The sequence below is a fragment of the Flavobacterium cheniae genome (assembly GCF_004363695.1).
Lineage (GTDB): Bacteria > Bacteroidota > Bacteroidia > Flavobacteriales > Flavobacteriaceae > Flavobacterium > Flavobacterium cheniae.
In genome coordinates, this window is record NZ_SNZC01000002.1 from 57,672 (window position 1) to 115,342 (window position 57,671).

Annotated in this window: 51 protein-coding genes and 1 tRNA gene (2 of these 52 cut by a window edge); 18 read left to right on the forward strand and 34 right to left on the reverse strand. The window is 32.7% G+C overall.

All coding sequences use genetic code 11. The features are described from left to right. On the reverse strand, positions 1–2,420 hold the 5' portion of the coding sequence (gene topA, locus C8D80_RS05200) for a type I DNA topoisomerase (RefSeq protein ID WP_133608110.1). It extends 82 nt beyond the left edge of the window; 2,420 of the gene's 2,502 nt are visible here — the first part of the coding sequence; its start codon is at positions 2,418–2,420; its stop codon lies beyond the left edge, outside the window. A 254-nt stretch (positions 2,421–2,674) separates the two neighbouring features. Between topA and miaB the strand changes: the two genes are divergently transcribed. From miaB to C8D80_RS05240, 8 genes are all read left to right on the forward strand, one after another. Then, positions 2,675–4,123: a tRNA (N6-isopentenyl adenosine(37)-C2)-methylthiotransferase MiaB gene (gene miaB / locus C8D80_RS05205; RefSeq protein WP_133608112.1), complete on the forward strand. Its 1,449-nt coding sequence runs from the start codon at positions 2,675–2,677 to the stop codon at positions 4,121–4,123. Between the two features lie 77 nt (positions 4,124–4,200). Continuing rightward, positions 4,201–5,463 carry a sigma-54 interaction domain-containing protein gene (locus C8D80_RS05210; protein WP_133608114.1) on the forward strand — a complete coding sequence of 421 codons (1,263 nt, stop codon included), beginning with the start codon at positions 4,201–4,203 and terminating at the stop codon, positions 5,461–5,463. Further along, positions 5,463–5,966 carry an LptE family protein gene (locus C8D80_RS05215; protein ID WP_133608116.1) on the forward strand — a complete coding sequence of 168 codons (504 nt, stop codon included), beginning with the start codon at positions 5,463–5,465 and terminating at the stop codon, positions 5,964–5,966. Before C8D80_RS05210 ends, C8D80_RS05215 begins: the two co-directional genes overlap by 1 nt. Positions 5,967–5,980: 14 nt before the next feature. Further along, positions 5,981–6,787: a tetratricopeptide repeat protein gene (locus tag C8D80_RS05220; RefSeq protein ID WP_133608118.1), complete on the forward strand. Its 807-nt coding sequence runs from the start codon at positions 5,981–5,983 to the stop codon at positions 6,785–6,787. Further along, on the forward strand, positions 6,787–7,152 hold the full coding sequence (secG, locus tag C8D80_RS05225) for a preprotein translocase subunit SecG (RefSeq protein WP_133608120.1): 366 nt from the start codon (positions 6,787–6,789) through the stop codon (positions 7,150–7,152). The genes C8D80_RS05220 and secG overlap by 1 nt, the downstream gene beginning before the upstream one ends. Positions 7,153–7,290: 138 nt before the next feature. After that, positions 7,291–7,566 (forward strand): co-chaperone GroES, encoded by a 276-nt coding sequence (locus C8D80_RS05230; RefSeq protein WP_008256449.1) that lies wholly within the window; start codon positions 7,291–7,293, stop codon positions 7,564–7,566. 53 nt (positions 7,567–7,619) lie between these two features. Next, positions 7,620–9,245: a chaperonin GroEL gene (gene groL, locus C8D80_RS05235; protein WP_133608122.1), complete on the forward strand. Its 1,626-nt coding sequence runs from the start codon at positions 7,620–7,622 to the stop codon at positions 9,243–9,245. 207 nt (positions 9,246–9,452) lie between these two features. Next, positions 9,453–11,834, forward strand: a complete 2,382-nt coding sequence (locus tag C8D80_RS05240; protein ID WP_133608124.1) for a hypothetical protein — start codon at positions 9,453–9,455, stop codon at positions 11,832–11,834. Between the two features lie 44 nt (positions 11,835–11,878). Here C8D80_RS05240 and C8D80_RS05245 read toward each other — a convergent pair whose 3' ends face one another. The 12 genes from C8D80_RS05245 to xrtF all read right to left on the reverse strand — a co-directional run bounded on the left by C8D80_RS05245 (position 11,879) and on the right by xrtF (position 25,569). Then, a complete protein-coding gene (locus C8D80_RS05245; protein ID WP_242004843.1) occupies positions 11,879–12,643 on the reverse strand; it encodes a DUF2490 domain-containing protein in 765 nt (254 codons plus the stop codon). After that, the gene (locus C8D80_RS05250) at positions 12,644–14,254 is read right to left on the reverse strand and encodes a SulP family inorganic anion transporter (RefSeq protein WP_133608126.1); all 1,611 of its coding nucleotides are present in this window, start codon (positions 14,252–14,254) and stop codon (positions 12,644–12,646) included. It abuts the gene before it with no gap. 11 nt (positions 14,255–14,265) lie between these two features. Then, positions 14,266–16,134, reverse strand: a complete 1,869-nt coding sequence (locus tag C8D80_RS05255; RefSeq protein ID WP_133608129.1) for a proton-conducting transporter transmembrane domain-containing protein — start codon at positions 16,132–16,134, stop codon at positions 14,266–14,268. A gap of 4 nt (positions 16,135–16,138) precedes the next feature. Further along, positions 16,139–18,628 carry a YbcC family protein gene (locus C8D80_RS05260; protein ID WP_133608131.1) on the reverse strand — a complete coding sequence of 830 codons (2,490 nt, stop codon included), beginning with the start codon at positions 18,626–18,628 and terminating at the stop codon, positions 16,139–16,141. Positions 18,629–18,704: 76 nt separating this feature from the next. Next, on the reverse strand, positions 18,705–19,040 hold the full coding sequence (locus tag C8D80_RS05265; RefSeq protein ID WP_133608133.1) for a hypothetical protein: 336 nt from the start codon (positions 19,038–19,040) through the stop codon (positions 18,705–18,707). A 153-nt stretch (positions 19,041–19,193) separates the two neighbouring features. Next, positions 19,194–19,538, reverse strand: a complete 345-nt coding sequence (locus C8D80_RS05270; RefSeq protein ID WP_133608135.1) for a heavy-metal-associated domain-containing protein — start codon at positions 19,536–19,538, stop codon at positions 19,194–19,196. A 26-nt stretch (positions 19,539–19,564) separates the two neighbouring features. Further along, the gene (locus C8D80_RS05275; protein ID WP_133608137.1) at positions 19,565–21,850 is read right to left on the reverse strand and encodes a TonB-dependent receptor; all 2,286 of its coding nucleotides are present in this window, start codon (positions 21,848–21,850) and stop codon (positions 19,565–19,567) included. A gap of 55 nt (positions 21,851–21,905) precedes the next feature. Continuing rightward, on the reverse strand, positions 21,906–22,313 hold the full coding sequence (locus C8D80_RS05280) for an HYC_CC_PP family protein (protein WP_133608139.1): 408 nt from the start codon (positions 22,311–22,313) through the stop codon (positions 21,906–21,908). Between the two features lie 46 nt (positions 22,314–22,359). Next, the gene (locus C8D80_RS05285; protein ID WP_133608141.1) at positions 22,360–23,715 is read right to left on the reverse strand and encodes an MBL fold metallo-hydrolase; all 1,356 of its coding nucleotides are present in this window, start codon (positions 23,713–23,715) and stop codon (positions 22,360–22,362) included. A gap of 10 nt (positions 23,716–23,725) precedes the next feature. After that, positions 23,726–24,550, reverse strand: a complete 825-nt coding sequence (locus C8D80_RS05290; RefSeq protein WP_133608143.1) for a restriction endonuclease — start codon at positions 24,548–24,550, stop codon at positions 23,726–23,728. 34 nt (positions 24,551–24,584) lie between these two features. After that, on the reverse strand, positions 24,585–25,028 hold the full coding sequence (locus C8D80_RS05295; RefSeq protein ID WP_133608145.1) for an exosortase F system-associated membrane protein: 444 nt from the start codon (positions 25,026–25,028) through the stop codon (positions 24,585–24,587). Continuing rightward, positions 25,009–25,569, reverse strand: coding sequence for an exosortase family protein XrtF (gene xrtF, locus C8D80_RS05300; protein WP_242004844.1), 561 nt, complete (start codon positions 25,567–25,569; stop codon positions 25,009–25,011). The genes C8D80_RS05295 and xrtF overlap by 20 nt, the downstream gene beginning before the upstream one ends. A gap of 64 nt (positions 25,570–25,633) precedes the next feature. On the opposite strand from xrtF, the gene C8D80_RS05305 reads away from it, so the two are divergent. The 6 genes from C8D80_RS05305 to rpe all read left to right on the forward strand — a co-directional run bounded on the left by C8D80_RS05305 (position 25,634) and on the right by rpe (position 31,997). Further along, positions 25,634–26,089 carry a GAF domain-containing protein gene (locus C8D80_RS05305; protein ID WP_133608149.1) on the forward strand — a complete coding sequence of 152 codons (456 nt, stop codon included), beginning with the start codon at positions 25,634–25,636 and terminating at the stop codon, positions 26,087–26,089. Positions 26,090–26,158: 69 nt separating this feature from the next. After that, a complete protein-coding gene (locus tag C8D80_RS05310; protein ID WP_133608151.1) occupies positions 26,159–27,391 on the forward strand; it encodes a cation:proton antiporter in 1,233 nt (410 codons plus the stop codon). A gap of 118 nt (positions 27,392–27,509) precedes the next feature. Continuing rightward, on the forward strand, positions 27,510–27,779 hold the full coding sequence (rpsO, locus tag C8D80_RS05315; protein WP_133608153.1) for a 30S ribosomal protein S15: 270 nt from the start codon (positions 27,510–27,512) through the stop codon (positions 27,777–27,779). Between the two features lie 140 nt (positions 27,780–27,919). Then, the gene (locus C8D80_RS05320) at positions 27,920–30,079 is read left to right on the forward strand and encodes a polyribonucleotide nucleotidyltransferase (RefSeq protein ID WP_133608156.1); all 2,160 of its coding nucleotides are present in this window, start codon (positions 27,920–27,922) and stop codon (positions 30,077–30,079) included. A 141-nt stretch (positions 30,080–30,220) separates the two neighbouring features. Next, positions 30,221–31,084: a sigma-70 family RNA polymerase sigma factor gene (locus tag C8D80_RS05325; RefSeq protein WP_008256407.1), complete on the forward strand. Its 864-nt coding sequence runs from the start codon at positions 30,221–30,223 to the stop codon at positions 31,082–31,084. 253 nt (positions 31,085–31,337) lie between these two features. Further along, positions 31,338–31,997: a ribulose-phosphate 3-epimerase gene (rpe, locus tag C8D80_RS05330; RefSeq protein ID WP_133608158.1), complete on the forward strand. Its 660-nt coding sequence runs from the start codon at positions 31,338–31,340 to the stop codon at positions 31,995–31,997. 41 nt (positions 31,998–32,038) lie between these two features. Here rpe and C8D80_RS05335 read toward each other — a convergent pair whose 3' ends face one another. The 17 genes from C8D80_RS05335 to mraZ form a co-directional block, all read right to left on the reverse strand. Next, on the reverse strand, positions 32,039–32,458 hold the full coding sequence (locus C8D80_RS05335; RefSeq protein ID WP_133608160.1) for a CBS domain-containing protein: 420 nt from the start codon (positions 32,456–32,458) through the stop codon (positions 32,039–32,041). A gap of 69 nt (positions 32,459–32,527) precedes the next feature. Continuing rightward, entirely contained in the window at positions 32,528–33,406 is an 879-nt protein-coding gene (locus C8D80_RS05340) for a zinc-dependent peptidase (RefSeq protein WP_133608162.1), read from the reverse strand. A gap of 56 nt (positions 33,407–33,462) precedes the next feature. After that, positions 33,463–33,536: transfer RNA gene (locus C8D80_RS05345), tRNA-Arg, on the reverse strand. Positions 33,537–33,581: 45 nt separating this feature from the next. Then, positions 33,582–34,031, reverse strand: coding sequence for a GatB/YqeY domain-containing protein (locus C8D80_RS05350; protein WP_133608164.1), 450 nt, complete (start codon positions 34,029–34,031; stop codon positions 33,582–33,584). 135 nt (positions 34,032–34,166) lie between these two features. Then, positions 34,167–36,140, reverse strand: a complete 1,974-nt coding sequence (gene ftsZ, locus C8D80_RS05355) for a cell division protein FtsZ (protein ID WP_133608166.1) — start codon at positions 36,138–36,140, stop codon at positions 34,167–34,169. 11 nt (positions 36,141–36,151) lie between these two features. Beyond that, positions 36,152–37,531, reverse strand: coding sequence for a cell division protein FtsA (gene ftsA / locus C8D80_RS05360; protein ID WP_133608168.1), 1,380 nt, complete (start codon positions 37,529–37,531; stop codon positions 36,152–36,154). 8 nt (positions 37,532–37,539) lie between these two features. Further along, positions 37,540–38,262 (reverse strand): cell division protein FtsQ/DivIB, encoded by a 723-nt coding sequence (locus C8D80_RS05365; protein ID WP_133608170.1) that lies wholly within the window; start codon positions 38,260–38,262, stop codon positions 37,540–37,542. Continuing rightward, positions 38,249–39,595, reverse strand: coding sequence for a UDP-N-acetylmuramate--L-alanine ligase (murC, locus tag C8D80_RS05370; RefSeq protein ID WP_133608172.1), 1,347 nt, complete (start codon positions 39,593–39,595; stop codon positions 38,249–38,251). Before murC ends, C8D80_RS05365 begins: the two co-directional genes overlap by 14 nt. 98 nt (positions 39,596–39,693) lie before the next feature. Next, entirely contained in the window at positions 39,694–40,782 is a 1,089-nt protein-coding gene (gene murG / locus C8D80_RS05375; protein ID WP_133608174.1) for an undecaprenyldiphospho-muramoylpentapeptide beta-N-acetylglucosaminyltransferase, read from the reverse strand. Further along, complete coding sequence (locus C8D80_RS05380; protein WP_133608176.1) at positions 40,783–42,135, reverse strand: FtsW/RodA/SpoVE family cell cycle protein; 1,353 nt, start codon at positions 42,133–42,135, stop codon at positions 40,783–40,785. 12 nt (positions 42,136–42,147) lie between these two features. Continuing rightward, a complete protein-coding gene (gene murD, locus C8D80_RS05385) occupies positions 42,148–43,482 on the reverse strand; it encodes a UDP-N-acetylmuramoyl-L-alanine--D-glutamate ligase (protein ID WP_133608179.1) in 1,335 nt (444 codons plus the stop codon). A 1-nt stretch (position 43,483) separates the two neighbouring features. Further along, entirely contained in the window at positions 43,484–44,704 is a 1,221-nt protein-coding gene (mraY, locus tag C8D80_RS05390) for a phospho-N-acetylmuramoyl-pentapeptide-transferase (protein WP_133608181.1), read from the reverse strand. 36 nt (positions 44,705–44,740) lie between these two features. Further along, a complete protein-coding gene (locus tag C8D80_RS05395) occupies positions 44,741–46,204 on the reverse strand; it encodes a UDP-N-acetylmuramoyl-L-alanyl-D-glutamate--2,6-diaminopimelate ligase (RefSeq protein WP_133608183.1) in 1,464 nt (487 codons plus the stop codon). Then, positions 46,201–48,183 (reverse strand): penicillin-binding protein, encoded by a 1,983-nt coding sequence (locus C8D80_RS05400; protein WP_133608185.1) that lies wholly within the window; start codon positions 48,181–48,183, stop codon positions 46,201–46,203. The genes C8D80_RS05395 and C8D80_RS05400 overlap by 4 nt, the downstream gene beginning before the upstream one ends. Further along, the gene (locus tag C8D80_RS05405) at positions 48,174–48,530 is read right to left on the reverse strand and encodes an FtsL-like putative cell division protein (protein WP_133608187.1); all 357 of its coding nucleotides are present in this window, start codon (positions 48,528–48,530) and stop codon (positions 48,174–48,176) included. Before C8D80_RS05405 ends, C8D80_RS05400 begins: the two co-directional genes overlap by 10 nt. A 98-nt stretch (positions 48,531–48,628) precedes the next feature. After that, positions 48,629–49,537, reverse strand: a complete 909-nt coding sequence (rsmH, locus tag C8D80_RS05410) for a 16S rRNA (cytosine(1402)-N(4))-methyltransferase RsmH (protein ID WP_199757208.1) — start codon at positions 49,535–49,537, stop codon at positions 48,629–48,631. Then, a complete protein-coding gene (mraZ, locus tag C8D80_RS05415) occupies positions 49,512–49,982 on the reverse strand; it encodes a division/cell wall cluster transcriptional repressor MraZ (RefSeq protein WP_133608191.1) in 471 nt (156 codons plus the stop codon). The genes rsmH and mraZ overlap by 26 nt, the downstream gene beginning before the upstream one ends. 335 nt (positions 49,983–50,317) lie before the next feature. Here mraZ and C8D80_RS05420 point away from each other — a divergent pair, with 335 nt between their 5' ends. Both C8D80_RS05420 and yihA read left to right on the forward strand, forming a co-directional pair. Continuing rightward, positions 50,318–51,073 (forward strand): alpha/beta fold hydrolase, encoded by a 756-nt coding sequence (locus C8D80_RS05420; RefSeq protein ID WP_133608193.1) that lies wholly within the window; start codon positions 50,318–50,320, stop codon positions 51,071–51,073. A gap of 36 nt (positions 51,074–51,109) precedes the next feature. Beyond that, on the forward strand, positions 51,110–51,730 hold the full coding sequence (gene yihA, locus C8D80_RS05425) for a ribosome biogenesis GTP-binding protein YihA/YsxC (RefSeq protein WP_133608195.1): 621 nt from the start codon (positions 51,110–51,112) through the stop codon (positions 51,728–51,730). A 50-nt stretch (positions 51,731–51,780) separates the two neighbouring features. On the opposite strand, the gene gldC is transcribed toward yihA, so the two are convergent. Together gldC and gldB are read right to left on the reverse strand one after the other, a co-directional pair. Continuing rightward, positions 51,781–52,107: a gliding motility protein GldC gene (gene gldC, locus C8D80_RS05430; RefSeq protein ID WP_133608197.1), complete on the reverse strand. Its 327-nt coding sequence runs from the start codon at positions 52,105–52,107 to the stop codon at positions 51,781–51,783. A 2-nt stretch (positions 52,108–52,109) separates the two neighbouring features. Next, positions 52,110–53,072 (reverse strand): gliding motility lipoprotein GldB, encoded by a 963-nt coding sequence (gene gldB / locus C8D80_RS05435; RefSeq protein WP_133608199.1) that lies wholly within the window; start codon positions 53,070–53,072, stop codon positions 52,110–52,112. Between the two features lie 81 nt (positions 53,073–53,153). Here gldB and nadE point away from each other — a divergent pair, with 81 nt between their 5' ends. Then, the gene (gene nadE / locus C8D80_RS05440) at positions 53,154–53,957 is read left to right on the forward strand and encodes an NAD(+) synthase (RefSeq protein ID WP_133608201.1); all 804 of its coding nucleotides are present in this window, start codon (positions 53,154–53,156) and stop codon (positions 53,955–53,957) included. An 83-nt stretch (positions 53,958–54,040) separates the two neighbouring features. After that, positions 54,041–54,670, forward strand: coding sequence for a response regulator transcription factor (locus C8D80_RS05445; protein ID WP_133608203.1), 630 nt, complete (start codon positions 54,041–54,043; stop codon positions 54,668–54,670). Here the strand turns inward: C8D80_RS05445 and dnaG are convergent. Continuing rightward, positions 54,667–56,643 (reverse strand): DNA primase, encoded by a 1,977-nt coding sequence (gene dnaG, locus C8D80_RS05450; protein ID WP_133608205.1) that lies wholly within the window; start codon positions 56,641–56,643, stop codon positions 54,667–54,669. The two genes, C8D80_RS05445 and dnaG, sit on opposite strands and share 4 nt — an antisense overlap. Before the next feature lie 205 nt (positions 56,644–56,848). Continuing rightward, a protein-coding gene (locus C8D80_RS05455) for a hypothetical protein (protein ID WP_242004845.1) crosses the window boundary here: on the reverse strand, positions 56,849–57,671 show its 3' portion. It continues 788 nt past the right edge of the window; the window shows 823 of its 1,611 coding nt (coding positions 789–1,611); its start codon lies beyond the right edge, outside the window; it ends in the stop codon at positions 56,849–56,851.

Consider the following 57,671-nt stretch of genomic DNA (forward strand, 5'->3'; position numbering starts at 1 on the left):
TCCTGAACTTGCGCTAATGTTAATTTTGCAGCATCAACATCTTTGCTTAATTCAATTTTGATTTTTCCTTTTGTAATTACCGAACGACCCCAACGTGCTTTTTCCACTTTGATGCCTTCCTCTTTCCAATCATGAAGTACTTTATCAATGTCTTTTTGTTGCTTTTCTTCGATTAATTCATTCAAATCTGACTGAGATAAATTATCGAAATTGTATTTTTTATTTACATTGATAAACATTCCGTTCCATTTAATGAAAGGACCAAAACGACCAACACCTTTTTGAATTGGTAAATTATCATAAGTTCCTATCGGCGCATCAGCCTGAACTTTCTCATCAATTAAACCTTGAGCGGTTTCCATGGTTACATCCATTGGATCAACTCCTTTTGGCAAAGAAATAAACTGAGTTCCAAATTTTACATAAGGTCCAAAGCGGCCATTATTCACTTCTATTTCTTCTCCTTTGTAAGTTCCCAATTGCTTTGGAAGTAAAAACAAATTCAATACTTCCTCTAACGTAATATTTCCAATATTTTGATCTTGACGTAAACTTGCAAATTGCTTATTTTCTTCGTCAATATCTCCAATTTGAGCCATTGCTCCATATTTTCCTAAACGAACTGAAACTTGTTTTCCAGAAACAGGATGTACTCCTAAAATACGTTCACCACTTTCTCTATCTGCATTTTTTTCAACATCAACTACATTCGGATGAAAGTGCTTGTAGAAATCATTCATCATTTTAGCCCAATCCACTTTTCCTTCGGCGATTTCATCAAAATCTTGCTCCACTTTCGCAGTGAAATTATAATCTAAAATAGTTCCGAAGTTTTTCACCAAGAAATCATTTACGATAATTCCGATATCTGTTGGAACTAATTTTCCTTTGTCCGAACCTACATTTTCAGTTAAAACTTGCGCTTTTACTTCGCTATTTTTTAAAACTATTTGCGTGTATTTTCTTTCCTGACCTTCAAAACTTCCTTTTTCAACATAGGTTCTTGCAATAATTGTAGAAATAGTTGGTGCATAAGTAGATGGACGACCAATTCCTAATTCTTCTAATTTTTTTACCAAAGAAGCCTCTGTGTAACGACTTGGTGGACGCGAAAAACGTTCCGTAGCCGTGATATAATTATTTATAAGCTTTTCATTAACTTTTAAAGCAGGCAACATTCCTTCTTGTTCTTCATCATCGTCATCGTTTCCTTCTAAATACACTTTTAAGAAACCTTCAAATTTGATAACTTCTCCAGTTGCTGTAAAGGTTTCTGAATGATTGCTTGCTTCGATTTTTACATTAGTTCTTTCTAATTCGGCATCGCTCATTTGAGACGCTAACGTTCTTTTCCAAATTAAATCATACAAACGCGCTTGGTCTCTATCAATATCAACTGTGTGACGCGACATATCCGTTGGACGAATGGCTTCGTGCGCTTCTTGTGCTCCTTTTGATTTGGTATTGAAATTTCTTGGTTTCGAAAATTCCTTTCCGTAGTAACTTGTGATTTCGGCTTGAGCTGCCGCCATTGCTTCTTGCGAAAGATTTACACTATCCGTTCTCATATAAGTTATAAGTCCAGCTTCGTACAAACGTTGTGCTATTTGCATGGTAATTCCAACAGGCAAATACAATTTTCTAGCTGCTTCTTGTTGCAACGTTGAAGTTGTAAAAGGTGCTGCTGGTGATTTTTTTGTTGGTTTGGTTTCTAAATCTCCTACTTTGTATGATGAACCTATATTTTTAGATAAGAAATCTTCCGCTTCATTTTTAGTAGCGAAGTTCTTAGGTAATTTTGCTTTAAATGTTTTTCCAGCTTCATTTGTAAATTCCGCTGTAATACTGTAAGAAGCTTCTGGGTTGAAATTTTGAATTTCTCTTTCACGTTCTACAATCAAACGAACAGAAACCGATTGCACACGGCCAGCTGACAATCCACCTTTTACTTTTTTCCAAAGTACAGGAGATAATTCGTAACCTACCAATCTATCTAAAACTCTACGCGCTTGTTGTGCGTTTACTAAGTTGTAATCAATTCCTCTTGGATTTTCGATTGCTTTTTGAATCGCCGTTTTCGTAATTTCGTGAAAAACGATACGTTTTGTTTTTTCTGGTTTTAAATTTAATTCTTCAGATAAGTGCCAAGAAATTGCTTCTCCCTCACGGTCCTCATCGGAAGCTAACCAAACCATTTCGGCATTTTTAGCTAATCCTTTTAATTTGGTCACTAATGCTTTTTTATCGGCAGAAACTTCATATTTTGGTTTAAAACCATTTTCTACATCTACCCCAATCTCTCTCGAAGGCAAGTCTGCAATATGCCCATAACTTGACTCTACTTGATACTCACTTCCCAGAAATTTCTCGATGGTTTTTGCCTTAGCTGGTGACTCAACGATTACTAAATTCTTTGCCATTTCACTTTTTGTTTGTTCGGCAAAAGTATAGGTTTTTTTTAAATTTTAACATCCCGAGTATTTTTTTACCTACAATTAACCAAAATATCGGTCAAATTACTCCTATATATATAGGTGTAAAAACCACGAAAAACGGCTACTTAGAATTACAACATAAAATAATTTAAAAATTTCATGTTAAACCTTTTCTGCCATCTTGTCAGATTTTATAATTTAGTATTATCTTTGCAGACTGATTTAAAGGAAATCTTTATATGGAAAAGGAAATTGACGAGAAAAAACAAGGTCAGAGTTTAGTGCTTGACCAAAAAGAAGGAAATACAAAAAAACTTTTTATAGAGAGTTATGGTTGCCAAATGAATTTTTCGGACAGCGAAATTGTGGCGTCTATTCTTTATGAAAATGGATACAATACAACTCAAAACTTAGAAGATGCCGATTTAGTTTTGGTAAATACTTGTTCTATTCGCGATAAAGCGGAACAAACGATTCGTAAACGTTTAGAAAAATACAACGCAGTTAAGAAAATCAATCCAACCATGAAAGTTGGGGTTTTAGGTTGTATGGCAGAACGTTTGAAAAGTCAGTTTTTAGAAGAAGAGAAAATTGTAGACATGGTGGTTGGACCAGATGCTTACAAAGATTTACCTAATTTATTAGCTGAAGTAGAAGAAGGAAGAGATGCTATCAACGTAATTCTTTCGAAAGAAGAAACATATGGCGATATTTCTCCTGTTCGTTTGAATAGTAATGGAGTAAATGCTTTCGTTTCAATTACAAGAGGTTGCGATAATATGTGTACGTTTTGCGTTGTTCCTTTTACACGTGGTCGTGAGCGTAGTCGTGAACCACAAAGTATTATTGACGAAATTCAAGATTTATACGATAGAGGTTTCAAAGAAGTAACCTTGTTAGGACAAAATGTTGACAGTTACCTTTGGTATGGTGGTGGTTTGAAAAAAGACTACGACAAAGCCACTGAAATGCAAAAAGCTACTGCTATGGATTTTGCGCAATTGTTAGACAAATGTGCGATGTTGTTTCCAAAAATGCGTTTTAGATTCTCAACTTCGAATCCACAAGATATGCATGAAGAAGTATTGCATGTTATTGCGAAACACCATAATATTTGCAACTACATTCACTTACCGGTTCAAAGTGGAAGCACTAGAATTCTAAAAGAAATGAATCGTCAACACACGCGTGAAGAGTACATGGCGTTGATTGACAAAATATACTCGATTATTCCAGACATCTCCTTGTCTCAAGATATGATTGCTGGTTTCCCAACAGAAACAGAAGAAGATCATCAAGATACTTTGAGTTTGATGGAATATGTAAAATATGATTTCGGATTTATGTTTGCGTATTCAGAACGTCCTGGAACATTAGCTGCTAGAAAAATGGAAGACGACGTTCCAGAAGAAGTTAAAAAACGTAGATTAACCGAAATTGTAGATTTACAACAAAAACACGGATTAGAAAGAACGCAACGTTTCATTGGACAAGAAGTAGAAGTATTGATTGAAAAAGAATCAAAACGTTCAGATGTACACTGGAGCGGAAGAAATTCTCAAAACACCGTAGTGGTTTTCCCAAAAGAAAATTACAAAGTAGGCGAATTCGTAATGATTAAAATCACAGATTGTACCGCAGCAACATTAATTGGAGAAGCGGTTGGATATTCTGAAATAATGAACTAAAACAATTAAAAATTAACAATGGATAATGAACAATTAGAAAGCTTCTAAATTATCAATTGTCAATTATAAATTATAAAATGGAATCAGTACAAGCTATAAAACAACGATTTGAAATTATTGGGAACGACCCAAAACTCAATCGTGCCGTGGAGAAAGCCATTCAGGTTGCTCCAACGGATATTTCGGTATTGGTAACAGGTGAAAGTGGTGTTGGAAAAGAAAGTATTCCAAAAATTATTCACTCGCTTTCACACAGAAAACATGGAAAATACATCGCGGTAAACTGCGGTGCCATTCCAGAAGGAACAATTGATAGTGAACTTTTTGGTCACGAAAAAGGTTCGTTTACTGGAGCAACCAACACACGCGAAGGTTATTTTGAAGTAGCCGATGGCGGAACTATTTTCTTAGATGAAGTTGGCGAATTGCCTTTAACCACTCAAGTGCGTTTATTACGTGTTTTAGAAAATGGTGAATTCATCAAAGTGGGTTCATCGCAAGTGCAAAAAACAAATGTTCGTATTGTAGCTGCTACCAACGTAAACATGTTTGATGCCATTGAAAAAGGAAAGTTTCGTGAAGATTTATTTTATCGTTTGAGCACGGTTGACATTATGTTGCCACCGCTTCGCGAACGTAAAGATGACATTCATTTGTTATTTAGAAAATTTGCTGCTGATTTTGCACATAAATACAAAATGCCTCCTATAAAATTAGATGACGACGCCATTCAATTGTTGATTAAATACAGATGGAGTGGAAATATTCGTCAGTTACGAAATGTTGCCGAACAAATTTCAGTTCTAGAAACCAAACGTGATATTTCATCTCAAACGCTTCTCTCCTATTTACCAATGGAAAATCCGAATTTACCTTCGGTCATTGGAACTAAAAAATCGGAAAGTGATTTTAGTAACGAAAGAGAAATTTTATACAAAGTGCTTTTTGATATGAAAAGCGATTTGAACGATTTGAAAAAGCTCACTCTAGAATTAATGCAGAACGGAAGTTCCAAAGTTCAGGAAGCGAATAAAGGATTAATTCAGAAAATTTACGGTAAACCCGAAGAAAATGCTATTTTTGAAGAAGAACCAAGAGTGGAAATGCTTCCGAATCAAAATAATCTGATGCAAGAAGAATTTGAAGACGAAGACGATGATCAAAATTACTTATTTGCCGAAACTGTTGATGAAGAAGAAACTTTGAGTTTAGAAGCGAAAGAAATTGAATTAATAAAAAAATCGTTAGAACGCAATAAAGGAAAAAGAAAAGCTGCGGCTGATGAATTAGGCATTTCAGAACGAACACTTTATAGAAAAATCAAACAATACGATTTATAATGAGATATTTAATAATTGTTTTTAGCATCACTATTTCACTACTTGTAAACAGTTGTGGAGTTTATAATTTTACAGGTGCAAAGCCCGTAGATGCTAAAACATTTCAAGTAAATTACTTTCAAAACAATGCACCTTTAGTGGAGCCTGGAATTGAAAGAACCTTTACGATTGAACTTCAAGAGATAATACAAAATCAAACAAATCTAAATTTAGTTTCTCAAGGTGGCGAATTACTATACGAAGGTGAAATTGTAGATTACCGCATTACGCCAATGACTGCAACTGCAGATCAAAGAGCAGCACAAAACAGATTGACTATTTCTGTAAACGTAAGATTTAGCAATAGAAATAAAGAAGACGACAATTTTGAAAAACGTTTTTCATTCTTCTATGATTTTGATGCCAATCAGCAATTAGTAGGTTCACAATTAACAACAGCATTAGACGTAATTTTCGAGAGAATCACACAAGATATTTTCAACGAATCACTAGCTAAATGGTAATTAATTTGTAAATTTTGAACATATCCGATTTAACATATCTTTTAAATAAGCCTGAAACCATTAACGAAAAGCAAACCATTGCTTTAGAGAATGTGGTTTTGCAGTTTCCGTATTTTCAGTCGGCTCGCGCTTTACATTTAAAAGGATTGTACAATCAGGAAAGTTTTAGATACAATTACGAATTAAAAAAAACAGCTGCTTACACTACTGATAGAACGATTTTATTTGAGTTTATAACTTCGGATAATTTTACTGCAATCCAACAAGAGAAGATTGATGAAATTCAAAGATCTTTAATGGATATTGAAGTATATCACATGGAAGAAATAATTGCACTACCTCAAATAGAAACTATTACTATTGAAGAAGAAAAAGTTGAACTTGAAGTAATAGAAAAAACCTCAGAGGAAAAATTAGAAATTGGCAAACCGATACCATTTACACCATCTGAAAGACATTCCTTTCAAGAATGGTTACAATTGACAAAATTCAGTCCAATTGAGCGTGAAATCGAAGAAAAAAACACTCAAAACGACCCTGAAAAGCAAAAAAAATTAGATATAATCGATAAATTTATTGAAGCCAATCCAAAAATTGCTCCAGTAAAAGAAACGACCAAACCACCTGCAAATATTAGCAAAAGTACTGAAGAGCCTACACACTTAATGACTGAAACATTAGCCAAAGTGTATTTGGAACAAAAAAAATATACAAAAGCGATACAAGCTTATGAAATATTAATTTTGAAATATCCAGAAAAAAGTAGTTTCTTTGCAGACCGAATAAACGAAATCAAAAATTTACAACAAAATAATAATTAATTATGGGATTCACAGGTTTTTTAATTGCGATAACAATTGTTTGTTTTTTATTAATCTTAGCTATTATGGTTCAAAACCCTAAAGGTGGAGGTTTATCTTCTTCATTTGGTGGTTCTCAACAATTAGGTGGAGTTCAAAAAACAACAGACTTTTTAGATAAAAGTACTTGGACATTAGGTGGAATTTTAATTGCATTAATTTTACTTTCTAGTTTAAGTTTTAATGGAGCTGCATCTGGTTCTAAAGTATTAGGTGAAGATGAAACAACTGTTCCTACTACAACAGTTCCTACAACTCCAGAAGCTACTAAACAAGCTGCTCCTGCTGCTACACCAGCGCCAGTTGCAACTGATTCTGCAAAATAAGAATTGACAAAATATACAAAATGCCAGCATGTCAGTGCTGGCATTTTTTTTACCGAAAAATTGTCAGAAAATCGCTTTGGCACAATTTCTGAAAAACAACAAGCAACAAATTAATTTTAATAAATAAAACATATAATCATGTCATTAAACATTAAACCTATTTCAGATCGTGTAGTAATTGCTCCTTTGGCAGCAGAAACTACAACAGCTTCAGGAATTATAATTCCAGACACTGCAAAAGAAAAACCACAAAAAGGTACTGTAGTAGCCGTGGGAAATGGCAAAAAAGACTATACCATGACTGTAAAAGTTGGGGATACCGTTTTATATGGTAAATATTCAGGAACAGAATTCAAATATGAAGGTAAAGATTACCTGATTATGAGAGAAGATGAAATTTATGCTATTCTTTAATCTAAGATTAAATAACAACATTTTAACGTTAAACATTCAAACAAAAAAATAAAATGGCAAAAGATATAAAATTCGATATTGAAGCTCGCGACGGTTTAAAACGTGGCGTTGATGCATTAGCAAATGCAGTAAAAGTAACTTTAGGACCAAAAGGAAGAAATGTAATTATTTCTAAATCATTTGGTGGGCCAACAGTAACTAAAGACGGTGTTTCTGTTGCAAAAGAAATCGAATTACAAGACCCATTAGAAAATATGGGGGCTCAAATGGTTAAAGAAGTAGCTTCTAAAACCAATGATTTAGCAGGTGACGGAACAACAACTGCAACAGTTTTAGCACAAGCTATCGTTAAAGAAGGTTTGAAAAACGTTGCCGCTGGAGCAAATCCGATGGATTTAAAAAGAGGAATTGACAAAGCAGTTGAAACTATTGTAGCAGAATTAAGCAAACAATCAGTAGCTGTAGGTGATTCTTCTGAAAAAATCAAACAAGTAGCTTCTATTTCAGCAAATAATGATGAAACTATTGGTGATTTAATCGCGGTAGCATTTTCAAAAGTTGGAAAAGAAGGCGTTATCACTGTTGAAGAAGCAAAAGGAACAGATACTTATGTAGATGTTGTAGAAGGAATGCAATTTGATAGAGGATATTTATCTCCTTACTTTGTAACTGATGCTGACAAAATGGTTGCTGAACTAAGTAATCCATACGTTTTATTATACGATAAGAAAATATCAAATTTACAAGAATTGTTACCGGTTTTAGAACCAGTTGCACAATCTGGAAGACCATTATTAATTATTGCTGAAGATGTAGACGGACAAGCGTTAGCAACTTTAGTAGTTAATAAATTACGTGGTGGTTTAAAAATTGCTGCTGTAAAAGCACCTGGTTTTGGAGACAGAAGAAAAGCTATGTTAGAAGACATCGCTATCTTAACTGGAGGAACTGTAATTGCTGAAGAAAGTGGATATTCATTAGAAAACACTACTTTAGACATGCTTGGAACAGCAGAAAACATTACAATTGACAAAGACAATACAACAATTGTAAATGGTGCTGGAGATGCTGAAAACATTAAAGCTAGAGTGAATCAAATCAAATCGCAAATTGAAACAACCACTTCTGATTACGATAGAGAAAAACTACAAGAGCGTTTAGCTAAATTAGCTGGAGGTGTTGCCGTTTTATATGTTGGTGCGGCTTCTGAAGTAGAAATGAAAGAGAAAAAAGACCGTGTTGACGATGCTTTACACGCAACTCGTGCAGCAGTTGAAGAAGGAATTGTTGCTGGTGGTGGTGTTGCTTTAGTAAGAGCAAAAGCTGCATTAGCAAACTTAAAAGCTGAAAACGCAGACGAAGCAACCGGAATTCAAATCATCAATAAAGCAGTTGAATCTCCTTTGAGAACTATTGTTGAAAATGCTGGTGGCGAAGGTTCTGTAGTAATTGCAAAAGTAACAGAAGGTAAAGACGATTTCGGATTCAATGCAAAAACAGGAGAATATGTTCAAATGTTAGCTGCTGGAATTATCGACCCTAAAAAAGTAACTCGTGTGGCTTTAGAAAATGCAGCTTCTGTAGCTGGAATGATTTTAACTACTGAATGTGCTTTAATAGATATCAAAGAAGAATCATCAAGCATGCCAATGGGCGGAGGAATGCCTGGTATGATGTAATAAAAATATCAAAAAGAAGTAAAAAGCCGATTTGAAAATTCAAATCGGCTTTTTTATTGGTACGAATTTTGCTACATATAATACTTATGCAAAATTTTGTATATTTCTATCAAAAAAGGAATTCAATTAAAACAACTTATGATTGTAAAATATGATAATAGACTAACAAAACATCCACACTAATAAATCCAACCAAAGACAATCTTTATGAAAAAAAATACAATCTATTTCTCCGTAAATCTTATCTTTATTTTTCTTTTATTTATAACCCAAATTACCTACTCACAAGAGGACAAAGAAAAATCAATACTTAAAGAGAAATTAAATAACTATTTCAATTTAAGTAGAGAAAATATTTACCTTCATTTTAATAAGGAGACTTATATTAGTGATGAAACTATTTGGTTTAAAGGATATGTAATAGATAAGTCAAACGGTTCATTGAATTTAGAAACAACTAATGTTCATATCTGTCTTTTGGATGCCCAAAAAAAAGTTTTAGACACCAAATTATTTCTATCAAGTTTTGGAACCATAAGCGGAAGTTGGGATCTTGATAAAAATTTAAGTTCGGGTACCTACTACATTCATGCTTTTACAAATTTCATGAATAATTTCGAAGAAAATGAATCATCTATTTTTGAGTTAGAGGTATTAAATTCTAAAGAATTTTCATTAAGTGAAGTTTATGACCCATTAGAAAATGTAATTATTGAACTAAATCCTGAAGGTGGAAATATTATTTTTGAATGTGATAATAAAATTGGTGTAAAAATAAAAGATTGCAAAGGAAATGGAATCAAAATTAACAACATCAAAGTGTTAGATTCTAAGAACAATATGGTTAATCAATTTTCTACAAATAATCAAGGTTACGGGGCATTTCAAATATTAAACACGAAAAATGAACCATATAAAATCAGTATCGAAAGTAACAATAGTAAAATTGAAAAAACATTACCTAACGTTAATATCGAAGGCATAAATCTAAATTGTAACAATTCTTTAAACAACGAAAATATTACAATTGAAATTAAAACAAATTCATTCACTTTAGATAAAATAAAAAATAAGAAATTCAAGCTTTTAGTTCATAAGAATAATGAATTCATTTTTTCTGAAATCGAAATAAATAAGAGTACTGAAAAGATTATTTTAAGTAAAAATGATCTTTTTGAAGGCGTAAATTTCTTGAGATTATTAGACGAAAAAAACAACTCAATTTCTGAAAGAGTTATCTACAATCATTTTGATAATAACAATACATTAATTTTCAATAAAGTTAAAATTGAAAATGATTCTTTAATATTAAGAGGGAAAATAAAAACTGCTGGAAACTTAAGTATTAGTTCACTTCCGGAAAAAACAAGTTCTACCTATGAGTCGAATTCTATTGTATCCGCTTTAAAATTAAACAACTACTTACTTTCTCCAATAGAGAATTATCCTTATTACTTTGAAGATTTTAATAGAAATAAGAATTTCGAACTAGATTTAGCATTATTAAATCAAAAAACACTAAAATATGATTGGACAAATATTCTAACCAAACAACCTAAAAATACTTACGAATTTCAAAAAGGAGTTAATATTTCGATCACGTTGAATCAAATTTTACCTAAAAATAGTAACTCAGTATTTACTGGCAACCTTATTATTCCTTCTGAAAAAACCATTATTACTGAATCAATGAATAATAAAGATGAGTTTGTTTTTAAAAATGTGATTCTTAGGGACTCAACTGAAATCGTTTTCTCACTAAACAGCAATGACAAAAAATACAACAGACAAATAAATAGTGTTGCAAGAGTGTTTAATAATTTTACACGTGTTAAAATTCCTGAAATCAATTATTGTAGATCATCTTCTTTTATTAAAAAAGATTATCAAAACTTAGAATTCCCTATTAATAACAAAACCATACAACTAAAAAATGTAGAAGTAATAAAAAGAAGAGAGGAAATGAAGCTAAATAATACAGCTCAAAATAAAATGGCAAGAGGAATAAAAATAAATCCTGAAACTGAAAATCTATCTTTACTGCAATTTTTAGTTAAAAATGGTTATAACGTAACAAGTACTCCAACTCTTGTAAAAGTTTATAATATTGGAATGACTAAAGCAAATGGCAGTCCATCTGAACCAGTAATTTTAATTGATGATTTTCCTTTAACAGATCTTACTATACTTAGAGATTACAATAGTTCTGATGTTGATGAAATCTATTTTAATAAATTCGACAATTCAAATAGAACCATAAATAATGAAACGGGGTCAATAAAAATTTATTTGAGAAGAGACATAGCCGTTAAAAAATATACAACAAAAGGGTTAAAGGTTAATAGAATAACAAATGCATTTGAGATTGAAAAGACTTTTCTAAATCCATATGATAGTAATTATAATAGTGAAGCTTTTAAAAAACATGGAACCATTGACTGGATTCCAAATATTCTAACTGATAATAATGGATACTTCCAAATTAAAACTCCTATTCTTGAACAAGAAAAAATACTATTTAATATTCAAGGAATTGACAACGAAGGTAATCTTTACTTCGAAAATATAGTAATCAATGTAAAAGAATAATTTTGTATAAACCCCGATTTGAAATTTCAAATCGGGGTTTATTTTTATTTTCTCCAATCGAAATTAGTTACATAACTTAGTCTTACTGTAGGATTACTTTCTTGAAATGTATTGGTATAATTCCAAATATTTTGATGAATGTAACTCAATTGCATTTGATGGTTTTTATCAAAATTATATCCAACTCCGCCAATCAATCGGTTCTGATTTAGAAACGTTTTTCCTGCATTGGAACCAATATTCACAAAAACCTCATCGCCAAACAACGCAAATAATTTAGTTGCATCTTCCTTTTTTATCAAAGGATAATTGAATAAAAGCATATATCGCATTCGGTTTCGATAATCGTAATGATCTATTTCTAAATCACCATTCGATTGCATTGCCGGAACTCCAACATATCGAAATTCATCTCGTAATCTGTGTGTGATTTTTAATTGTCCACTGTTGTGAACAAACGTTCCTTGAATCCAAAAATGATTTTCGGGAATACTAATTTTATTCATCGCCGGATTTCCGTAGGAATACGTATTATAATGACTAAACCCAACGCTTCCCATAAACTTTTTAGTAAATTGATAATCTACTGAAGGACGAATAAAATATTGTTGTTTTTCCGAAAATCCATTAGCATATCGCATTGTTGCTTCAAATGAAAAAGAAAACTTTTCCGTAATCATATTCTTTCCAAAATAGTGCAACCAAATATTGTTATTACTTTCTTTTACTTGTGCGAAAGTAGTATTCAAAGTAAGAAAACTTGCTATTCCAATACAGAACAGCAAGCTCATTTTTATATTTTTACCCATTTATTCTGCTATTAGATTTTTCCTAGAAGCTTTTGGGTGCGAAGATAAGGGTTTATGATTTTCTAAACCAATAATTATAACCGTTCCGCTATCTTCATTAGCTTCATAATCGTGTTTGAAATGCTCTAAATTTTCCATTACAGAATGGTCTACTAATTTTGTTTTTTTCAAACAAATACTTACTTGATATCCCGGTGGAATTTCTTCTAATTTTCTTTTAATTCCCAAATAATTAGAAAAAATAGCAGCTTTACTAATTTCAACTTTGTATTCGTTATTTACAAAGGAAACTACTGTTGGTGCTTTAAAGAAAGAGGAAATTGGCGTGCCATTCACAACGTGAATAATCATTTTAACCAACATTCCTGCAGCAATTCCAAGTAATAAATCTTCAAATAAAGTTACCAAAACAGTAACCGTGAAAATGAATAATTGTTCTTTTCCAATGTGCAACATGTGAATGAATTCTTTTGGATGTGCCAATTTAATTCCCACACTAATTAACATGGCCGCTAATGCTGCGTTAGGAATCATTTCTAGTAACGGAGCTGCTAATAAAACAAAAAGTAAAATAAAAAATCCGTGAAAGAAATTTGCCCAACGTGTTTTAGCACCATTATTAACATTAGAAGAACTACGAGCTACTTCAGAAATCATTGGCAAACCACCTAAAACAGCAGCTAGCGTATTTCCAATTCCAACTGCGATTAAATCTTTATTTGTGTTGGATTTTCTTTTGAATGGATCTAACAAATCGATAGCTTTTACGGTTAGTAACGATTCTAACGTACCAACCAAAGCAAACATAATTACATATTTAATGAATAATCCGGTTTGATTAATTCCTGAAAAATCGACATTCCAGTTGATATTATCTACTAAATTTCCGATTTTTACTAAAGCGTACGGTGGTTCTGTGTGTGCAAAATCCATAAATAATTCGCACGGAATTGCAAATAACAACACAACCAAAGGCGCAGGAATCATCTTAATAGATTTGTTTTTGATGTATGGCCAACCCATCATAATTACCAAACTCACCACTCCAATAATCGAAGCTTTTGGATCTAAATTGATAATGAATTTGGGAATGTTTAATAATAATTCAATTGGCCCCATTCCTTTAGCTAACGCAGGATTATCATTCAATAAAACCGGAATTTGTTTAGCAATAATAATAATACCAATAGCAGCCAACATCCCGTGAATAGTTGAAAGCGGGAAGAAATCGGCTAACTTACCTAATTTCAAAACACCGAAAAGGATTTGAATTATTCCGGCAACAACCATCGCGCCAAGGGCTAATTTCCAACCTAAATCGTTATTTCCTTGACCAAACTCGGCAACAGCACCTGCAACAATAACAATTAAACCGGCAGCTGGTCCTTTAATCGTTAAGCGAGAACCCATGAAAAACGAAACTACTAAACCACCAATAATTGCAGTAATTAATCCCATGATTGGAGGGAAATCTGAAGCTTTTGCAATTCCTAAACTTAAAGGTAAAGCTAATAAAAACACTATAAAACCAGAAATTGCATCCGATTTAAAATTCTCTTTTAAACCTGCCAATCCATCAGCAGGTATATATTTTTTTATTTTTGAAGTCATTTCAACTAATTTTATGATGATTTGTAAGGCAACTCATGGTAAGTTTTTACATGAGGACCAAGAAATAAACGTGCATAAATTCGGATTCCAGCAATACCTGAAACCACAAAACTTGATGCTACGAAAAAGGCAAGTACAACTTGATTACTACCGATGTGACTAAAAATCAAATCTTCGCCAATAAAGGTTGAAGTAATTGGAAATCCGGTAATTCCAAGTGTTGCCAATAAGAAAAAGAAAGCAAATTTTGGATGTTCATAAACATGTCCTAAATATTGACTAATTAAAATTCGCATTTCTATTTTTTTCAGCTGAAGCAAAGCAATATAACCTATGCCTCCTGCAAGAATAATTCCTGCTAAATAAAAGGCAATTTCGCTTACACTAACTTTGTCGTTGAACACAATGGCTAAAGCAATCCAAAAATGATTTAATACGATTAATATCCATGCTAAAAACGGACTTTTTCTTTCTGAAAAGGATTTAAAAACAAATACCAATCCAATAAACGCAAAAACTTCTGGCAAAACCGAAATAAGTTGTTGTGGCAAATCTACTTTGAATTTATAAGCTAAAAAGCCCAATACAAAAAGCGGAATAAAAAAGTAATACACTCTTTTTATATTTAAGAAATCTAATAATTTTCCGATTGTTTTTAAAGGTTTCCAAAGCACTAAATTCAAGAAACCTTCCAAGTTAAATTCCTTTAAAGCAAGAATATACAAAGTGTTTTCAATTCGTTTTGGAAAAAAGAAATTAGGTTTTTTACTTTTTGGTTGAAAATTGTAAAATTGGTCTCGAATCAAATAACTCACCACAGATGGCGAAACTAATAATTGATACGTTCTTAAAAAGGCATTTCCTGCAAAGTGAATTAGTGCCAAAGTTTCAAATCCTAATGCTATTTCTATGAAAATAATTCCAATTTGTGATATAGAACTATAAGCTACCTGACTTTTTACTGAAGATTGTACTTTCGCCATAAATGAAGCTGCAATACTAGTTGTAAATCCCATTAAACCAATAGCAATTCGCATAGTGGTTTGATGTTCCCAAAATGGATACGTTCTTAACATTAAGAAAACGCCTAAATGCACAGATAATGAACCATAAAAAATTGCACTTGAGGGCGTTGGTCCTTCCATTGCTCTTGGCAACCACGATGAAAACGGAATTTGAGCCGATTTTGCCGCAGCAGCACAAGCCAAACATAGCGCTATAAAAACACCTATAAATGAATGACTTTGCAAATGCTCATTAACCAATTCATAATTATTCAACTTCATGAACGTAATATTTTCATGGAATAAATGATGGCTAGCCCACATGGTAAGTAGTAATCCGACATCGCCAATTCTATAAATTGAAAACACTTTAAATGCGTTTTTAACTGGCAAATAACGTTCTCTATAAAAAGCAATTAATAAGAAGGATGAAATTCCGATGATTTCCCAACCAATAAATAAGGTTTCGAAATTACCTGCTAAAATGGCCAAATTATAACCAAAAAAGAAAAACAAAACAGTATTAAAAAAACGTTTGTATCCTTTTTCTCTGTGCAAATAATAACGACTATAAGTTGTTATCATTGAGGTTAATAAAGCACCCACAAACAGGTAAACAGCGCCAATTTTATCAAAATAAAAATCTATAAAAAACTCATAATGATCTGTCTTCAAAAGCGTTATTTCTTTTAAATTCAAATCTTCTGAACCGTTAATAATCCAAAAAACGATAAATAATATCAATCCCAAAAATTGAATAAAAACCGTTCCGAAAGCAATTCCAGATATTAATTTTTCGTTTTTCTCTGGTAAAAAGATACTTACGACAAACCCTAAAAAAGGTACTAATAAAAAATATTGAAGTATATGTTCCATGATATTAAGCGTTTGTTAGAATTCCAACCGGAAGATTTTCCTTTGTTTTTTCAGCTAATGCTAACTCATTTTCAATATGACTAGCTTTTTGAATAGGATGATATTCGATAAATTCTTCGTGTTCAAAAACAAAAATTTGCTTCGTTTCTGGATGAACAACCGCTAATCTTAACCACTCGTTTTTATACCATTCATAAGTAGCTGGATTTTTTGAAATCGCTTTTTTAACTACTTCAGGATAATGCTCAACAACCGCTAATAATCGAATTGGATCATGAACTTCTATCATTTGACTGGGCAAACCTGGGCGCAAATCGCCATCAATACCATTGGCAACACCAATTAATCCCATTACATTATGAGGTAATTTTGAACCTGCGCCTAATTTTTGATTGTCTACTCTCGAAAAATAATATTCCAAATTAATTCCTCCAGCAACTGGCGCTACTTGACCCAGAATTACGGCTAAATAATCACCCGAGGCATCAATTTGATAATCATAAGAATTTAAAAAAGAACGTCTATCTAAAAACAATTGTTTCGACAAACTTCTTCTACCAACAACACACATGGCATTGGTAGCATGATTTAATTCTGGTCGAGGTTCAAATAAAGAAAAAGCTCGTTTTTTTACGTTTTCATGAATTTTTTCTATTGTTTCGGTTGAATCAATCGTATCAAATCTTCTGGAACGTTCTTTTGCGTTATTTGCTAAAGCTATATCAAAGGTAATTGCATTTTCATGATGTAACTTTTTATTTACATCGTTCAAAATATCTTCATCATAAAATGCGATTTCGTCACGTGTGGTATCGTGTAAAGCTGGTAAAAATTGAGTTTCTGATGGAATATTAATTCCTCTTTCTTTCAAAATAGCTCTCACACTAGGATGATTAGCCGCATAAGATGCCACTTTTGCATTTACCGAACTTGGTCTTCCACAACAAGCCCCACAATCATAACCCGCATAATGTGTGTTATTTACACTTGTTGCGCCATGACCAACTACATAAACAATTGGAGCAAAATTTTGTACCAAGCCAATGCTTTTTAGTAATCCTTCTACCCTATTTGCCATTTCTTCAATGGTAAACCCAACTTGCAAATCGTCAACTTTTTCATTGTTATTGTTTTCAATAACCAATTTTGATTTTTTATGCAAATGCTTAAAAGAAGCCGTAGTTGCAGGTGACATCGAAGGTTTGAAAATATTCAAAAACAACTTGAATGCCGAAGAAAACCCTAAAGTTTGACTAATTATCCAACCAAATAATAATGAATGAGATTGCTTGTGATAATGCAAATCTTTAGCCTGTTTTTTCTTTCTATGTTCTTCTTTAATTAAATATTTAGGCGTTACAGGTGCAGGGCATAATTTTGTGTGAAATTTTCCACCAACAGGCTGAAAGTAGAATTCAAAATTAAAAAAAGCTGCTGTTCCAAAAGTTACTGCTTGTTTATCGATATGTTCTACATGTCTTCTAAAAGAACATTCTCTATCGTCCATGCAAAACATTCCTTGAAAAGATGGGATTTCTGAAGTATAAATCTCATTTACTTCTTTTACTCCAGATAATACTTCATCGTAAAAGCTAAATTCAAAAGCTTGTTGCCAAAGCGATAAAACATCATATAATTCGTTATATTTTATAGCATCAAACAAATGATATTCTTCTGCTCTTACTTTTAGTCCTAATGGCGACCAATTACTATTGAACTTTTTATCTAAAACATCAATTTCTAATAGCAATTCGAATTGTACTAGTTCTTCAAAAGTAATGGGCTTACTATCTAAAAGCGAACTTGGATTGGATTCAATAGTGGCAATCATACCACTCCAACCTGGATGCGAAAATTGTTGATCAAACAAATAATATTCGTACAACTCTTCATTTCCAACTACAATTTCTAACAACTGTGTTATTGAAACCTTATTGAATAGTAATTCTTTTACTCTTTTTGAGGTAAAAATTCCAGTTGCTGTATTTTTTTCTAAAGCAATTATTGAGTTAAGAAAACCGTTTTCGTTTTCAGGAAAATTCCACATAGCAATTCCTTGGTCTAAATAGCTACACAAAACTCTAAACAATAAACTATGCGTTGATTTTTCAAGATTTATAGCATATTCTTTTTTCCAATTGGCGCGTAAATTCCCTATTCTTGACTGAACGGATTCATCATAAGGTTGGTGTAATAATTTATGTTTCCAAGATTCTACGTTTTCAATTCCTTTATTTTTTGAAATGATATAGTCTAAAACGTTTTCCTTAATCTCATTTTTAGCAAATCTGCTTCTAAACTCTACCAAAGAAAGATAGGTCTTATAACCAAAAATTGCATTAGCTTTTGCTAAAGCTTCGTGAAACTCTTTATGTTGAAATGCGTGTAATGTATTGTGATGCACAAAGTCTTTCAACGGATTTTGTGCTGGTAAATAATGGGTTAAGTGATGAAGCACTTTGTGTTCATCAAAACCAACATTTTGTGTTTTCATTTTATAATGAAATTGAATTAATACAAATAAATCATTGATTTCAAAAGGCTTGAAATCTTAAAAAATAATTATCGTATTAAGACAAATGGAATTTCCAATTACAATATAAATCATAAAGTGGAATAGTTTCTTTTGAAGAAGATAATTGGGTAGAATAGGAATTTGAAAATTGTGTAAACTTTGTGTTTTTTAAGTTTACAGATTTAGTTGAGATTGAAAACCAATCTAACTCAACTTCAAATTCAGGCTCCGATTCGATGATAATAAATTCTCCTTCTTCAACCTCAACAGTATGAAAATGAGAGAAATGAGAAGCACTATACTTTTGTAGGAATTCAATTTGAGATTCTAATACAACATCATCTGAGGCATTGAATGAAAGACCAATAGCCCACATGAAAAATGTGAGCATGAAAATTGGAAATAATTGTAATAATCTTTTCAAATTGATTTCACTTTCTACCTAAAAGCAATACAAATGTATGGTATATTTTGATTCAGCAATTTAAATTACTCTTAATTTTAACAAAAAATCCGATTAGAAGTTCTAATCGGATTTTTTTCACTATTCCATTCTCTCGTACAAACAACAACCATGAAGTTTATCATAAATAGCGTCTTCTGCTTTAACAAACTCAGTATCGTGTCCTACTGAGGCAATTGCTTTAGCAACATCATTTGCAGTACACTTTGTCTCATCAATAATCAAATGAATATCACCATGGTCTGAGTGCCATTCTGCGTTTTTTACTCCTTTCACTGAAAATGCAGCTTTTTCAATGCGCTTTTCACACATACCACAATTTCCAGCTACTTTGAATTCTACTTTTTTGTTTTTACTTTTCTTCTCTTGCGCTACCATAGTTAGTGAAAAAAGGCAGGCTAATACTAATAAAACTATTCTTTTCATTTTTATATTGTTTAATGGTTATAAGCTTACTCTCCTATTGGGTTTAGCTCTTCTATTTTATGATTCTCTTTTTTATCTTTAATTTTAAATCGCAATCCAGCATAGTACATGGCACCAAAAGTTGGGGCATATATCATACTACTATCAAAATAAGTACCAAAAGGGTTTTCATTTTGAACAATTCCGTTCATTTGTTTGTAATTTGTCATATTCTCTCCTCCAATATACACTTCAAAAGTACTTGAAAACGTTCTAGTAATTTGAGCATTCAACGTTCCGAAAGCTGGTGCATATTCATCCAAACGATATTGTACTGGGTTTGATTGTGTGTAAGGTAAACGTTGTTCGCCTAACCAATTATATGTTACATCAAACTTCCATTGTTGTCCTTTGTCTTTGATGTGTGTTTCGTAGGCTAAATTTCCAAAAACTCTGTGTTTTGCTTGCAAAGGTCTTTCTAATTGTCCTCTTGTGAATTGCGTTTGCACATCGTAATATTTATAAGCCGTTTTAAAAGTTAAATGCGTCATCAAGTCAATTGAAAATTCTGCTTGAAATGAATTGGCAAAACTGTTTCCTTCTAAATTATAAAATAAGACTTCTTGTGGTGAATGATCCACATCAACAACCGCTTGATTTTGGAAATCAGTACGATAATAATCCAAAATCACCTCAGAATCTTTTCCAGCTAATTTGAATTTTTGAATGAAACTCAAACCATAGTTCCAAGCAATTTCAGGGTTTAATCCGTATAATTTCCCATCAGTATTCAAGATTGAAAAACTTCTGTTGGATGCAAACAATTGTTGGTTTTCAGCAAAAATATTTGCAGCACGTTTTCCTCTTCCAGCTGAAGCTCTAATTACAGCTTCTTTCCAAGGATTGTAACGAATGTGTAATCTTGGCGTGATAAAAGTTCCTAAACGATTATGATTATCAACTCTTGCTCCTGCTACCAAACTGAAATTATCTGTATTGTCATATGTATATTCAAAAAAAGCACCAACCGAATTATCGATTCTTGAAAAATCGCGATTGAAATTCACATTTACAAATTCATTATAGTCATCGTAAGTGAAATTTAAACCAGTGGTGAATTTGTTTTTGGTATTGTTGATAATCGAATTGAATAACAAATTCGAGTAAAAACTCTTCTGTTGTATATCATACTGACTCAAACCAAAATACGAATCTTGTTTGTGCGATTGAAACGAATTTTGAAATCCAAAACTTTGATATGGCATATCTGGAAAAACATAACCTGTTTTATTTGAAATTTCAATTTTCTCGGTGTTGATTTCACTTCCCCAAGCGTTTGTAGTTAATCTATCAGTATCTGGATTGAAACTCATTTCACCAGCTTGTTTTTCATCGTTCATATAGCGAACATTTAAAAAACTCACAATACCATTTTCGGCATCATTATATTGCCAACGGTTTAAAATATTAACTTGTTTTCCGATTGGACCATCTAAAAATCCGTCATCGTTCATATCATTTTTTCCTACACGTGTATTTCCGTGTAAAAACAAAGTCGAGCTTAATTTATCAGAAAATTTATTATTAAAATGCGTATTGATTTCATAACGTTCATCTTGCGAAGCATACGCATTTAAGAAAAACGGAATATCATTTGAAGGTTTCAAAACTTCATAATTAATTTGGCCTGAAATACTTTCATAACCATTAATTACACTTCCTGCTCCTTTAGTAATTTGAATACTTTCTACCCAAGTTCCTGGCACAAAAGACAATCCATAAGCTTGCGAGGCACCGCGAACAGAAGGAATATTTTCTTCCGCAATTAAAATGTATGGACTGTTTAAACCTAACATCTTAATTTGACGATTTCCTGTTACGGCATCAGAGAAATTAACGTCGATGGATGGATTCGTACTAAAACTTTCAGACAAATTACAACAAGCTGCTTTCAACAACTCTTTTTGTCCCATTACTTGAATGTTTTGGACTTTGTATAAAGAATGTTCGGTTCCTTTTTTGGTTTTGGTAATCGTTACTTCTTTCAAAGCATTGACTTCTTTTAAAACCACAGAAATAGTATTTGAAGTAATTTCAATTTTCTTAGTTTCAAAACCAATGTAACTCACTACTAAAAAAGTAGTTTCGGGAGATTTTTTTATGGTAAAATTCCCATTTCCATCTGTTGTGGTTCCAATTGCGGTATTGAACCAAAACACATTTGCGCCTAATAAAGGTTGATTGTTTTCGTCTGTTACTATTCCTTTTATGGTTTCTTGCGAATAAATAAATTGAGAAACAAAGAATAGCAAAAACGCTATATTTTTAAACATAATAAGTTTATTTATTGTTATTAATTCTTTGATTTACAGAATAAAAAACAATAAATTATGCGTAAAAAACTAATTGACAGTAGAGTTTGTAGAGTGGCGGCGCATGAGAATCGCAGTAAAAAGCCACTTCGTTTGATGTTGTAGCAACTGAATTGAATACCACTAAATTTGGCTTCCAATCAGTACTAAAAACCGCTTGTTCTAAATCTAATTGAAAAGTTTTAACCAATATATCATCGGTCTTTTTTTCAACCTTGATTAATTTGTTTGAACAACAAGAATCGTGAGAATCTTCTTTTGCACAACATGATTTTATATCTTCAACACAAGGTTCGTCTTCTTGATATTGAAAAGAAACCGATGCAATTTCATCTTTACAATAATGCACAGCAAAACTCAACCCTAAATTGGCAAGCAATACTAAGGAAGCTAATACAATACTTATGTGTTTTCTGAAATTCATCGGAGCAAAAGTAGGAAATTGAATTTTAATTTGCGTTAATTTTAATCTAAATTTCAATGACTTGCCCTAAAAACGGAACTTGAGCATCAAAACCATATTGTTCTTGGACTTTTAATCGCAATTCATCTGCAGCTTCATTTTCGCCATGAACTAAGAATACTTTTTTTGGTTTAGTTTCCAATTCAGATAACCAATTAAGCAAATCTTTTTGGTCGCCATGTGCGGATAAACTTTCTATTAAAAGAATATTTGCTGAAACAGGATAATATTTTCCGTAAATTTTGATTTCTTGTGCGCCTTCTAGTAATTTCCGTCCGCGAGTTCCTTCCGCTTGATAACCTACTAGTGTTACAGTGGTTTCTGGCTTATCTATCAAATGCTCTAAATAGGACAAAACTCTTCCGCCTGTAATCATACCGCTTGCTGCGATAACTACTTTTGGTTGCTTATCGTAAACGGCATTCATGCTGTCTTTGTAATCAGAAATTAGTGTAAAAACTTTGCACATTTCGTCGCAATCTTCAAAAGATAATTTATGCCATGTGCGATTATCTTTAAAAACATCTAAAACGCTAATTCCCATTGGCGTATCTATAATATAAGGCATATTTGGAATACGCTCTTCTTTTTTCAATTGCCAAATCAAATACATCATGGTTTGTACTCTTTCTACAGCAAAACTAGGAATAACAACCGTTCCACCTTTGTTGAATGTATTGTTTACGATGGTTTCCAATTCAAGCAAAGCATTAGTTTGTGGATGAAGGCGATTTCCGTACGTACTTTCTAAAAAAATATAATCGGCTTTTTTTGGTTTTTGAGGTGGGAACATCAGCACATCATCATCTTGACCAATATCTCCGGAGAAAACCAAAACTTTTCCGTCGATGGTTAATTCAATTGAACAAGCGCCTAAAATATGACTTGCATAAAAGAATTTGAAAGAAACGTCATCATCGAGTTTCACATCCAAATCCTTTTCCACAACTCTAAATTTCGGAATTACAGCATCTACTTCGGACTCTGTATATAACGGTTCAGCTGGGTCGTGTTTTGAAAAATGTTCTTCATTGGCTTTTTTGGCTTCTTCTTCCTGAATTTTTGCACTGTCGTATAAAATCAATCGCGAAATTTCTTTTGTTGGTCTTGTACAGAAAATTTTTCCTTTAAAACCTTCATTTACCAATTTGGGCAACCAACCACAATGATCTAAATGTCCGTGAGTAAGAATTACAAAATCAATCGTTTCAGGTAAAATGGAAAGAGGTTCACGATTTAATTCGCGCAATGATTTTATTCCTTGAAACATGCCACAATCAATCAAAATTCTAAGATTATTGTGTTCGATTAACGTTTTTGAACCCGTTACAGTTCCTGCTCCGCCTAAAAAATGAATTTTCATGATTTTTGCTTTAATTTGTTAATTGATTCGCTTCTTTTAAAACATTTATAGTTCGATTATGACTTAACTCGATGGTTTTCAAATAATCGGGATGTAGAATTAAATCTTTAATGGTAATACAATCTAAAATCAACAATTGGTCTTTTTCTGCTTTGGTTAAAGTGGTTAAACAAGTTACAGGATAAACTCGAAAACGATCAACCAAATCTTTGATACCGTTTTTTTGAGGATAATCCCAACTCAACATACTCAAACCCGAACATTCTCCAAACTGAATTGCATCTGTGGTAAACTTATTATTGGTTACAATGATACATTTTGAAATACTTCGTTTCGCCGAAAACAAATCGTACTTTTTATCTTTCAAATCATTAAATCGAGAGAGAATATACATTGGAACTTTTACATCACTTTTTGCATCTTGCCCTGAATGAAATTTGCATTCAATCATGGAAACCACATCGTTTTTGAGAAGCAAAACATCAATTTCATGAGAAATACATTTCCCATTTAGTGTAATGCTAACTTTAGTTTGAAAACCTTGCTCTTTCATAACTTTAGCAATAAATTTCTCAAAGAAAAATCCAGCAGGACCAAGACCTAACAAGGCGGTTCTTAAATTATAACGTGCCGCATGTACATTAGAAATATTTTTTAATAGCTGATAAGCACGCTTATAAATTCTTTTCGAGGAAATGCCTTCATACATTTCGCTTTCAATTTCCTTAACAATGGTTTCTGCCATAGCTTGGTCAGCTCCTGATTTTCGGAGTGAATTAATTAGTTTCTGTTCATCGTAATGAACTAATTCACCTGAGTATTTTGTAACTTTCATAATCAAAAAGATTATTACATAAAGATACAAAAAATTAGCGAGTTAACTGCTGATAATAAAAAGCCGGAATAAAAAGCACTAAAAATAAAGGCTGAATTAAAAAACGTCTGATATAGAACAAAATCAAATAATCAGGTTGGTCAGAAAAATGAAGTAATCCGAAGAAAACGATAACCAAAATAACGAACAAAAAAATAAAAAGATAGCCTGAAAAAAGCATTAAATTCCTTTCATTAAAAAGTAATCGGATGATAATCAGAGAGAAAAATGTATTTAACGCATATCGTAAAAGCAGGTTTCCAAACAGTAAATAACAATTTAAATCGGGTAACGGTTTATTTTGATAATCCGTTTTAAAAAAAGATAAAAAGGGATCGTAAAACAAATTATCTTCGAATGCTCTAACTAAAATTAGTCCCAAGAGCGCTAATCCTATAAAAAAAAGTCTCCTTTTATTTTTAATTAGTTCTCTTAACATAGCCTGAAAATTTGGTTACCCATAAAATCCACAAAACAAATACAACTCCATAAATAAAAAGAGGGAAAATAGTGCCATGTAAAATCTCTTCATATTGCGGATAATAATAAAGTGCAAATGACAACAATGCAATTCTAATCACATTTAAAACATGTATTAAAACAATTCCAAAAACTATAAAAAGCAATGTTTTTTTCCACTGAGTTGAAAAGGCAAAAACGAATGCTGCAAACAAGATCATTACACTTACTGCATTACAGCCTTCAATAACTCTTGCCACATATTTTTCTTTGTAGAAAATTTTCAACGAAGGTTCTTTATGATGCTTTATAGATTGTGCATTATCAGTAAAAAACAACATAAATTGTTTGGTCTGATTTGAAACGATTTCTGTAAAATAATCCACCTCATTTTTTGCCACATCATATTGACTCAAATACATTTTATAAATAAATGTAAAGACCACATAAAAAAGTAAAAACTTAATTAAAAAAGCAAAAAAAGGTTTGTATTGATTAATGGTGTTTTTCAAAACGTGCATTTTTAACAAAAATATAGATTTTTTTATAGTATAGAATAAATACTTTTGTAAAAAAAATACAACTATGACATTTGAAGAATTAAAACCAATTGTTTCAAGCATTATTGAAAAAGAAAATGCTACTCGCGATGAGAAGCTGAAAGAAATTTGCCAGCTATTAAGTGATAACGTTAGTTATTATGATTGGGTGGGCTTTTATTTTGCAAATCACGAAGCTAAAACACTTCATTTAGGGCCTTATGTTGGAGCTGAAACCGACCATACTGTTATTCCATTTGGAAAAGGAATCTGCGGACAAGTTGCGGAATCAAATGCGAATTTTGTAGTTCCTGATGTGAAAGCTCAAGACAACTATATTGCTTGTAGTTTTACTGTAAAATCAGAAATTGTGGTTCCTTTATTCGTTAACGGAGTTAATATTGGACAAATTGACATTGATTCACATGTTTTAGACCCTTTTACAGCAGCAGATGAACGCTTTTTAGAATTTGTTAATGAAGAAGTCGCAAAATTATTTTAAGTTATAAATAAAGTTTGACTCTTTTTTATACATTTGTCGTGATTATAACTAATTCGACTCTCGCTATTTATGGAATTTAATGTCCCAAGTTTAGAGCTTCCTTTCTTTGCTAATTTATTGCTATTACTAGTATTAGCTCGATTCTTTGGCGAAATCATGGAACGTTTTAAACAACCTGCTATGATTGGTGAAATTTTAGCTGGTGTCCTTTTAGGTCCAACGATTTTAAATTTCATTCATCGCACCGAAGAGTTAAAAGTAATTTCTGAATTAGGAGTTTTCTTATTGGTTATCATTGCTGGTTTAGAAATTAACTTGGACGAAATCGTAAAATCGATGAAAGGTCGAAATATTGTAATTTCATTATTAGCCTTTTTTATTCCGATTACTTCTGGTTTTTTTGTAGGTCGTTATTTCGAATTAGACGTGATGTCAACCATTTTCATTGGATTGTGTGTTGCCATTACAGCTTTACCAGTTAGTATTCGAATTTTGATGGATTTAGGCAAACTGAATTCGTCGGTGGGACAAAAAATAATTTCGGTTGCTATTTTTGATGATGTAATTGCACTAACCATTTTAGGAATTTTATTAGACATTAAAGATGTTGAACAAACGTTTGCTAACATAACTAATGCCACTTTACTAACACTTTTAAAACTAAGTTGTTTCTTAATTTTGGTTATTGCTACCTATCGTGTCATCCGAAATGTATCAAGAGAAGAAAACTTAATTGAAAACAAACTCAATAAGATACTTTCAGTATTAAAAGGAAAAGAATCTCTTTTTGCCGTATTCTTTGTTTTTATTTTGATTTTTGCCACTATTACTGAAAGCATAGGATTACATTTTATTATTGGTGCTTTTTTTGCTTCCATGCTAATTTCGAAAGAATTGGTAGGTGAAAAACATTTAAATACTTTTCACAATACCACAAACAGTATGGCGATGGGATTTTTAGCTCCAATTTTCTTTGCAGGAATTGGGCTAGAATTTCAATTTTCATCCATTGAAAATTATCCATTATTATTTGCCATAATTGCCGTTTCTTTTTTATCAAAAATTATTGGTGGATACGTTGGTGGACGTTTTGCAAGATTAGACCACAAAGTATCAATGGCTCTTGGATTTGGGTTAAATGCCCGAGGTATTATGGAATTAGTTATTGCTAATATTGCTTACAAAGCTGGTATTATAAATACTGAAATCTTTTCAATGCTTGTTATCATGGGGCTTATAACTACGTTAGCAACACCATTTTTATTAAAAAGAGCCTTCAAAGCTATAGACAAAATAGCTTAATTTTTTTATTTGAAAATAATTCTGAATTCATAATCCATAATTCTAAATTATTTTTATCTTTGCATCCGAATTGCAACAATACAATTCATACATAATAATCATTTAAAATAATATTAGCATGTACTTGTCTAAAGAAACAAAAGCTGAAATTTTCGCTAAACACGGAGGAAAAGCTGAAAACACTGGATCTGCTGAAGGGCAAATCGCATTATTTACATTCAGAATTACTCACTTAACTGAGCACTTGAAAAAAAATCGTCATGATTATAACACTGAGCGTTCATTAGTACTTTTAGTAGGTAAAAGAAGAAGTCTTCTTGATTACTTAAAAAAGAAAGATATCAACAGATATCGTGAGATTATTAAAGAATTAGGTATTAGAAAATAATCAACTAAAGGGGCTTCGTGCCCCTTTTTGTTTTATTTATATTGACAGAAAAAGTTTGGTTTTTCATTGGGTTACAAACAACTACACACACACAACAACAACACAACTGACCCTTTGTTTAATTTAGAATTAAAAAATTTATGATTCCAAAAGTATTCCAAGAAGTTATCGATTTAGGTGACGGAAGAAGCATCACAATCGAAACTGGAAAATTAGCCAAACAAGCAGATGGATCTGTTGTTGTTCGTATGGGCGATGCCATGTTATTAGCAACAGCAGTTTCTGCAAGAACATCAAATCCTGGTGTTGATTTTTTACCTTTAACGGTTGATTATCGCGAAAAATTTGCAGCAGCAGGTCGTTTCCCTGGTGGTTTCTTCAAAAGAGAAGCGCGTCCAAGTGACAGCGAAGTATTAACAATGAGATTAGTAGACCGTGTATTGCGTCCACTTTTCCCAGATGATTATCATGCTGAAACACAAGTAATGATTCAATTAATGTCGCATGACGAAAACGTTATGCCAGATGCATTAGCTGGATTAGCAGCTTCTGCAGCATTAGCTGTTTCAGACATTCCTTTTTATAACTTAATTTCTGAAGTTCGTGTTGCACGTATCGACGGAAAATTCGTTATCAATCCAAGCAGAGAAGAATTAGCACAATCAGACATCGACATGATGATTGGAGCTTCTATGGATTCTGTTGCGATGGTAGAAGGAGAAATGAAAGAAATTTCAGAAGCAGAAATGGTAGAAGCTATCAAATTTGCTCACGAAGCTATCAAAGTTCAAATTCAAGCACAATTACGTTTACAAGCTGCTTTTGGTAAAAAAGAAATTCGTACGTATGAAGGTGAGAAAGAAAACGAAGAAATTTACAAAAAAGTAAAAGCTGCTGCTTACGATAAAATTTATGCAATTGCAAAAGTTGGTTCGGCTAAACACGAAAGAAGTGCTGCATTTGCTGAAGTAAAAGAAGAAGTAAAAGCTTTATTTACAGAAGAAGAATTAGCTGCTGACGGAGATTTAGTATCTAAATATTTCTACAAAACAAACAAAGAAGCTGTTCGTAATGTAGTGTTAGAATTAGGTGTCCGTTTAGACGGAAGAAAAACAACTGAAATCAGACCAATTTGGTGTGAAACAGATTATTTACCTTCTGTTCACGGTTCGTCTTTATTTACACGTGGAGAAACGCAAGCTTTAGCTACGGTAACTTTAGGAACTTCAAGAGAAGCCAATCAAATAGACTCTCCATCTGAACAAGGTGAAGAAAAATTCTATTTACACTATAACTTCCCTCCTTTCTCAACTGGTGAAGCAAAACCTTTAAGAGGAACTTCAAGAAGAGAAGTAGGTCACGGTAACTTAGCGCAAAGAGCTTTAAAAAATATGATTCCTGCAGATTGTCCTTATACAATTCGTATCGTTTCTGAAGTATTAGAATCTAACGGTTCTTCTTCAATGGCAACGGTTTGTGCTGGTACAATGGCGTTAATGGATGCTGGAGTTCAAATGGTAAAACCAGTTTCTGGTATTGCTATGGGATTAATTACTGATGGTGAGAAATTCGCTGTATTGTCTGATATTTTAGGAGATGAAGATCACTTAGGAGATATGGACTTTAAAGTAACTGGAACTGCTGACGGAATTACAGCATGTCAAATGGACATCAAAATTGATGGTTTACGTTACGACATCATGGAACAAGCTTTAGGTCAAGCACGCGACGGACGTTTACATATTTTAGGAAAAATCACTGAAACTATTGCTGCACCAAGAGCTGAAGTAAAACCAAAAGCACCAAAAATTATTACAAGAACTATCCCTGGAGCTTTCATTGGAGCATTAATTGGACCTGGTGGAAAAGTAATTCAAGAATTACAAAAAGCTACTGGAACAACTATCGTAATTAATGAAGTAGATGAGCAAGGTGTTGTTGAAATTTTAGGAACTAATCCTGATGGTATTGCTGCAGTATTAGCTAAAATTGATTCAATCATTTTCAAACCAGTTATGGGAGAAGCTTACGAAGTGAAAGTAATTAAAATGTTGGATTTTGGAGCTGTTGTAGAATATACTCAAGCACCAGGAAACGAAGTTTTATTACACGTATCTGAATTGGCTTGGGAAAGAACAGAAAATGTTACTGATGTTGTAAACATGGGTGATGTATTTATGGTAAAATACTTAGGAGTTGATCCTAAAACTAGAAAAGAAAAAGTTTCTAGAAAAGCACTTTTACCAAGACCTCCAAGAGAAGAAAGACCTATTGAAAAAAAGGATACTCCACAAGGTTAATACTTTAAATATTAGTTCATAAAAAACCCCAATTCAACTAAATGAATTGGGGTTTTTAAATTTATTTTATTTTTTTGTAACTTTTTTGCAACCTGCTACGTATAACAACTAGAACTTTTAAAAAGTAAGGAGAAAAATTCAATGAGACAACTTAAAATTACCAAGCAGGTTACCAATCGTGAAACCGCTTCCTTAGACAAATACCTACAAGAAATTGGAAAAGTTGACCTTATTACTGCTGACGAAGAAGTAGAATTAGCACAAAGAATTAAAGCCGGAGATCAACGCGCTTTAGAAAAATTAACAAAAGCTAATTTACGTTTCGTAGTTTCAGTAGCAAAACAATATCAAAATCAAGGACTTACACTTCCTGATTTAATTAACGAAGGAAATTTAGGATTAATTAAAGCTGCACAACGTTTTGATGAAACGCGTGGATTCAAATTCATTTCATATGCTGTATGGTGGATTCGTCAATCGATTCTTCAAGCTTTGGCAGAACAATCTCGTATCGTTCGTTTACCATTAAACAAAATTGGTTCTATCAATAAAATCAACAAAATGTATGCGTTGTTAGAACAATCTAATGAGCGTCCGCCTTCTGCTGAAGAAATTGCAAAAGAATTAGATATGACTGTAAATGATGTAAAAGAGTCTATGAAAAACTCTGGTCGTCATTTATCTATGGATGCTCCTCTAGTTGAAGGAGAAGATTCTAACTTATATGACGTTTTACGTTCAGGTGAATCTCCAAATCCAGATAGAGAATTAATTCACGAATCATTACAAACTGAAATCGAAAGAGCATTAGAAACATTAACTCCTAGAGAAGCTGATGTTGTGCGTTTATACTTTGGTTTAGGTGACCAGCACCCAATGACTTTAGAAGAAATTGGAGAAACTTTCGACTTAACTCGTGAGCGTGTTCGTCAAATTAAAGAGAAAGCTATCAGAAGATTAAAACATACTTCTAGAAGTAAAATATTAAAAACATATTTAGGATAACACTTCGACAAGTTCAGTGTGACACTATAAAGACAACAACAGTCTAAGACTGTTCGTTTTTTGATTGATGATTGAAACCTCGGCTGATTACCGAGGTTTTATTTTTTTTTAAAAACTTCAAAATTCAACATTCCAAGTTGAATATTCAAAATTCAAAAAATAAAAGTTTATAATTTGTACATTTGCAAAAAGATTGAATATTCAATGTTGAACAAAGAATTTTGAAATCTGCAACAAACAACATAACTACAACATGAAAAACACACTTATTGCTCCATCAGTTCTTGCAGCTGATTTTGCTAATTTACAACGCGACATCGAAATGATTAATACTAGTGAAGCGGATTGGTTTCACATTGATATTATGGATGGCGTTTTTGTTCCAAATATTTCTTTTGGAATGCCTGTTTTAGATGCAATCAACAAACACGCAAAAAAAACTATTGATGTTCACTTGATGATTGTTGACCCAGATAGATATATTACAACTTTTAAAAAATTAGGAGCTGATGTTTTAACAGTTCATTACGAAGCTTGTACTCATTTACATAGAACGCTTCAGGCAATCAAAGCAGAAGGCATGAAAGCTGGAGTAGCTTTAAATCCACACACTAACGTAGATTTATTAGAAGATGTGATTCAAGATATAGATTTAGTGTGTATTATGAGTGTGAATCCTGGTTTTGGAGGTCAATCTTTCATTGAAAACACTTATGCTAAAGTTGAAAAACTAAAAGCATTAATTAATAGAAAAAACGCATCCACTTTAATTGAAATTGATGGCGGCGTAACCAATAAAAACGCAAAACAATTAGCTGATGCAGGAGCTGATGTTTTAGTAGCTGGAAGTTATGTTTTTGGAGCTCAGAACCCAATTGCCACCATTACAGATTTAAAACAAATAACAAAATAATTCAAAAAAGCCTAACACTTCAAAATGTTAGGCTTTTTAATTTAATATTGATCGATTAAGTATTTAATTAAATCAGTTGTTGTGACTATCCCTACCAACAACTCTCCTTCACAAACAGGAAGCGCATGAAACTCTTTAGTCGATAAAATTTGGGCCGCTTCTTTAATAGTGGTTTCAGGAGAAATCGAAACTATTTTTTTAGCCATTACTTGCTCCACTGTAAACATATTATATACCGTAGTATCTACTACATCTTCGTCGTCATCAATAGCATCTGCAAACGAAATGCGCAACAAATCGGTATAACTTAACATTCCCACAATTTTATTACTGTAAACCACCGGAATGTGTCTTATATGGTGCTTTTTGAACAAGCTTTCCGCTTTTGTTAAATCATCTGATAAGTTCAACTTCACTACATTTTTTGTCATGATAGTTGACACGGGCACTTTTTGTTTCATAATACCGAAATTTTAATGACATAAAGTTACTCAATATATCGGCACAAAAACATGATAGATATCAGTATTTTAAACTATAGCCGAAATAAAACACTTTTCATTATAATTAATCATATGCTTGACCCTCAAGAATATAGATGGGAATTTTGCCTTGAATTCCTGTGGTGACTCAAAAAAGTACTCCAATAATACAGCAACAAATTCAAACTGATTTTCGTAAGCATAATCTCTTAAAAATCCAGAATCAATAAGTTTTTGTTTCATCTGTGGATTAGACACAATTCGGAATAAACTCTGTAATGATTCATTGAACAAAACAAAAGTAACTTTATCACTTTTTAAAGATTGAATATGAAAAGCGTGTGTAAACTCATGTAATCCTAAATTCAAATTATCATTATCAATATCAATTCCTTCTTTAAAATGTTTCCAGGAAAAAGCAACATTTTCAAGTCTTGGGTTAAATTCTCCTTTGTGATAATTTTCTGTTTGAGAAGAATAATAAATATCAGGGAAAATCAAAATAGTTTTAAACAATGGATTCAAATATTCTCGCATTCCAAAAGTCAACATCACGTATGTAGCCGAAATAGTAACTCGCATTTCTTCTGTTACTGATATATCTTGCCCAACAAATTCATAATTTGAAATAAACTTAGCTACTCTGTGCTCAAAATATTTTTTGTAGCGAGGTTTTAATCGGTTATAAAAAGGAAAATTAATCGTTAAAACTTGCTTTTGACTATCACTTAAATTTCTAAAACTTACATTAGCAAAAACCACTAAAGGCTTTTTATAGTTTCGTAAATAAATAATTTCCACCACATAAAACGAAAAGAATAGGAATAAACCCATCAGTGGCGCTATCAGAATAAACATTCCAATATAGTCGCCTAAAAATAGTTCATATTTGTCTTCTGGATTTAATCCAATTTGTGTACTTATCATATTTACAAATAACGCAAAAAATAAAAAAAACGCCAAGAAATCTTGACGTTTATTTGTGACCTCGGCAGGGTTCGAACCTGCAACCCTCAGAGCCGAAATCTGATATTCTATCCAGTTGAACTACGAAGCCATTTTAGTGAATAGTAACTAGTGATTAGCTAATTACTAGTTACTATTATACTAATAATTTCTTTACAATTCCAGAAATTACTTTCCCTTCTGCTTGTCCTCCTATTTGAGCTGAAGCTAATCCCATAACTTTTCCCATAGAAGCAATACCTGAAGCACCTGTTTCAGCTATTATTTTAGCAATTACCGCTTCTACTTCTTCTTCTGATAACTGAGCTGGTAAAAACTTCTCAATTACGGCGATTTGTGCTAATTCTGGTTCTGCCAAATCAGGACGATTTTGTGTCGTGAAGATTTCAGCACTATCCTTACGCATCTTAACCAAACGTTGTAACATTTTGATCTCTTGATCTTCTGACAAACCATCTCCTGCACCAGCTTCTGTTTTGGCTAAAATAATTGCCGATTTGATAGCTCTTAATGCTTCTAAAGCTACACTATCTTTTGCCTTCATGGCTTCCTTCATGTGATCCATGATTTTTGCTTCTAAACTCATATTGTATTTTTTATTTATTGTAGTTGATTTATGTCCAAACCCTAGAAAAAGGTTTTACAAACATGGTGCAAAGGTAATAAAAAAACCCGAAAATTGCTCTTCGGGTTTCTTAGTGTAGGTTAGTTTGTTGTAGATTTAATCCACATTATCGTGTAGGAATGAATTGTTTGAACGCAATTGAATATCGTCGTTACTATCAGTTCCTAAAGACATTCTAGATTGATTGCTAGCAGTGTTTGGTGTAGATGTTACATCAAACCCCATTCTTTTATAGGCAGGAATTCTTTCAAACTCATCAATTTGCGAAGCACTATTGTTGAATTTATGATTGAATTCTTTCATTTTTCTTTTACGTTCGTCGGCTCTAAGTTTTAATGTATCTTCGATTGACATTTCTAAAGGCGAAGTATTATCTAATTGATGTGCATCTTCAAATTTTTGAACATTCGTTTTCATAGTGAAGTTTAACTCTTCATCAATTGGTTCAGCTACAATTTCGACTGGCTTAGAAGCTACTAATTCGTTTTCTTTTTCTAAATAATCCTCTAACGAATATTTGATAATTCCGTTTTGATTAACTTCTGTAACCGGAACAACGTTTATAGGATCTTTTACTTCCATAGCACGTGTTTCAGGCGTTAATTCGAAAACAATTGTATTCTCTTTAACTTCTTCTTTTGCAGCGAATAAATCCAAAGAAAAACTCACTTCTTCAGTTGCTACAACAAATTCTGGATCTTTTACTTCGATTTCTCTGATTTGAGGTGTAATGATTTCGAAAGTTGGCGCTACATTTGGGCTAACTACTTCAAAAGTTACATCAATATTCTTTAAAAACTCAGTTGTAGGAACTAAATCAATTGCTGCTACTGGTGTATGAATTTCGAAAACTGGCTCTTCAACTTCTTCTTCTAAAGTAAAAACAACTTTTTGTTCTACCACTTCATCACAAATAGGATTGATAATATCCGCTTTAATTTCTGTTTCAATTGGAGATTCAAAAATTGGCTCATTAACCGGAAGACTTGCAATTGTTTTATTCAACAATTCGTGAACAATTTTTTGTTCGTCTTCTAAAGAATGAATAATTTTCTTAGGCTCCGTATTAACGATTTCTGCTTGTTGTTCGATATTAAAACCTGTAGCAATTACCGTTACCGAAATTGCTTCACCTAAAGCTTCTTCTTCACCAACACCCATAATGATGTTTGCGTTGTAACCAGCTTCAGATTGAATGAAATCATTGATTTCTCCGATTTCATCGATTGTGATTTCGTTAGCTTCATCAGTTCCAGAAACGATTAACAACAATACGTTTTTAGCACCTGTGATTTTATTATCATTCAATAATGGAGAATCTAATGCGCTTGAAATCGCTTGTTTTGCTCTATCTGAACCTGCTGCAGTTGCAGAACCCATGATTGCTGTTCCGCTGTTTGACAACACGGTTTTAGCATCTTTAAGGTCAATATTTTGAGTATAGTGGTGTGTAATAACTTCAGCAATTCCTCTTGACGCAGTAGCTAACACTTCGTCAGCCTTTGAGAAACCAGCTTTGAAACCTAAGTTTCCGTATACTTCACGTAATTTATTATTATTGATAACAACTAAAGAATCTACTTGTTTACGTAAACGTTCTACTCCGGCTAACGCTTGCTCAGAGCGAACTTTTCCTTCAAATTGAAAAGGAATCGTAACAATACCCACTGTTAAAATGTCACGCTCTTTTGCCAATTGCGCAATTACAGGAGCTGCACCAGTTCCAGTTCCTCCACCCATTCCTGCAGTGATGAAAACCATTTTGGTGTTGCTATCCAACATTTTCTCAATTTCAGCGATACTTTCTATTGCAGATTGTTGACCTACTTCAGGGTTTGCGCCCGCACCTAATCCTTCGGTAAGGTTAACACCCAACTGAATTTTATTCGGTACTGGACTATTTTGTAATGCCTGAGAATCAGTATTACAAACTATAAAATCAACACCTTTAATGCCTTGTTTAAACATGTGGTTTATGGCATTACTACCTCCACCTCCAACGCCAATTACTTTAATTACGTTAGATTGGTTTTTAGGTAAATCGAATGAAATGTTTCCAAATTCTGACATAGTATCTCCTTTTATTCTGCGTTATCTAAAAATTCTTTAATCTTATCTATATACTTATCAAAAAACGAACGTTTGATTCTATCATCCGTTGTTTCTGTTTTGATAGGTTGAGTAGCTTTTGGCTCCTCTTTTTCTTCCTCGATAATTGGTTCTTCAACCACAACTTGAGGACGAGCCACCACTACTGGCTCTTCTTTTTTCATTTCTACAAATGGAGTAGCACTTTTTGTATTGTTTCTAATACTGTTCATTACTAAACCAACTGCTGTAGCATATAATGGACTTGACAACTCTTCGTCTGAATCTCCAGCTAAATGCTCGTTTGGATAACCAATTCTAGTATCCATTCCTGTAATGTATTCAACTAGTTGTTTGATGTGTTGCAATTGCGCTCCACCTCCAGTTAATACAATACCTGCAATTAGTTTTTTCTTAGGATCTTCGTGTCCGTACAATTTAATTTCAGCATATACTTGTTCAATGATTTCCACAACTCTAGCGTGAATAATTTTCGACAAGTTTTTTAATGAAATTTCTTTTGGCTCTCTACCTCTTAATCCAGGAATAGAAACAATTTCATTGTCTTTATTTTCTCCTGGCCAAGCCGAACCAAAACGAGTTTTCAATAACTCTGCTTGTTTTTCAATAATCGAACATCCTTCTTTAATATCTTCCGTTATCACGTTTCCTCCAAAAGGAATAACAGCTGTATGACGAATGATTCCATCTTTAAAAATGGCTAAATCGGTTGTTCCTCCACCTATATCTATCAAAGCAACTCCTGCTTCTTTTTCTTCTTGACTTAATACTGCATCAGCCGAAGCTAATGGTTCTAATGTTAATCCAGATAATTCTAATCCGGCACTTTTGATACATCTTCCTAAATTACGAATCGAAGCCGCTTGCCCTACTACTACGTGGAAACTAGATTCTAATCTTCCACCATACATTCCAATAGGTTCTTTAATTTCGGCTTGACCGTCGATTTTAAATTCTTGTGGTAACACGTGAATAATTTCTTCACCTGGCAACATCGCTAATTTATGAACCTGACCAATCAATGCATCGATATCGGCATCTCCAATTACTTCTTCTGCATTTGGACGACTGATATAATCACTATGTTGAATACTACGAATGTGTTGCCCAGCAATACCTACCACAACATCATTAATTTTATAACCTGAATCATTCTCCGCATCAGCAACTGCTTGCTGAATAGATTGTATGGTTTGTGTAATATTATTTACAACACCTCTATGAACACCCAAGCTTTTAGATTTTCCTACTCCAAGAATCTCTAGCTTTCCGTATTCATTCTTCTTCCCTATCATTGCTACAATTTTAGTTGTACCAATGTCTAATCCTACTGCAATGTTGTCTTTGTTCATAACTCTAACTATTTCTTACAAACCACTTGTTGTGTAAACATAACGTTTACCTCTTTATAACTTTTAATCAATGTATCTTTTATCGCATGATGAAAAAACGCTTTATAATTCTTTAGCTTTTTTTCAACATTTATTGGTTTCCCAAATGCTATTTTATAATCATAACTTCTATTGGTTAACACCACATTTCCTGAAGCCATAACCTGTGCGCCAGTAATATTTTTACTTAAGAAATCATCTTTTTTGATTTCGTTAAATAAGAACAAAAACGGCTTGCAATTTTCTTCACTTATTTCGCCAGTAACTAGCGGAACTCGTGCTGAAAAATTCTCCGACAACGACATTCTATATCCTTTTGAATCAAGATAATAGCTTTCATTATCAGTAATAACTCTTACGATTGGGGTCTTTTGAGTAATACGCGTATTTAGAAATCCGTCTACTGTTGAAAAAACTTGTGCTTTTTCAATCATCTCGTGATCATCGAGAACAGTTTCTAAAGTATTCAAATCTAATTTATCTTTTTGAATTGATGATGTACCTCCCAAATTTTGTATTAACAAGTTATTAACCATTTCATGTGTTAAAAACATATTCTCATTCGACTCGAATTTGATGTATATCTTACTGATTTTGCGCTCACTATTCCTCTTTACAGAAAAAGAGTAAAGGAAAATCATTGTAAAAATGATTAACACCAAGCGAATAGTATGCCAATTAATTCTTTTCATGAAGCGCTTTTTTTAGATCTTTTACAAGCTCACCAATGTCGCCTGCGCCAATAGTTATGAACACATCAGCATCTGAATTTTCAAAAGCCGTGAACAACTCGTCTTTACTTACTAATTTCTTATTTGGATTGTCAATTTTATTCAACAACCAAGTCGAATTTACACCTTCCATTGGCAACTCGCGAGCAGGATAAATTTCCATCAATAAAATCTCATCAAATTGACTTAAACTTTCTGCAAAACCATCTACAAAATCCTTCGTTCTACTGAACAAATGTGGTTGAAAAGCTGCAATTATTTTTTTACCTGGATATAATTCTCGAACCGCTTGATGCACCGCGTTAATTTCAGTTGGATGATGTGCATAATCATCAATATAAACTAATTTTTCTTCTCTAATTTGAAATGAAAAACGTCTTCTTACTCCTTTAAAACTTGCTAATGCTGCAATGATTTTTTCATTTGAAACACCATAAGATTTCGCCATGGCAAAAGCTAATAATGCGTTAGTCAAATTATGATGGCCAGGTAATCCAAATTTTACATTTTGAACCACTTCAGTTGGTGTTTTTACGTCAAACACATAAAACCCGTTTTCAATTCGGATGTTTTGAGCCGAAAAATCAGCATCATTGTTTACACCAATCGTATTTCCTTCTAGTGGTAAACCTTTGATTACGTATAAATTTTCGCTTGATGTTTTAGCTGCAAATTCTCTGAATGATTCTTCAATACTTGCTGCATCACCATAAATATCTAAATGGTCGGCATCCATTGAAGTAACGCAAGAAACATTAGGATGTAAATGCAAGAAAGAACGATCAAATTCATCTGCTTCTACAACTGTAACTGTTTTACCTGAACCGATTAAATTGGAATTGTAATTTTCAACAATTCCGCCTAAAAAAGCAGTAACATCAACACCACTTTCATATAAAACGTGACCTAAAATACTTGATGTTGTAGTTTTTCCGTGTGTTCCTGCAACAGCGAAACAATAGGTATCTTTTGTTATGATTCCCAAAACTTCAGCACGTTTTTTAATATTGTATTCTCTTTCAATGAAATAGTTCCATTCGGAATGCGAAACTGGAACGGCTGGCGTTACGATTACTAATGTATTTTCTACATAGAAATCGGCTGGAATTAGACTGATATTATCTTCAAAATGAATTTCTAAACCGATATCTTGCAATTCATCTGTTAACTGCGTTGGTGTTTTGTCATAACCCACTACTTTTTTTCCAATGTATTGAAAATAGCGAGCAAGAGCACTCATTCCGATGCCTCCGATTCCGATGAAATAAACGTTATGTATTTGATTTAGATTCATTTTTCAAATTCAATTTCAAGTTCAAAATTCAATTTCAAACTTTTATTACTTACTTTTTTATTGAGCTTGTTCTTGTAATTGAACTTGCCCTTGAAATATTATTTTATTAGCTTTATTATCTCTTCAACAATATCTTTTGTTGCGTTTGGCTTAGCTAATTTTTTTATGTTTTGACTTAATTCTGATTTCTTACTTTCGTTTGAAATTAAATCAGAAAAAATCGTTTCAAATTGCGTTTCTAATTCAGATTCTTTGATTAAAATGGCTCCGTTTTTATCTGAAATTGCTTTAGCATTTTTAGTTTGATGATCTTCGGCTACGTTTGGTGACGGAATGAAAATCGTTGGTTTTCCCACAATGCATAATTCCGAAACGGATGATGCACCTGAACGAGAAATCACTACATCTGCAGCAGCGTAAACCAAATCCATTCTATCAATAAACGCTACTACCTGAACGTTGTCTTTCTCAGTATATTTTGAGTAATCGTTCAAATATAATTTTCCGCATTGCCAAATGATTTGAATGTTCTGACTCAATAGAAAATCCAATTCTTTCTCAATTAATTGATTGATTCTTCTAGCACCTAAACTTCCGCCTAAAACCAAAAGTGTTTTTTTATTCGCATCTAAATTAAAATAAGCTATAGCTTCGCTTTTACTCGCTTCATTAATCAAATCTTGACGCACTGGATTTCCAGTTAATATCATTTTATCTTTTGGAAAAAATCGCTCCAAATTTTCGTATGCGACACAAATCTTATTCGCTCTTTTTGCCAATAATTTATTGGTAATTCCAGGATATGAATTTTGCTCTTGAATTACTGTTGGAATATTCAACATGGATGCCGCTTTCAAGACTGCTCCACTTGCAAAACCTCCAGTTCCAATAACAACATCTGGCTTAAAACTTTTGATGATTTTGAATGAATTCCACATACTCGAAGCCAACTTTAAAGGAAACATTGCGTTATCCAAAGTCAGCTTGCGTTGAATTCCTGAAATCCATAATCCTTTGATTGCATAACCTGCTTGAGGCACTTTTTGCATTTCCATTTTATCTTTGGCACCTACAAAAAGGAACTCCGCATCTGGAAAACGATTTTTTAATTCGTTTGCAATCGCAACAGCTGGATAAATATGTCCACCTGTACCGCCACCGCTAATTATGAATCTTGGATTTTTCATCTATCTTTTATTTAAAACTGCGTTCATTGGATTTTGTCCGTTTACTAACACATCTCCATTCTCATCTTCAATTAAAGATTCTCTAATGGAACTTTTAATATCGTTTATTTTCTGCTGATTTTCATCTGCTTCTTTATCTTCGTTTAACGCTACTTGTGCATCAATAATTTGTTGTAACGCTTCATCACGTTTGCGTTTTTCTTCTAAATCCAATGCTACTTCTTCTTCTTTCTTCGTCACACTTAAAATAATTCCAATCGCAATACACGTCATCCAAATAGAAGTTCCTCCACTACTAATCAATGGCAAAGGCTGACCTGTCACTGGAAGTAATTCTACGGCAACTCCCATATTGATAAACGCCTGAAATATAATTGGAAATCCGAGTCCGATGATTAATAGTTTTCCGAATAAAGTCGTTGCTTTTTGAGCATCAATTATAAATCGGATAAACAATAGTAAATACAAAAAGATGATTCCGACAGCACCTACTAAACCGTACTCTTCCACAATTATGGCAAAAATAAAATCAGAAGAAGATTGAGGTAAAAAGTTTTTCTGAACACTTTTTCCTGGACCTAATCCTTTTATCCCACCGGATGCGATGGCTATTTTTGCTTTTTCAATTTGGTAATCATCTTCATTAGGTTTATCATCGAAGAAACTATCAATACGACTCATCCATGTATCAACACGGTTTGGCATTGCGTCTGGAAAAGCTTTTGCTACCAAAATAAACATCGTTAAACTCACAATTCCTGCTCCAATTATAATTCCGAGATATCGCATTGGGTATTGTCCAATGAAAACCAACATACATACCATTGAAAAAATCAAAGCAGTTGTTGAAAAGTTCGCTGGAAGCACTAATGCTAAAATGGCAAAAACTGGCGCCCACAATTCTAATAAGGAATCTTTAAACGAATATTCTTTATCGCTTACTTTTGCTAAATAGCGAGCTACATAAATCATTAACACGATAAAAGCCAACGTAGAAGTCTGAAAACCAATACCTATAAAAGGAATTTGTATCCAACGACTGGCATTTGCACCATCAATAACAGTTCCTTTAAATAAAGTATAAACTAATAACAATATTACTAACGGAATTCCGAAAATAGAAAGTGCTTTAAAGTAATGATAAGGCGTTTTGTGAATAAAAAATATGATTCCGAAACCCAACATTACATGTATAAAATGTTTGAACAAATAGCCAATCGTAGTTCCTTTTCCGATAACGTAAACTAAATTAGTACTAGCACTATACACTGGCAAAAACGAGATAAGAGCCAATAGAAAAACTATAGCCCAAATGGTTTTATCTCCTCTTATTTTACCAATGATATCAAACATTTCTATCTGTTATTATAAATTATAAATTGCTTGTTTAAATTGTTTTCCTCTGTCTTCGTAGTTTTCAAACAAATCGAAACTTGCACAAGCTGGCGATAACAACACGCTATCTCCTTTTTCAGCTAAACGTTGTGCTAATTGAACTGCTTCAGACATTGAAGTAGTTTCCACCATAACATCCACCACATTATTAAAAGCATTGATGATTTTTGTATTGTCAACACCTAAACAAACGATTGCTTTTACTTTTTCACGAACTAATGGCATCAATTCATCGTAATCATTTCCCTTATCAACACCACCTACAATCCAAACCGTTGGTGTACTCATGCTATCCAAAGCATAAAAAACCGAATTTACATTCGTAGCCTTAGAATCGTTGATGTATTGCACACCTTGAATTTTCAATACTTTTTCTAAGCGATGTTCTACACCTTGAAAATTAGTCAAACTTTCTCTGATGGTCTGTTTTCTAATATTCAACAATTGTGCTACAGCAGTTGCTGCCATTGCATTCTTGATGTTGTGTTTTCCTTCTAGTGCTAGTTCGTTGATTGGCATAGTAAATATTTCGTTTTTAATAGTGCTGTTAATGTTGTTATTTTCTATAAATCCTCCATCTTTTTCAGGTTTTCCTGTTAATGAAAAAGGAACTTTATTTGCTTTAATTGAATTCTTGTTTAGCCAATTTTGAATCGCATCGTCTTCATTGTCATAAATCAAATAATCGGCTTCTGTTTGATTTTTTGTAATTCTAAATTTTGAATTGATATACAAACTGTAATCGTAATTATATCTATCTAAGTGATCTGGACTAATATTGGTCAAAATCGCGATGTGTGGCTTGTAATTGATGATACCGTCTAACTGAAAACTGCTCAATTCCAATACATAAATATCGTGCTTGTTTTCGGCTACTTGCCAAGCGAAGCTTTTTCCAATATTTCCTGCTAATCCTACATTTAATCCACCTTGTTTTAACAAATGATACGTCAACAATGTTGTCGTTGTTTTTCCATTACTTCCTGTGATTCCAACTGTTGTAGCATCTGTAAACTGAATCGCAAATTCTATTTCAGATATTACTGGAATTCCTTTTTCAATTAGCTTTTTTACGACAGGAGCTTTTTCGGGAATTCCTGGACTTTTCATTACTACATCGGCATTCAGAATTAATTCTTCTGTGTGCTTTTCATCTTCCCAAGCGATTCCATTAATAGTAAGAACTTCTTTATAATTTTCTTTTATTTTTCCAAAATCCGACACAAAAACATCATAACCTTTTTTCTTTCCTAAGATGGCGGTTCCTACTCCACTTTCGCCTCCGCCTAAAACTACCAGTCGCATCTTATCTTAATTTTAAAGAAACAAGTGAGAAAATCGCTAATAGAATTCCGACAATCCAAAAGCGAGTTACAATTCTACTTTCGTGATAACCTTTTTTCTGATAATGATGGTGCAATGGTGACATTAGGAAAATTCTTCTTCCTTCACCAAATTTCTTTTTAGTGTATTTAAAATAACTCACCTGAATTATTACTGATAAATTTTCGGCTAAGAAAATTCCGCAAACTACAGGTATCATTAATTCTTTACGAATAGCAATTGCAATTACAGCGATAATACCACCAATAGTTAAACTTCCCGTATCACCCATAAATACTGAAGCTGGATAAGCGTTGTACCAAAGAAATCCAACCAAAGCTCCAACGAATGCTGCGATGTAAACCGTCATTTCACCAGAGTTTGGAATATACATGATGTTCAAATAATCAGAGAAAATGATATTACCTGATACGAAAGTGAACAAACCGAGTGTCAGTACCGAAATTGCGGAAGTTCCTGCGGCTAAACCGTCAATACCATCCGTAAGATTGGCGCCGTTTGAAACTGCTGTGATGATTAAAATTACCATTGGAATAAAAATCAACCAAGCGTAATCTTTGTAATCATCGCCCATGAACGATAACACTTCTGCGTAATCAAATTCGTTATTTTTCAAAAAAGGAATAGTGGTTGCTGTCGATTTTTCTTCTAAATCAGCAGGTTTGATATTGTTCTCGATTTTTACTCTTGAAGTTAAAGTATCTTTTCTAACGGTTACATCTGGACTAAAATACAAAACGGTTCCTACAATTAAACCTAATCCAACTTGCCCAATTACTTTAAAAATTCCTTTTAAACCTTGTTTATCTTTCTTGAAAATTTTAATGTAATCATCAATAAAACCAATGACTCCCATCCAAATTGTAGTTACAATCAATAAAATGATGTAAATGTTATTCAACTTAGCCAATAACAAAACTGGAATTAAAGTCGCCAAAATGATGATGATTCCACCCATTGTTGGTGTTCCTGCTTTTGCAGTTTGCCCTTCTAAACCAAGTTCACGAACCGTTTCACCCACTTGTTGGTTTCTCAAATAGTTGATGATTTTTTTTCCGTAAATCGTAGCAATTAACAACGACAAAATAAAAGCTAATGCCGAGCGAAAAGTAATATATTGAAAAACTCCTGCTCCAGGAACATCAAAGGCTTTGTCTAAGTATTGAAAGATGTAGTATAACATATTGTTTGCTTAGTTTTAAAGGTTAATTGTTGGCTTTTATTTGTTTAATTGTTGTAATAATTCAGTTACTATTTGTAAATCGTCAAAATCGTGACGGACTCCGTTAATTTCTTGATATGTTTCATGACCTTTCCCTGCGATTAGAATAATATCGTTAGGATTTGCCAATTGACAAGCGGTTTTAATAGCTTGCTTTCTATCTAAAATGGAAACTGTTTTTTTGAAATTTTGAGGCTCTACCCCTTTTTCCATTTCTTCGATAATCGTTTCAGGATTTTCGGTTCTTGGATTATCTGAGGTAAAAATGGCTTTGTCGCTCATTGATGAAGCAATGTGAGCCATAATTGGTCTTTTTGTTTTATCTCTATCGCCACCACAACCTACAACTGTAATCAATTGTTCGTTTTTTGTACGAATATCATCAATCGTTTTTAATACATTTTCCAATGCATCTGGTGTGTGAGCATAATCTACAATAGCCGTAATTTTAGAATCAGAAACAATAAATTGAAAACGTCCTGAAACACTTTCTAATTCTGAAAGCAAACGCAATGCTTCTACTTTTTCGATTCCTAATTCGACTGCTACTCCATAAATGGCTAGTAAATTATAAGCATTGAAAGAACCAATTAATTTCACCCAAACTTCGTTATCATTGATTTTTAATAACAATCCCGATAATTGGTTTTCTAAGATTTGTGCTTTGTAATCGGCATACGATTTTAAAGCGTAAGTCAATTTCTTAGCTTTTGTATTTTGAAGCATTACCAATCCGTTTTTGTCATCGATATTGGTAATTGCAAAAGCTGATTTAGGTAAATTATCAAAAAATGATTTTTTTACATCGCGATATTCAGCAAATGTATTGTGGTAATCTAAATGATCATGTGATAAATTCGTGAAGACGCCACCTTCAAAACGTAAGGCTTCTGTACGTTTTTGATGAACACCGTGCGAAGAAACTTCCATAAAACAAAATTCGCAACCTTCTTGAATCATTAAATCTAGAAACTTGTTAATAGTTAAAGAATCTGGAGTCGTATGCGTGGCTTTGAATTCTTGTTCGTCAACCATAATTTTAACAGTTGATAACAATCCCACTTTATAACCTGCTTTTTTGAATAATTGATATAATAGTGATGCAATAGTTGTTTTACCATTAGTTCCTGTAACACCAACTAATCTGATATTTTCAGAAGGATTTTCGTAATAATTAGCCGCTAAAAAAGCCAACGCTTCGTTAGCATCTTTTACTTTAATATAAGTAACACCGTTTACGATTACACTAGGAAATTCTTCACAAATTACCGCCACAGCTCCCAGACTTAATGCTTTTTCAATATAATCATGACCATCAGAAAGTGTTCCTCTGATAGCTACGAAAACATCGTTCAATTCAATTTTTCTCGAATCAAATTCAATTTTTGAAATAGTAATATCAGTAGCTCCATGAACTGCTTCAATGTGTACTTTATATAATATGTCTTTTAATTGCTTCACGATAATTCGATTATGATAGTTTGATTTTTGTTAAAAGCTTGTCCTGATGTTAGTGACTGTTTTTTCACTCTTCCCACACCAATTACTTTTACTTTTAATCCTAAATTTTCTAATAATGCTACAGCATCCATTCCTTCCATTCCTTTTACATTTGGAACAACTCGCTCTTCCTTTTCTGCTTTCTTATAATATTCTGCGTAGCTTTTCTCTTGTGAAATTACTTTAGCATCGATATTTTTCACATGATTCGTAGATGGAGAATCGGTAAATATTTTTTGTGCGATTCTTTTGAAAACTGGTCCAGCAACATCGGCTCCGTAATATCCTGCTGCAACATTTGGTTTATGAACAACTACGATACAAGAATATTTAGGTTCATCTGCTGGAAAATACCCTACAAAAGAAGAAGCGTAGTATAATTTCGATTTGTCTTTATAATTCACTTGAGCTGTTCCTGTTTTTCCAGCCATTGAGAAATCTTTGGAATACAATTTAGAGCCTGTTCCTTTCTTTACAACATTTTCCAAAACGGCATGAACTTTATCTAAAGTTTCTTGTGAACAAATTTTCGGATTGATTACTTGGGTATCAAATTTTTTAATTGTTTTATTCCATTCTTTAATTTCACTAACGAAAATTGGTTTTATCATTACTCCATCATTTGCAACCGCATTATATAATGTCAAAGTTTGCAATGGAGTTACTGATAACCCGTATCCAAAGGCCATCCAAGGCAATGCTACTCCCGACCAACGATTTGTTCCTGGTTGTGGAATAACTGGCTTTCCTTCACCTTTTATTGGTAAACCTAGAGGCTTATTCAATCCGTAACTATTGATTCTATCTACAAATTGTTTTGGATTGTCTTTGTAACTATTGTAAACTGATTGTACTAAAACCGTATTGGATGATACTTCAAATCCTCTTGCTAAAGAAATTTTTCCATAACCACCTTTATGTGAATCCCTTACTCTTCTGCCATAATATTGAACTTCACCACCATTTGAATTATAAACCGTACTGGTATCTGCTTTTTTATCATCTAATACCGCAATTAAATCAACTAGTTTAAAAGTAGAACCTGGTTCGTGAGATTCAGTTATAGCGTAATTTTGTGTTTCATAATATGAACCATCATTTGCTCTTCCTAAATTTGAAATTGCTTTGATGTGACCCGTTTTGGTTTCCATAACCACTACACATCCGTGATCAGCACTGTAATACTCTAATTGTTTTAATAAAGCATGGTGAGCAATATCCTGAATGTAAACATCAATTGTAGAAATAATATCGTAACCATCTTGAGGATCTTTCTCGTTGATATCGCTAATTGGTTTCCATTGATTTTTAGCAATTTTTTGCATCATACGATGGCCGTTCTTTCCATTCAAATAATCACGAAAAGCATATTCTAATCCTTTTCCATCTTCGTTTGAACGTTCGTAACCAATGGTTCTTTTTGCAACCAAACCAATTGGATGTTCTCTCACAATTTTTTGCTCGATAATTAATCCTCCTTTGTTCGCCCCTTTATTGAACATTGGGAAAGTTTTCAAACGCATTTGTTCAGTATAACTCAACTTTTTTGCAATGAAAACGTAACGACTTTTATTAGCTCTTGCTTTTTGTAGTTTCGCTTGATAATGCCCAGATGATTTTCCAAACATAACCGATAGTGAATCAGAAAGTCCTTGAACATTCTCTTTAAACAATTCTGGTGTAGGTGCCACCGCATCAAAATAAATAGTGTATTCTGGAATTGATGTTGCTAACAAACTTCCATCAGCCGAGTACACATTTCCTTTGTTGGCTGGAATTGGAAAATTTTTAACCGTTCTTTCTTTTCCTAATTTTCGGTAATAATTACCTTCAACCCATTGAATATTATTCAGTTTAATCAAAATAAATACAGCCATTATGAAGAACATAACAGCTACAAAATACATGCGATACGATATTTTCTTATCTTCTATTGCCATATTTTTAATTTATCCCAAAAACTTTTTTTACTTTCTTTATCTTCAACAACAACTTTTACTGGAGGCACTTCTGAAGGCAGAATTTGACGTGTTTCCATTTTCTTAGCTACCGTAGATTCCATTTTTAACTTCATCAATTCAGAACGACGATCTACAAACTCAGAACGCAATTCTTTAACTTGATTATTTAATTCGGTGATTCGGTAATTTTTTGCATCGTATTGATGATTATTTGCAATAGCAAACATTCCAAGAACCACAAGAAAAACAATGAACTTCCAGTTCTTAAGAGCGTCATCACTAATAAGAAACTTGGCTTTTAATAAACTGTAAATTCCGTCTTTCATATATGTAAAATTTATATGTTTGTGGTCATATATGTTATCGCTTTTTATTTATTGGTGTTTGCTTTCGCAAACTTTTTGTTAATAGCGATTTCATTCTGTTATATTTTTTCCGCTACTCTTAATTTTGCGCTTCTTGCTCTATTATTGATTGCAATTTCTTCTTCTGATGGTACGATTAGTTTTTCGATGGTTTTAAAAGGAACTTCAAAGTTTCCAAAGAAATCACGTTCTGGCTCTCCTTCAAACATGCCGTTTTTTACAAAACGTTTTACCAATCTATCTTCTAATGAGTGATATGAGATAACACTCAGTCTTCCGCCTGGTTTTAGAATTTCTAATGATTGCTCTAAGAATTCTTTTAGCACATCCATTTCTTGATTGACTTCAATGCGAATGGCTTGGTATATTTGAGCTAAAATTTTATTGCTTTTATGTCCTGGTAAAAACTTAGCCAGCACTTTTTTTAATTCATCTGAATTTCGAATTTCTTTATCTTTTCGAGCTGTTACAATTACGTTTGCCATTGCTCTTGCGTTTTTTAATTCGCCGTAATCAAACAAAACTCTTGCAATATCTTGCTCATCATATTCATTAACAACATGATACGCACTGATGTCGCCTTTCTGATTCATTCGCATATCCAATTCAGCATCAAAACGGGTAGAAAAACCACGTTCAGCAACGTCAAATTGGTGAGATGAAACACCTAAATCGGCTAAAATTCCATCTACTTGCTTAATTCCGTGAAAACGTAAAAATCGTTTTATGAATCTGAAATTTTCATTAATTAAAGTAAATCGCTCATCATCAATGGCGTTTTTCAAAGCATCTAAATCTTGGTCAAAAGCGAATAATTTTCCGTTTTCTCCCAAACGACTCATAATTTCTCTCGAATGTCCGCCACCACCAAAAGTAACATCCACATACACACCATCAGGATGAATATTCAATCCATCAACTGTTTCTTTTAACAATACTGGATTATGATATTCCATCTTCGTCGTCATTTAAATTACCCATTACTTCTTCTGCTAAATCTGCGAAATCATCCGTAGCGTTTTCAATCGCATTTTCATACTTATCTTTATCCCAAATTTCGATGATATTAATCGCTGAATTCAACACAATATCTTTATCAATTTGAGCAAAAACCACTAAATCTTTCGGAATTAAAAGTCGTCCTGTTCCATCAATCTCTACCATTTTAACTCCTGCTGTAAATCTTCTAATAAAATCGTTGTTCTTTTTAACAAAACGATTTAGCTTATTGATTTTCAACATCATTTTATTCCATTCACTCATTGGAAACAACTCCAAACAAGGCTGAAAAACCGAACGCTTCAACACGAAACCTTCCTCCAAAGAACCCAATTGTTTCTTTAGCGACGTAGGTAGCATCAGCCTTCCTTTGGCATCTACTTTACATTCGTATGTTCCGATTAATGTTTTCAACTTTTTATTTCGATTAGAATAAGGACAAATTTAGAAAAATTTTACCACTTTTTACCACAAACTACCACTTTGTTAATAAGTTTTTAGATTTCAAAAGTTGCTTTACCACTTTTAACAAAAGAATATTTGCAAAATCAAGAATTAAGAAGAATTCATGTAGAAAAATGAAAATTCAATATTTCATCCTTTTTCAGTAAAAAACCATTAAAATTGTTGATAACTAACATTTTACAAGCTGTAAAAGTTTAAAAACAACTCTGTTAAATTTTTCTTTTCATTCTTTAATAAAATAGTATATTTGTCAATCATTAGAACTAATACCTTAAGTGGAATTTATGTTAAGAAAAGAAAAAAAATACACCTATTTTGAAGCTGGCGAAGGAACTCCAATAATCATACTTCATGGTTTAATGGGCGGCCTAAGTAATTTTGATGGTGTGGCTAATTTTTTTCCTCCTAAAGGATATAAAGTGGTGATTCCTGAATTACCAATTTACACGCAAAATATTTTAAAAACCAACGTCAAAGCCTTTTCCAAGTTTGTCAAAGACTTTGTAGTTCATAAAGGATTTGATCAAGTAATTCTTGTCGGAAACTCGTTAGGTGGACACATTGGATTGTATTTTACTAAAATGTATCCAGAACTTGTAAAAGCATTAGTAATTACTGGAAGTTCAGGTTTATATGAAAGCGGAATGGGTGAAAGTTATCCAAAACGTGGTGATTATGAATACATTAAAAAGAAAGCCGAAGACGTTTTTTATAATCCAGAAATAGCAACTAAAGAAATTGTTGATGAAGTTTTTGCAACAGTTAACGATAGAATCAAATTGATTAAAACCTTAACAATTGCAAAGAGCGCTATTCGTCATAACATGGCAAAAGATTTACCAAAAATGACAACTCCAACTTGCATTATTTGGGGAAGAAATGATAAAGTAACGCCACCAAATGTAGCCGAAGAATTTGATAAGTTATTACCAAATTCGGAGTTATTTTGGATTGACAAATGTGGGCACGCTGCCATGATGGAGCACCCAGAAGCATTCAATCAAATTTTGTTTGATTGGTTACAAAAGAAGAATTTATAATAGTTCCCCTTTTTGGGGAATTTTATTTTATAGCATATGAAAATTAATACCGCCGAATTCGTAATTAGTAATTCAGAAGTAGATAAGTGTCCAAAAGACCGCTTACCTGAATACGCATTTATTGGTCGTTCCAATGTAGGAAAATCATCTTTGATTAACATGTTGACGAACCATAAAAATTTGGCAAAAACATCGTCAAAACCAGGAAAAACGCAATTAATCAATCACTTTAAAATCAATAACAATTGGTTTTTAGTGGATTTACCAGGTTATGGTTATGCACGAGTTTCTAAGAAAACTAAAGCGGTTTTCCAACAATTTATTATGGATTATTTTGAGCAAAGAGAGCAATTAGTATGTGCTTTTGTATTAATCGACATTCGATTAGAAGCTCAAAAAATTGATTTGGAATTCATGGAATATTTAGGCGAAAGCGAGATTCCTTTTGCGATTATTTTTACCAAATCAGATAAACTTGGAAAAAACAAAGTGAACAATCATGTGGAAGCATATAAGAAACAATTGTTAGCTGGCGATTGGGCTGAAATGCCACCATATTTTGTAACTTCATCTTTGGAAGCTAAAGGAAAAGAAGGGATTTTAGAATATATTGGTCAAATTAATGAAGATATTTTTAAAGATAATGGATTTGTTTAAAAACTGATACCAAAAAAAAAGCCACTAATTAAACGTTAGTGGCTTTTTTATTATGCTTTCAAATCCATTTTTTCAGCGAAGTAATCACAGAAATCGCGCATAGTATCCGACATTTTCTCATCGGCAGTTGCGCGTTGAAATGTATCTGCCATTGCCACTAATGTTTGATGGAAGAATTGTTTCATTTCGTCTACCGGCATATCTTTTGTCCATAAATCAATACGAAGTGTTTCTTTGGCTTTGCTATCCCAAACAGATAACAATAAAGCTTTTGCTTCTTCTTGCTCAATTCCGCCATCTTGTGCTGTCCATAACAATTTATCAGGAACGTTATTTTCGTCTAAACCTACGGTGATTTTTATATCTGATGTTTTCATATTTATTGCTTCTTTGGTTTGTATTTTGAATTGTCGAAGATGGTTTTAGCATCCATTGCTAATAATTGCTCTAAAGTTACATCATCGTTGTTTTCCATATAACTTCTTACGATTTGCCAACCTAACCATTGCCCCACTCTTCCTGGTGTTTGATTATCGATTTCTAAATAGAATTTTGAAAAAGGTGCTGGTTTAATGAATCGTAATTCGTTTTTTGGATTGGAATCAAATAATAATTTATTTTCGACTAGATTACTCCACATATAATATTCGTTTGCTTGACAAAATTTCAACTGAGTTTCAGTATAACCAATTTTTACAGCATCGGAATAAAACGGAATCAATTTGTCTTTTACATACAATTCTTTACCATAATAAATCATTGCAGAAAGCAATGTTCTATCCGTTGGAGGTGCAATTTTTCCATAACAAAAAGTCGAAACTAAATTAGGCAAGATTTGATTTTCTTCTAATTCTGCTTTCTTATATTCTGGAAAATCAACATAAAAACGATGGTCTTTTCCTAAGTAACAATCCAAAGAAACTAGAGCTAAACTATCTACATAAAACGCTTTGGCTTCAGTATCCACTTCACTAATTAAAGTAATAACACGAGGTGTTTTATATTTTGGGAAATAATATTGTACGTAAGCAAACATTTTTTCCATATCCGATTCAACCGGACCTAAAGTTGGATATTTAATTTGCACTTCTTTGTACAATTCTTTCAATAGCGGATTCTTTAGTTTGTTTACCCAAATAGAATCTGGGTTTCCCGCTGGAAAAAAGAAAGGATATTGCGCCTTAATCTTATTTAAATCCTCTGGTTTTGATTGATAAAAGATTTGATCAAAACGTTCAACTTTAAATTCAATTGGAATTTTAGCTACCGCTTCTTCCACCTTACTATCATCTTTACATGAAAATAAAGTAATCGCAACAAGGACAAATAATAATTGCTTCATATAGCGTATTTTTTATATTTTTATCAAAACTAATTTGGTTTGCAAATATACAGTTATCGACTAATAAATTTTCATAAAAAAATGACAAATTCTACCACGTTCCAAGCCGAAAAAATCAACCAACATATTGTAAAATGGTTACTCGATTATGCTACTAACGCAAAAGTAAAGGGTTTTGTTGTGGGAATCTCGGGCGGAATTGATAGCGCATTAACTTCTACGCTTTGTGCTCAGACTGGTTTACCTACATTATGTGTGGAAATGCCAATACATCAAGCGGAAAGTCATGTGAATAGAGCTAACGAACATATTGACCAATTAAAAAAACGTTTCCCAAATGTTTTTAATGAAAGAGCCGATTTGACTCCCATTTTTGAAACATTTAAAAATCAAGTTCCTTCATCAGAAAATGAAGCCGTTTTGTATTTATCATTAGCTAATACGCGTGCGCGTTTACGCATGACAACTTTATATTATTTTGCTGGAATTCATGGATTATTAGTAGCTGGAACTGGAAATAAAGTTGAGGATTTTGGCGTAGGATTTTTTACAAAATATGGCGACGGTGGCGTTGATATTAGTCCTATTGCAGATTTAGTGAAAAGTGAAGTAAGATTATTGGCTGAACATTTAGAAGTTCCAGAAAGCATCTTAAAAGCAAAACCAACAGATGGTTTGTTTGGTGATGATAGAAGCGATGAAGATCAGATTGGAGCTAATTATAATGAATTAGAATGGGCCATGACTCAAATGGAAAACGGTAAAACAGTTGAAGATTTTTCAGGAAGAGAAGCACATGTTTTTTCAATATACAAAAGATTAAACACCATCAATCAGCATAAAATGAATCCTATACCAATTTGTAAAATTCCTAAAAATTTTTAATTTTTATATCTATAATTAACAAGTAATTACATTTTTTTTTAGTAACTTTGAGAGTATATTATGAATAATGTAATTTTTTAGTTATGATTAAAATATGTATCGCAGATAGTTTACCCGTTGTATCCCAAGGATTACAATCGTATTTTCAAGGTAACACCAGAATGGAAATTGTAGCATCAGCTAAAAATTTAGAATCATTACTTAATGTTTTAAATAATAAACGCTGTGACATCCTCCTTCTTGATGTTGAATTAGAAGGATTATCTAGTATAAGAGATATAAAAAGTTTATTGAAAGATTTTCCCGAAACTAAAATTGTACTTTTTACTAACGTTTCTGAACAAATGTATGCGCCAACAGCTATTAAAGCTGGTGTTTCGGCCTATGTTTCTAAACGAAGTGATTTAAAAGAACTAGAAGCTACAATTGCAAAAGTATCGGAAGGAAAAGTTGTTTTCAGTGAAACTGTTAAGAAAAGCATAGAAATGCTGAGTAAAGGAAAAAAATCGGAACGCTTGTTCAAAAAATTATCTACTAGAGAAATTGAAGTACTTCGTTACCTAAACGATGGTAAGAAAAACAAAGAAGTAGCTCAAATTTTAGGTTTGGATGAAAAAACAATCAGCACATATAAGTTGCGTTTGTTAGCCAAATTAAATGTAACCAACCTTGTAGATTTATTGAAAAAAGCGAAAGATTTAGACGTAATTTAGTTGTATCTGGATAAAACTCTACCTAAGCTTTTAGAAAAAATATGCGTAAGTCCCAAGTAAGCCATTACCATTTCTAATGTTTCTGAATTATCAGATTGCTCTTCGTTTGAAACATTATTTTTCAAATCGTCGATAATATTATTGACCAAATACCAGCGCAATGTAATAATCGTTTCGGTTACGTATTGGCTTATGGTGGCTTCTTTCTGTTTTACGTAAATTTGTTGTACTTCCCAATTGTGTAGCACTTCGCGTTCCTCATTCATAAGAACCGTGGTAACTTCTTGCGCTAATTCTTCTGGAAGATGCATCAAATATTTATCCAATTCAAAAGCTTCATTTTCATTATAGTAAGCAATCAAATGGTTATAAATTGCTTTGAAAACTGGATTAGCCAATTCTACCTCATCTTCTTGCAAACTCAGATAAATACGTTGGTATACTTTATATTTATTTTGCTCCTTAACTTCAACCATTTCACCATCTTCATTTTGAGCTAAAATAGTATCTTCAAAGGTGTCTTCTTTATCTCCGTACAACAATAAAATTTGAATGATTTTATGTTCTAATTCGTACTGAATATCAACTTTAGCTGTAGGCTGCGAAATATCATTCTTAACAACTTCAAAAGCTTTTTGTTCCTCTTTGTATTGTTTATTAGCTTCTGATAAATCCTTTTTGACTAATTGCGCTAACGTATTAAAAAGCACATCTTCGGAAATATCCATAATTCTAGAACATTCCTTAATATATACTTCTCTTTTAATTCGGTCTGGAATTTTAGAAATACTGATGACCATATCGCGAATTAAATCAGCTTTTTTAATAGGATCATTCTTAGCTTCTTGCATCAATAAAGACGCTTTGAACTGAATGAAATCTTTAGCATTTTCTTCGAAATAGTGCAATAAATCTTCATAAGACGTTTTTCGAGCAAAACTATCTGGATCATCTCCATCAGGAAACGTACATACTTTTACGTTCATTCCTGCTTCCAAAATCAAATCAATTCCACGAATCGAAGCTCGAAGTCCGGCTGCGTCACCATCAAAAAGCACGGTAATATTTGGCGTTAAGCGATTAATTAAACGAATTTGATCAGGTGTTAAAGCTGTTCCAGATGAAGCCACAACATTTTCAATTCCGGCTTGATTCATTTGGATAACATCGGTATACCCTTCCACCAAATAACAATTATTCAGCTTAGCGATGGATTGCTTCGCGTGGAAAATTCCGTATAAAACTTTACTCTTGTGGTAAATATCACTTTCGGGCGAATTCAAGTATTTTGCTGCTTTTTTATCATTGGTCAAAATACGACCACCAAAACCCAAAACACGCCCACTCATACTTTGAATTGGAAACATCACGCGACCTTTGAATCGGTCGAATTGCTTGTCTTCTTTTACAATAGAAAGTCCGGTTTTATCTAAATAGTCTAATTTATAGCCTTTCCCGAGTGCTTCTTTAGTAAAAGCATCCCAAGTTTCTGGCGAATATCCTAACCCGAATTTCTTAATTGTTTCGGAAGTAAAACCACGTTCTTTAAAATAAGACAATCCGATGGCTTTTCCTTCTTCGGTTTCTAATAAGGTGTGATGAAAATATTTCTGAGCGAATTCGGAAACCAAATACATACTTTCCTTTTCGTTGGCTTGCGCTACATCTTCATCGGTTTGAACCGTTTCTTCAATCTCAATATTGTATTTTACCGCTAAATATTTGATAGCTTCTGGATACGTAAAATGTTCGTGTTCCATTAAGAAAGTCACTGCATTTCCCCCTTTTCCTGAGGAGAAATCTTTCCAAATTTGCTTCACAGGAGAAACCATAAACGAAGGCGATTTCTCGTTTACAAACGGACTTAATCCTTTCAAATTACTTCCTGCACGTTTGAGTTGTACAAAATCACCAATAACCTCCTCAACTCGGGCGGTTTCAAATACTTTTTCTATGGTGTCTTTTGATATCAATCTTAATGCTAAGGTATTAAACTGTTGAATTGTTTAGAAACTGAAACAAGTTCAGCTTGACAAAATTATAACTGTAAATTTGAAGTGGCAAGTTACAAAGTTTTTGAAAAATATAGCTATTAGCGCCAAAATCATTTAAAAACAAAAAAGCACTTCATATGGCTGAAGTGCTTTTTTAAACAGAGAACTTAACTTAACCCTAAATCTAATTAAAATCAAAGCGTAATCCTAATGAAACGTTGTTTTGATCTATATTATTGTTCTTGAACATCGGATTTAAGTCATATTTAACATATAGACTGGTTTGTCCATATCCTACATATGCGCTTAAGCCGTATGTAAAGTCAGAAACATTGAAATCTCCTTTTTGTTTTTCTTTTACTTTAATGTCGTCTACTTCGTATTTTAAAATTTGCTTTGACTTGATGCGCACACCTCCATAACCTCCAATTCCTAAACGAACTGACTCGTGCGTTCTGAAATAGGTTTTAGTTCCGTCTTTTGAAAGTTTCTTTGGTGTAAAATCGAATTCTAAATGTAATGGCGCAGTTAAATACACATTTCTAAAACGAGAATCATCTAATTTTACAGTTGATGTAACTAAATCTGTTTGATCACCATTTTTAACGAAATAACGATTATCAGTTGGACGAAGATTGTTATACATTAAAGAAAGTCCGTATTTCGCATGAAGCAAGTTGTTGTTTTTGAAAATTCTTGAATTATACGTAACTCCCCATTCGTAAAAATGCGAACCCCAAACTCTATAATCTGAATCTTCTAAATTTTCTCCATCAGTAATTACATTATTTAAACCAAAGGCAAAAACAAATTGTGATGTGGTTCTTTTTGATCTTTTTTCAGCTTTGTCTTTTTCACCATTGTATATTTTCATTGAACCAAAATTGATTTCGGTTTTATTTTCTCCAATAGAATCGTCTTTATTGCTTCCTAAAACAATCTTAGTCCCACCTCTTTTTGGCTTTTCATCAGAATCAAAAATTTTACCATCTACTTTATCCTGAACC

Excerpts from the sequence above, each read along its gene's own strand:
- C8D80_RS05350 (WP_133608164.1), bottom strand. The coding sequence starts at position 34,031 with ATGAGTTTAGAAGCAAAAATCATGGATCACATGAAGGAAGCCATGAAG.
- C8D80_RS05365 (WP_133608170.1), bottom strand. The coding sequence starts at position 38,262 with ATGAAAAGAATTAATTGGCATACTATTCGCTTGGTGTTAATCATTTTT.
- rpe (WP_133608158.1), top strand. The coding sequence starts at position 31,338 with ATGAAAAACACACTTATTGCTCCATCAGTTCTTGCAGCTGATTTTGCT.
- C8D80_RS05230 (WP_008256449.1), top strand. The coding sequence starts at position 7,291 with ATGTCATTAAACATTAAACCTATTTCAGATCGTGTAGTAATTGCTCCT.
- C8D80_RS05445 (WP_133608203.1), top strand. The coding sequence starts at position 54,041 with ATGATTAAAATATGTATCGCAGATAGTTTACCCGTTGTATCCCAAGGA.
- C8D80_RS05295 (WP_133608145.1), bottom strand. The coding sequence starts at position 25,028 with ATGTTAAGAGAACTAATTAAAAATAAAAGGAGACTTTTTTTTATAGGA.
- mraY (WP_133608181.1), bottom strand. The coding sequence starts at position 44,704 with ATGTTATACTACATCTTTCAATACTTAGACAAAGCCTTTGATGTTCCT.
- C8D80_RS05380 (WP_133608176.1), bottom strand. The coding sequence starts at position 42,135 with ATGTTTGATATCATTGGTAAAATAAGAGGAGATAAAACCATTTGGGCT.
- ftsA (WP_133608168.1), bottom strand. The coding sequence starts at position 37,531 with ATGAACAAAGACAACATTGCAGTAGGATTAGACATTGGTACAACTAAA.
- C8D80_RS05210 (WP_133608114.1), top strand. The coding sequence starts at position 4,201 with ATGGAATCAGTACAAGCTATAAAACAACGATTTGAAATTATTGGGAAC.
- C8D80_RS05405 (WP_133608187.1), bottom strand. The coding sequence starts at position 48,530 with ATGAAAGACGGAATTTACAGTTTATTAAAAGCCAAGTTTCTTATTAGT.
- C8D80_RS05255 (WP_133608129.1), bottom strand. The coding sequence starts at position 16,134 with ATGGAACATATACTTCAATATTTTTTATTAGTACCTTTTTTAGGGTTT.
- C8D80_RS05320 (WP_133608156.1), top strand. The coding sequence starts at position 27,920 with ATGATTCCAAAAGTATTCCAAGAAGTTATCGATTTAGGTGACGGAAGA.
- C8D80_RS05280 (WP_133608139.1), bottom strand. The coding sequence starts at position 22,313 with ATGAATTTCAGAAAACACATAAGTATTGTATTAGCTTCCTTAGTATTG.
- miaB (WP_133608112.1), top strand. The coding sequence starts at position 2,675 with ATGGAAAAGGAAATTGACGAGAAAAAACAAGGTCAGAGTTTAGTGCTT.
- C8D80_RS05335 (WP_133608160.1), bottom strand. The coding sequence starts at position 32,458 with ATGAAACAAAAAGTGCCCGTGTCAACTATCATGACAAAAAATGTAGTG.
- C8D80_RS05285 (WP_133608141.1), bottom strand. The coding sequence starts at position 23,715 with ATGAAAATTCATTTTTTAGGCGGAGCAGGAACTGTAACGGGTTCAAAA.
- C8D80_RS05215 (WP_133608116.1), top strand. The coding sequence starts at position 5,463 with ATGAGATATTTAATAATTGTTTTTAGCATCACTATTTCACTACTTGTA.
- C8D80_RS05290 (WP_133608143.1), bottom strand. The coding sequence starts at position 24,550 with ATGAAAGTTACAAAATACTCAGGTGAATTAGTTCATTACGATGAACAG.
- yihA (WP_133608195.1), top strand. The coding sequence starts at position 51,110 with ATGAAAATTAATACCGCCGAATTCGTAATTAGTAATTCAGAAGTAGAT.
- C8D80_RS05305 (WP_133608149.1), top strand. The coding sequence starts at position 25,634 with ATGACATTTGAAGAATTAAAACCAATTGTTTCAAGCATTATTGAAAAA.
- ftsZ (WP_133608166.1), bottom strand. The coding sequence starts at position 36,140 with ATGTCAGAATTTGGAAACATTTCATTCGATTTACCTAAAAACCAATCT.
- nadE (WP_133608201.1), top strand. The coding sequence starts at position 53,154 with ATGACAAATTCTACCACGTTCCAAGCCGAAAAAATCAACCAACATATT.
- C8D80_RS05250 (WP_133608126.1), bottom strand. The coding sequence starts at position 14,254 with ATGACTTCAAAAATAAAAAAATATATACCTGCTGATGGATTGGCAGGT.
- murD (WP_133608179.1), bottom strand. The coding sequence starts at position 43,482 with ATGCGACTGGTAGTTTTAGGCGGAGGCGAAAGTGGAGTAGGAACCGCC.
- C8D80_RS05340 (WP_133608162.1), bottom strand. The coding sequence starts at position 33,406 with ATGATAAGTACACAAATTGGATTAAATCCAGAAGACAAATATGAACTA.
- gldC (WP_133608197.1), bottom strand. The coding sequence starts at position 52,107 with ATGAAAACATCAGATATAAAAATCACCGTAGGTTTAGACGAAAATAAC.
- xrtF (WP_242004844.1), bottom strand. The coding sequence starts at position 25,569 with ATGCACGTTTTGAAAAACACCATTAATCAATACAAACCTTTTTTTGCT.
- C8D80_RS05270 (WP_133608135.1), bottom strand. The coding sequence starts at position 19,538 with ATGAAAAGAATAGTTTTATTAGTATTAGCCTGCCTTTTTTCACTAACT.
- C8D80_RS05420 (WP_133608193.1), top strand. The coding sequence starts at position 50,318 with ATGTTAAGAAAAGAAAAAAAATACACCTATTTTGAAGCTGGCGAAGGA.
- murG (WP_133608174.1), bottom strand. The coding sequence starts at position 40,782 with ATGAAAAATCCAAGATTCATAATTAGCGGTGGCGGTACAGGTGGACAT.
- C8D80_RS05240 (WP_133608124.1), top strand. The coding sequence starts at position 9,453 with ATGAAAAAAAATACAATCTATTTCTCCGTAAATCTTATCTTTATTTTT.
- C8D80_RS05400 (WP_133608185.1), bottom strand. The coding sequence starts at position 48,183 with ATGGCAATAGAAGATAAGAAAATATCGTATCGCATGTATTTTGTAGCT.
- C8D80_RS05325 (WP_008256407.1), top strand. The coding sequence starts at position 30,221 with ATGAGACAACTTAAAATTACCAAGCAGGTTACCAATCGTGAAACCGCT.
- C8D80_RS05275 (WP_133608137.1), bottom strand. The coding sequence starts at position 21,850 with ATGTTTAAAAATATAGCGTTTTTGCTATTCTTTGTTTCTCAATTTATT.
- C8D80_RS05265 (WP_133608133.1), bottom strand. The coding sequence starts at position 19,040 with ATGCTCACATTTTTCATGTGGGCTATTGGTCTTTCATTCAATGCCTCA.
- rsmH (WP_199757208.1), bottom strand. The coding sequence starts at position 49,537 with ATGACGACGAAGATGGAATATCATAATCCAGTATTGTTAAAAGAAACA.
- groL (WP_133608122.1), top strand. The coding sequence starts at position 7,620 with ATGGCAAAAGATATAAAATTCGATATTGAAGCTCGCGACGGTTTAAAA.
- C8D80_RS05310 (WP_133608151.1), top strand. The coding sequence starts at position 26,159 with ATGGAATTTAATGTCCCAAGTTTAGAGCTTCCTTTCTTTGCTAATTTA.
- gldB (WP_133608199.1), bottom strand. The coding sequence starts at position 53,072 with ATGAAGCAATTATTATTTGTCCTTGTTGCGATTACTTTATTTTCATGT.
- murC (WP_133608172.1), bottom strand. The coding sequence starts at position 39,595 with ATGAATCTAAATCAAATACATAACGTTTATTTCATCGGAATCGGAGGC.
- rpsO (WP_133608153.1), top strand. The coding sequence starts at position 27,510 with ATGTACTTGTCTAAAGAAACAAAAGCTGAAATTTTCGCTAAACACGGA.
- C8D80_RS05260 (WP_133608131.1), bottom strand. The coding sequence starts at position 18,628 with ATGAAAACACAAAATGTTGGTTTTGATGAACACAAAGTGCTTCATCAC.
- C8D80_RS05245 (WP_242004843.1), bottom strand. The coding sequence starts at position 12,643 with ATGGGTAAAAATATAAAAATGAGCTTGCTGTTCTGTATTGGAATAGCA.